The 57,671-nt window shown below is 42.0% G+C and carries 27 protein-coding genes (1 of these 27 running past the window's edge); 8 read left to right on the top strand and 19 right to left on the bottom strand.

Features of this window, described 5'->3' with window-relative positions:
- The 3 genes from mrdA to LBQ60_05805 all read left to right on the top strand — a co-directional run.
- A protein-coding gene (gene mrdA / locus LBQ60_05815) for a penicillin-binding protein 2 (GenBank protein MDR2037422.1) crosses the window boundary here: on the top strand, positions 1-955 show its 3' portion. It extends 893 nt beyond the left edge of the window; only the last 955 of its 1,848 coding nucleotides appear in the window; its start codon lies off the left edge, out of view; its stop codon occupies positions 953-955.
- Positions 939-2,369 carry a rod shape-determining protein RodA gene (gene rodA / locus LBQ60_05810; protein MDR2037421.1) on the top strand — a complete coding sequence of 477 codons (1,431 nt, stop codon included), beginning with the start codon at positions 939-941 and terminating at the stop codon, positions 2,367-2,369. The genes mrdA and rodA overlap by 17 nt, the downstream gene beginning before the upstream one ends.
- 293 nt (positions 2,370-2,662) lie before the next feature.
- Entirely contained in the window at positions 2,663-4,372 is a 1,710-nt protein-coding gene (locus LBQ60_05805) for a hypothetical protein (GenBank protein ID MDR2037420.1), read from the top strand.
- Between the two features lie 450 nt (positions 4,373-4,822).
- Here LBQ60_05805 and ilvC read toward each other — a convergent pair whose 3' ends face one another.
- From ilvC to LBQ60_05760, 9 genes are all read right to left on the bottom strand, one after another.
- Positions 4,823-5,869 (bottom strand): ketol-acid reductoisomerase, encoded by a 1,047-nt coding sequence (gene ilvC / locus LBQ60_05800; GenBank protein MDR2037419.1) that lies wholly within the window; start codon positions 5,867-5,869, stop codon positions 4,823-4,825.
- Positions 5,870-5,991: 122 nt separating this feature from the next.
- Positions 5,992-6,729, bottom strand: a complete 738-nt coding sequence (locus LBQ60_05795; GenBank protein ID MDR2037418.1) for an acyl-[acyl-carrier-protein] thioesterase — start codon at positions 6,727-6,729, stop codon at positions 5,992-5,994.
- A 13-nt stretch (positions 6,730-6,742) separates the two neighbouring features.
- Positions 6,743-7,306 (bottom strand): acetolactate synthase small subunit, encoded by a 564-nt coding sequence (ilvN, locus tag LBQ60_05790; protein ID MDR2037417.1) that lies wholly within the window; start codon positions 7,304-7,306, stop codon positions 6,743-6,745.
- A 275-nt stretch (positions 7,307-7,581) separates the two neighbouring features.
- The gene (locus LBQ60_05785; GenBank protein ID MDR2037416.1) at positions 7,582-9,468 is read right to left on the bottom strand and encodes a DUF2207 domain-containing protein; all 1,887 of its coding nucleotides are present in this window, start codon (positions 9,466-9,468) and stop codon (positions 7,582-7,584) included.
- The gene (locus tag LBQ60_05780; protein ID MDR2037415.1) at positions 9,465-10,025 is read right to left on the bottom strand and encodes a LemA family protein; all 561 of its coding nucleotides are present in this window, start codon (positions 10,023-10,025) and stop codon (positions 9,465-9,467) included. Before LBQ60_05780 ends, LBQ60_05785 begins: the two co-directional genes overlap by 4 nt.
- Positions 10,026-10,184: 159 nt before the next feature.
- Positions 10,185-20,333, bottom strand: coding sequence for a hypothetical protein (locus tag LBQ60_05775; GenBank protein MDR2037414.1), 10,149 nt, complete (start codon positions 20,331-20,333; stop codon positions 10,185-10,187).
- A 247-nt stretch (positions 20,334-20,580) separates the two neighbouring features.
- Positions 20,581-21,969 (bottom strand): hypothetical protein, encoded by a 1,389-nt coding sequence (locus tag LBQ60_05770; GenBank protein MDR2037413.1) that lies wholly within the window; start codon positions 21,967-21,969, stop codon positions 20,581-20,583.
- A gap of 67 nt (positions 21,970-22,036) precedes the next feature.
- Positions 22,037-23,164 (bottom strand): hypothetical protein, encoded by a 1,128-nt coding sequence (locus LBQ60_05765; protein MDR2037412.1) that lies wholly within the window; start codon positions 23,162-23,164, stop codon positions 22,037-22,039.
- 63 nt (positions 23,165-23,227) lie between these two features.
- Positions 23,228-24,331 carry a hypothetical protein gene (locus tag LBQ60_05760; GenBank protein MDR2037411.1) on the bottom strand — a complete coding sequence of 368 codons (1,104 nt, stop codon included), beginning with the start codon at positions 24,329-24,331 and terminating at the stop codon, positions 23,228-23,230.
- Between the two features lie 405 nt (positions 24,332-24,736).
- On the opposite strand from LBQ60_05760, the gene LBQ60_05755 reads away from it, so the two are divergent.
- Complete coding sequence (locus LBQ60_05755) at positions 24,737-26,449, top strand: formylglycine-generating enzyme family protein (GenBank protein ID MDR2037410.1); 1,713 nt, start codon at positions 24,737-24,739, stop codon at positions 26,447-26,449.
- 403 nt (positions 26,450-26,852) lie between these two features.
- Complete coding sequence (locus tag LBQ60_05750) at positions 26,853-39,605, top strand: tandem-95 repeat protein (protein ID MDR2037409.1); 12,753 nt, start codon at positions 26,853-26,855, stop codon at positions 39,603-39,605.
- A 143-nt stretch (positions 39,606-39,748) separates the two neighbouring features.
- On the opposite strand, the gene LBQ60_05745 is transcribed toward LBQ60_05750, so the two are convergent.
- From LBQ60_05745 to LBQ60_05730, 4 genes are all read right to left on the bottom strand, one after another.
- A complete protein-coding gene (locus tag LBQ60_05745) occupies positions 39,749-40,834 on the bottom strand; it encodes a bifunctional 3-deoxy-7-phosphoheptulonate synthase/chorismate mutase type II (GenBank protein ID MDR2037408.1) in 1,086 nt (361 codons plus the stop codon).
- A gap of 37 nt (positions 40,835-40,871) precedes the next feature.
- Entirely contained in the window at positions 40,872-41,726 is an 855-nt protein-coding gene (locus LBQ60_05740) for a prephenate dehydratase (GenBank protein ID MDR2037407.1), read from the bottom strand.
- A 456-nt stretch (positions 41,727-42,182) separates the two neighbouring features.
- On the bottom strand, positions 42,183-43,364 hold the full coding sequence (locus LBQ60_05735; GenBank protein MDR2037406.1) for a HAMP domain-containing histidine kinase: 1,182 nt from the start codon (positions 43,362-43,364) through the stop codon (positions 42,183-42,185).
- A 77-nt stretch (positions 43,365-43,441) separates the two neighbouring features.
- Positions 43,442-44,125 (bottom strand): response regulator transcription factor, encoded by a 684-nt coding sequence (locus LBQ60_05730; GenBank protein ID MDR2037405.1) that lies wholly within the window; start codon positions 44,123-44,125, stop codon positions 43,442-43,444.
- A 994-nt stretch (positions 44,126-45,119) separates the two neighbouring features.
- On the opposite strand from LBQ60_05730, the gene LBQ60_05725 reads away from it, so the two are divergent.
- Both LBQ60_05725 and LBQ60_05720 read left to right on the top strand, forming a co-directional pair.
- A complete protein-coding gene (locus tag LBQ60_05725) occupies positions 45,120-45,851 on the top strand; it encodes a glycosyltransferase (GenBank protein ID MDR2037404.1) in 732 nt (243 codons plus the stop codon).
- Positions 45,848-46,480 (top strand): lipid-A-disaccharide synthase N-terminal domain-containing protein, encoded by a 633-nt coding sequence (locus tag LBQ60_05720; GenBank protein ID MDR2037403.1) that lies wholly within the window; start codon positions 45,848-45,850, stop codon positions 46,478-46,480. The genes LBQ60_05725 and LBQ60_05720 overlap by 4 nt, the downstream gene beginning before the upstream one ends.
- Here LBQ60_05720 and LBQ60_05715 read toward each other — a convergent pair.
- From LBQ60_05715 to LBQ60_05690, 6 genes are all read right to left on the bottom strand, one after another.
- Positions 46,474-48,135, bottom strand: a complete 1,662-nt coding sequence (locus LBQ60_05715) for a glycosyltransferase family 39 protein (GenBank protein ID MDR2037402.1) — start codon at positions 48,133-48,135, stop codon at positions 46,474-46,476. The genes LBQ60_05720 and LBQ60_05715 overlap by 7 nt on opposite strands.
- Before the next feature lie 562 nt (positions 48,136-48,697).
- Positions 48,698-49,732 (bottom strand): NAD-dependent epimerase/dehydratase family protein, encoded by a 1,035-nt coding sequence (locus tag LBQ60_05710; GenBank protein ID MDR2037401.1) that lies wholly within the window; start codon positions 49,730-49,732, stop codon positions 48,698-48,700.
- 562 nt (positions 49,733-50,294) lie between these two features.
- Entirely contained in the window at positions 50,295-51,689 is a 1,395-nt protein-coding gene (locus tag LBQ60_05705) for a TolC family protein (protein MDR2037400.1), read from the bottom strand.
- A gap of 2 nt (positions 51,690-51,691) precedes the next feature.
- Positions 51,692-54,859 (bottom strand): efflux RND transporter permease subunit, encoded by a 3,168-nt coding sequence (locus LBQ60_05700; protein MDR2037399.1) that lies wholly within the window; start codon positions 54,857-54,859, stop codon positions 51,692-51,694.
- 86 nt (positions 54,860-54,945) lie between these two features.
- The gene (locus LBQ60_05695) at positions 54,946-56,088 is read right to left on the bottom strand and encodes an efflux RND transporter periplasmic adaptor subunit (protein MDR2037398.1); all 1,143 of its coding nucleotides are present in this window, start codon (positions 56,086-56,088) and stop codon (positions 54,946-54,948) included.
- Between the two features lie 7 nt (positions 56,089-56,095).
- Positions 56,096-56,548 (bottom strand): MarR family transcriptional regulator, encoded by a 453-nt coding sequence (locus LBQ60_05690; GenBank protein ID MDR2037397.1) that lies wholly within the window; start codon positions 56,546-56,548, stop codon positions 56,096-56,098.
- Positions 56,549-56,992: 444 nt separating this feature from the next.
- Here LBQ60_05690 and LBQ60_05685 point away from each other — a divergent pair.
- Positions 56,993-57,671 (top strand): histidine kinase (locus LBQ60_05685; protein ID MDR2037396.1); only part of this gene is annotated, 679 nt, incomplete at its 3' end.

Genomic DNA, 57,671 nt, shown 5'->3' with positions numbered 1-57,671 from the left:
TAAGCCTCTTTTTGACCGTTCTGTAATGGCCTTTTATCCTCCGGGATCGACATTTAAAGTCGCTCAGGGTCTGGTCGGTTTACAACAGGGATCACTCACCCCCTCAACATTATTCGGTTGCCATGGTGGATATTATGTGGGACGATTCTCACAGAGATGCCATTATCATGGATCGCCTTTGAATTTACCTCAAGCCATCGGCAATTCATGCAATACCTATTTTGCTCTTGTATTCAGAAATTTTCTGGATAACCAATCCGCCGGAACTACCCGTGAAAATTATATGGAATGGCGTAAAGATATTCTGTCCTTTGGCTTTGGACAGAAACTAGGCATAGATTTGCCTCAGGAGTTAGCCGGAAACGTGCCCCCGGTAGAATACTACGACAAAAAGTATTTTCCGACAGCAACATCCTGGAGGTCTCTTACCATTGTTTCTTTATCCATCGGACAGGCTGAAATGGGAAATACCGTGGTTCAGATGGCTAATTTTGCCGCATTGATTGCCAATGGTGGCTATTATCATGTTCCCCATCTGATAAAAAAAATAAATGGCCGTGATACTATTCCTCAAAAATATGCCGAGAAGCGCTATACGGTAGTAGATACATCTCATTTCAGACCTATACGGGAAGGAATGTTTTTAGCAGTAACAGGTCCGGGTGGAACAGCAAGATCCGTTGCCATTCCGGGAATCGATATGTGTGGAAAAACCGGCACGGCAGAAAATCCGCATGGGGATACCCATGCTACCTTTATGGCTTTTGCCCCCATGGACAAACCCAAAATAGCGATAGCCGTATATGTTGAAAATGTAGGATACGGAGGAACATGGGCGGCTCCGGTAGCTTCGCTGATGATAGAAAAATACCTGACTGGTTCTACAACCCGCCCATGGCTGGAAGACCGGATGTTGAACTTTAATAAATACGATAACCGTGAGGCGGCAAACTAATCTTATTACCAGCCTTGACTGGATCACCATCGGTCTTTATCTCATCCTGGTATTGATGGGATGGTTCAATATATATGCTGCCGTGTATGACGAACAACATACCAGTATCTTTGCTTTTTCCCAACGTTACGGAAAACAACTGGTCTGGATCATTGCTGCGATACTGTTGGCCGTTATTGTCTGTTTATTGGATATCCGTTTTTATACTTCGTTTGCTTACCCGATATTTATATTCTGCATATTGACATTGATTGCGGTGTTGGTCATTGGCCGTGAAGTCAACGGAGCTAAATCATGGTTTGTGATCGGCAACCTACAAATACAACCTTCCGAATTTGCCAAAATTGCAACGAGTCTTGCATTAGCAAAATACCTGGGAAACTACAACGGCAGAATGATGGAGTTGAAAAATATTTTTTTCATTGGCTTGATTATTTTTCTTTCACCGGCTTTTATACTTCTGCAGCCGGATGTTGGTTCCTGCCTTGTATACCTGGCATTTTTGATTGTCCTGTACCGGGAGGGGTTGCCTCAAAGCATCCTGTTATTCGGCATTCTGGCTGTATTCTTATTTATTCTTTCCCTGCTGATGCAGGGTGCCCAGGCTTACCTGGTTGGCGGACTGATCCTATTAGGCTTTACAGTTTACCTGATCATGAGTAAACAGGTCAAGCACGTTTTCAAAGGTAGCGGTTTATTCTTACTTATATTTAGTGTCTTCTTAGGAATCAATCTGTTGCTCAAGAAACGTTTTGAGGTTCATGAGATACTTTTGGCCGCGGCAATAACTATATCTGTTGTCTTCATTATTATATCAGCCATTCGCCGGATTCCCCATGTACGTACTGTTGTCTTCTTTATATTAAGTGCTTTATTATTTACATTTTCGGTTGACTTTGTATTTGACGATGTCCTTAGTCCACATCAGCAGAAACGTATACTTGTGATGCTCGGAATGGAATCGGACCCACTGGGGATTGAGTACAATGTTAACCAATCAAAAATAGCTATCGGTTCCGGAGGACTGACCGGTAAAGGTTTTTTACAGGGAACACAGACCAAATACAATTTCGTTCCTGAACAAAGCACTGATTTTATCTTTTGTACTGTTGGTGAAGAATGGGGATTTGTAGGGACATCGGTAGTAGTAATACTGTTTACGGCACTTTTGCTCCGGCTGTTATTTATTGCCGAACGACAGCGATCTGTCTTTAGTCGTGTTTATTCTTATTGTGTGATCAGTATTTTATTTTTACATTGTACCATTAACATAGGAATGACCATTGGCCTGGTTCCGGTTATAGGTATTCCTTTACCTTTTTTTAGTTATGGAGGATCTTCATTATGGGCATTCACAATTTTGTTATTTATTATGTTGCGACTGGATGCATCCAGAGCGGAATATATTCATTAAACAAGTGAACACTTTCATGAAAATCTTGTTAATAAAAGTTAAAAGAGTAACTCTCCCAAAAGTTGGGGATACAGTTTCCAATAAAGAAAAAATAATCATATTTAACTGTTAAACAAAACGTTACATTTTTTTGACATATCGTCTGGATTTTATCAAAGAAAAAAGTCATTATTTTTCTTATATTTAAATAACCTTAGGCTTTTATTTTGAAAAAATAATCTTTAAATTTGCGTAATTATTTTATATTTATACTCGAAAATTTAATCTTAAAAACAAATAATAATCAAGTGACTATGAAAAGGAATAATTTGATTTTGGTGTCTGCGTTGGTCGTAGGCATTACATTCAGTGGTTGCGGTTCTTTAAAAAAAATGAAGAAGAATGCAGACCAGGTGAAATACACAGTAAATCCTCCTGTATTAGAATTAGTAGGTGACGAAGTTGCAGTTACTGTTAACGGAACTTATCCTGCAAAATATTTCAACAAATCTGTGATCATGGAGTTAACTCCTGTCCTGGTAAGTGGAAATAACGAACTGGCTTATACTACATATAAGGTACAAGGCGAGTCAGTGAAAGAAAACAATAAGGTAATTAAATATGATGGCGGAACTTTCAGCTATTCATCTAAAGTTACCTACAAACCAGAGTTTCAGGTTTCTCAGTTAATGTTGAGGGCATCTGCATCCAAAGGTTCTAAATCTTTGGCATTTGATGACTATAAATTAGCTGATGGTATCATCACTACCAGTAAGCTGGTTGAAAAAGACGGCAAAGCTACTTATGCTCCTGATAAATACGTACGTATTACTCCGGATGCTTATGAAGCCGACATTAAATATGCATTGCAACAATCAAATGTTCGCACATCTGAAACAAAGAAACCGGAAATTAAAGAATTTACTGATGCTGTAAAGGCGGCTAAAGACAATGAAAGAGTCAATATTACCGGCGCCCAGTTATCAGCTTATGCTTCACCGGAAGGTCCTTATGATTTGAACGACAAGTTATCTCATGCTCGTGAAAAAACAGGACAAGCTTTCTTTGCTAAGAATTTCAAAGCAGCTAAAGTAGAAGAAATAGTAAAATCTGATTTCCTGAAAGTAGTAGTTACTCCTGAAGATTGGGATGGTTTCAAAAAATTAATGGAAGAATCAAACTTAGCTGACAAGCAATTAATTCTTCGTGTTTTGTCTATGTATTCCGATCCTATTGTTCGTGAACGTGAGATCAAGAATATTGCATCAGCATATGAAGAAATCAAAGAAAGCATCCTTCCTCAACTGCGTCGTTCAAAAATGACTGTTAATATTGAAGTAGTTGGTTTATCCGATCAGGAAATTACCGCTCAATTCAATCAGGATCCCAGCAAATTGAAATTGGAAGAAATTCTTTATGCCGGAACATTGACTGATGATAACAACAGGAAGTTATCTGTTTACCAAGCCGCAGCACGCTATTATCCGAATGACTACCGTACCAAAAACAACTTAGGTGTTGCTTATTTGAACCTTGGACGTACCAGCGATGCAAAGACAGCTTTGAATGAAGCAAAATCCTTAGAAAATAACGATATCGTTAAAAATAACCTGGCTGTTGTTGCATTACGTGACGGGAACATTGCTGAAGCAGAAGAATTATTGACTTCAGCATCCAGCGAAGATGCCAAGTATAATTTAGGTACCATCAAAGTTATCCAAGGAAAATATAGCGAAGCTATCAGTTATTTTGGAAATCAGGTTGAAGTAAATGCTGCTTTAGCTAAGTTATTGGCAAAACAAAACCAGGAAGCATTGAATACTTTGAATTCTATCAAAAGTGAAGATGCTTTGGTTTATTACCTGAAAGCAATCGTTGGTGCAAGAGAAGGAAACAACAATTTGGTCATGAATAACTTACGTACAGCTTGTACTAAGAGCGCTGAATTGAAAGCCAACGCAAAGAAAGATCTTGAATTTGCTAAATATTTTGAAGACAGCACTTTCAAATCTATCGTACAATAAGATTAAATTAACCTTAATAAAAAAGAAAGCATCCTCTAGGGTGCTTTCTTTTTTATTATATACCGGGGTGTTTTTCAGCAATTGATAAATATTATATTCAAAGCAGAAGATATTCTTTGTAATCATGGAAAAGTTAATCTTTAGGATTACCTGCTGTTTTTTCATGTTAGAAAAAACAGAATAGATGTTCCATTCGAACACTTCTTTCCCACGATAAATCCGCTCCACTACTATCCTCCTATCCTTTTCACAGCGTTTCATTCCTGAATAATACGCTAACTATACTGTTCTATAAGAAACAAAAATATCGATTCAGATTATAAGTACAGCAACTTAAAGAATAATCAGGATTATTTACGGGTATCTATAAAAAACAAAAAGTTGCAAGTAAAACCTGCAACTTTTCAAGATATTTCTATTCTGTTATGCTATTACCGCTAACAATAAGAGTTATTTACCAGGACGAAGTTTGCGTACCTGTTCACCGGCCTGCCACAATTCAGATTCGCGTAATTCTTTCAATTCTTTTTCCAGTTCCGCCTTATAATTAGGGCCACCAGTTGAATCAAGTACTCTCTGACATTCACGTCCGTCTCTTACACGGGCATATAAATCTTCAAATACAGGCATCACAGCTTCAGCAAAACGAGGCCTCCAGTCTAATGCGCCACGTTGAGCCGTTGCGGAACAATTGGCGTACATCCAATCCATACCGTTTTCATCAACCAAACGGATCAAGCTTTGGGTAAGTTCCTCAACAGTTTCGTTGAACGCTTCACTGGGAGTATGGCCATTATCACGCAAAACTTTATATTGCGCATCCATAATGCCGGCTAAAGCCCCCATCAGTACACCACGTTCCCCGGTAAGGTCACTGTAAACTTCCTGCTCGAAAGTAGTAGGGAATAAATAACCTGAACCAATGGCAATACCAATAGCTAATGTACGTTCCAAGGCCCTTCCTGTTGCATCCTGAAAGATGGCATAACTGGAATTGATACCTGTTCCGGCCAGAAAATTACGACGTACACTGGTTCCTGAACCTTTGGGCGCAACCAGGATCACATCAACATCATCAGGAGGAATGACTCCTGTTTGTTCTTTATATGTAACAGAAAAACCATGGGAAAAATACAAAGCATCACCTGCTTTCAGACAGGGTTTCAATACCGGCCACAAAGCACGTTGTGCTGCATCGGAAACCAGGTATTGTATAATGGTTGCTTTTTTCGCAGCTTCTTCAATAGGAAAGAGTGTTTCTCCCGGAACCCATCCGTCAGCCACTGCCCTATCCCAGTCAGCTTTAAACTCAGGAGCTTGTCCGATAATTACTTTGAATCCGTTATCACGCATATTCAATGACTGTGCTGGACCCTGCACACCATAGCCAATGACCGCAATTATTTCATTTTTTAAAGTTTCACGGGCTTTACTTACCGGAAATTCTTCGCGTGTTACCACGTCTTCTACTACTCCTCCAAAATTTATTTTCGCCATTTTTATTGATATATATGATACAAAAAAATTACTATTCCATGTCCGCATTGCGGTAAAAAACGGCTGCAAAGTTAATGCATATCAGTGAAAGTACAAATATCTTTCAGCAAAAATCAATAGCTTTACAAGCTATCCCAGGCTATTCTTGCCGAACAAATCGCTCTTTCCGGATTCCTCATTTCAAGAACAAAAGTATCATTCTCTTCTGCTTTCCTGAAAATATCTAACTTAGTCCCATATTGCCCCTCAGCCATGAAACAGATCTCAAACCGCCGGATATCTTTTTGCTGGTACATCTCCAACGAAAAAGTATCGGCAAAATGTTCGACGTATTTCATACTATTAAGATGTTTATTGACATCAAGGTCGCTGTATTTTACCATGAATGATTCAACAAGACACTGCTCTTTTATAGGAGGGATCTTATGAACGTTCTCTATCGGGCAGGGTGCTCCATGTATGAATCCTTTGAATCCTTGCAGGTCCAGAATATTAGTAGGCCGCCGGGTTTCCAGGTCTATGGCTGCCCATAATGACCTGGCGTATCCGATATTCTTCCCTGTACTATCAGATAAGGAGAAACAACGTTCGGTAAATAATTTATTAACTTCCGGAACCCAGGTACTTACAAGCATACGGGTATCGTTCACCGGATAATCCGACATTTCAATGACCAGACGGGATAAAACCCAGGTCCTGTTATTCTGCAACATAAAGGAATACCCGAACCCTCTTTCTTCTGCATGACGTGTTGCTGCCTGCATCAAAAAACCACCCACAGCCTGAAGGGTAGACTTCCCTCGGAAATCATTTGAATATGCTTCGACCGGAAATGTATAATCGCCTATAACTGGTAACATCTGTATTACTTTATCAGGATAACTTTTTCTCTTTCTTTTTCCTCCTTTGTTCAATATCAGAAAGCATATCACTCAATCGCTCTATTTTTGATTTGGTAATAGCAATCCGCCCTGAACGGATAAATTGCAGTACCCGTACCTTTTCGTTCAATTCATTGAATAGTGCTTTTGTATCGGCATAATGCCCTGTCTTCTCAATAACTACAATATCTTTATTGATATCCAGTATGATGGCATTATGTTTCCTGATCAGTTCTTCCACTGAGATCTGTTCCAAAAATTCAGGAGTAGAAAGTTTATACAGGGCAATTTCCTGATGGATCAATTCTTCATCGGTACTGTAATATGATTTGAGGACATCTACACGCTTGTCAATGCTCAACACAACTTTTTCGATGGTCTCACGATCGGAAAAAGCAGTGATGGTGAATTTGTGGATACCCACTATTGCTGAAGGAGAAACAGATAATGTTTCAATATTCAACTGCCTGCGGGTAAAAACAGTTGTCACCTGATTGAGCAGACCGACTGTATTCTCAGAAAAAATAGTTACAGTATATAATATCTTGTTTTCCATATGATTATTTTTCAATAATATGCTTTTTACTACAAAAATTATTCATTTATCCGGTCAAATATAACGAATTATCCTGTTCGTTGTTTGATTTTACATCCGGAAGCACATGAAGAAGTATTAAAATTACCGCAAGCCTGGTTTCGATATACTGGTAAATGAACCAAATATGATTTAGGTTGATTGAATGTATAATATTGATTTTTCTAAAATCGCTTTTCTACAATTAAAAACCATTGGCAATTATTCGTATAAGTCGAATAAAAATTCCAAAAGATCTACCAGCCTCTTCCGCCACCGCCACCGCCACCGCCGCCGGAGAATCCGCCACCACTGCTTCCGGAACTCCAACTTCCCGACCCAGAACTGCTTCCGGAACCGGAAGATACCGTAGGATCGATACGGGCAGACGAAACAGATGAATTGAACGAACGGGAAAAGGCGCCTGCAAAAATACCATACCTGAATGCTTTGTCGCTGATGTACCATTCGGGTTGATAATTGGCTTGCTGCAATATATTATCAAATTTTTTACTCCATTCGTTTTCCACGTCCAATGCTATGGCATAAGGTAATAGCCTTTCGAATAGTTCAGGAGTCATATCCGGAGGAGTAAGCAGGTTAAGCCGGTTTTCTTCCGCTGTTTCCAGATACATTTTGAATCCTTCCAGCTCTGCAGTTGTTTTTGCACCTAGCTCTGTCGGTGCTTTTATAAGATATATATAAAAGGCAAAAGGTACGATCATTAGCAAAACGAATACAGGTACCACCCAATCTTCCTGAAAAAGGACAAAAGCCTGGATAAGCAGTATCGGTATTACGAATATGGCGCCAAAAATGATGAGAAAATACTTAATACATCCTGTTTCCAACTTCATCCCCACAACCATTACTACCAATCCCAGAAGAACGAACGGCATGGTGGCTATCAAACCGAATAAATCCATATTGGTGCCTGAAAAGAACGTATTCAGTGTAAACAACACGAGTATCAACAAAACAGCTTTCCAGACATAGCCAGCATTGTGACGGAAATAATCCTTGATGTTCCATTGGTAACTCAATGAGTTGCTCAAACGATTATTGGCTTTTGAAAACCTTTTGTGGTTTTTATCCGAAACTTCCAGCTGTTTTCTATCTGAGAAAAAAATGTGGTATATCTCTTTTTCTTCATCGGATAAGTTGACAACATCATTACTTATTTTTTCCAGCATATATTTTTTTGCTTCGTATTTTATCCGGATAACTTTTTTAACAGCCAGTTCAATGATAGATGAGGTAAATGTTTTATTATCGTATCTCCTTTTGTATAAATACCTTATTGTGGCAGGCGACCAGCCGTGTGGTGGCTTAAAGGTCGGTATCACTACCGGTTTTTCGGGATCCTTACCCACTTTCCGCCAGGTAAAGATGTAAAAGCAGGCCATGATCAATACACAGAGCAAAGGGCTGATGAACCTCCTGAATTTATTCCATAACAATTCGGCCATGGTAGGCGGTGGCGGACGTTTGATGATATCCCGCTGGAAAGAGACAGCAATAGTAAACCCTTCATTTGGAAGCAGAATCTGTTTGGCCTGAAATGCCGGCTTTCCGTTTTCTCCAGTTATAGAGCAATCTTTCCGGGTAGAACCGTATGAACCCGTATAGCAGGCTGCTTCGATATACGGAGTGTTATTAGGAAGAGTTACGGAAGCGGAAGCCTGTTCAATATTGAATACCCAGTCGTTTCCTGTCACATTCCAGTATAATTCATCGTAGGTATCGAAAAAACCGACATGCCCGTAACTCTCATAAGTAATGGTATATTCATAAATCCCCGGTTTTAGGTAGGTATCGCCACTGCCAATGTATATTTCCCTGTTATTGCCGGCTGTTTCGGTTTTAAAATCTTCATCTTTTCCATCACGTTGAACGGAAAGGATTTTAAAATCCATTTTCTGTTTTTTACCGGAATGGTCTTCCCTGTATAGGGGAATACTTCTGACAATACCCCTCCGGATATCAATACCTGCAGCATATACCCTGATCTGTTCGATTACCTGCACTCTTCCGGTGGTATCAATCAGGATATCCGAATGGAAGCGGATGATCCTTTCAGACTGTTTGCTACCGGAAACCGAAAATGAAAGCAGCAATAAAACAGCACAAAGAATATTTTTCATGACTCAAGATGAATATTGGGTACTGACCTTTCGTGTAATTCCGATGTAAAGAATATTCCGTTACGGAAGTGAAAAATTTTTGCAATAATATTGGACGGAAAACTTTCCTGATAGATGTTGTTTTCCCTGACAGTACCGTTATAATAACGGCGCGCCATTTCCAGATCGCTTTCCATGTCGCTCAATTGTTGTTGTAATTTCAGAAAATGTTGGTCCGCTTTCAGGTCGGGGTATTTTTCCATGACCACCAACAAACGATGTAATGATTTTTCAAGCTTCATTTCCTGAGGAATCTGTGTTTCCGTACTTTTAGCCTGCATCGCCTCGGAGCGGTAACGGGTAACTTCTTCCAGTACTTTTTTTTCATGGGCGCTATACCCTTTGACTATTTCTACCAGATTGGGTACCAGATCATAACGTTTTTTCAAAAAAACATCGATCATGCTCCATGCCTCATGCATCCGGTTTTTATTAATTATTAATCTATTATAAACAACAATGATCCAGATAATCAGCAATACGACAACGATTCCTAAAATGAGAAACACAATATTCATGATTATATTTACTTATAAAAAATATCCTTATCAAAAACATCATGTTAAAGATAAGGATATTATTCAGATTATTATTCTATACATTTTATTTATATCATCACACCTGTGAGCTCACCGTAGTTAATTTTTCATTTTCAATTATCAATTTTCAATTATCAATCAAAAGTTTGGCAAGCGATAAATCGGACCTGTTGGTGTTCCCTGCGAAACAGTGATATCCAATGTACCTTCATCGCTGACACATCCGTTAGGAGCGGTTACAGTTACACTGATGGTACCGCCGATACCTGACGGGATGACTGTGATCGTATTGCTGGTCGATGTTCCGGTCCATCCTACAGGTAACGACCAGGTGTATACGGCGCCCGGTATTGCCGGAACTTCGTATTCTGCAGGTTGACCTACGCATACGGATGCAGGACCGGTTATTACTGGTGTTGCCGGTTTTTGGTTTACCTGAACGAAGAGTTCGCTCGGCGCACCGACACCGCAAGTGGTACTCTTTCCTTTCACCGTTACAAGACCTGATTGAGCGCTTTGTGGGAAATGAACCTGTATTTCGTTGGTATTACTCATTCCGTCAATAATCGCTCCTGCCGGAACAGTCCATTCGTATTCTTCGGCTCCTGCTATCGAGGCCACCCTGTATTTAACACTGACAGACGTCGGGGCGCAGACTACATCCGATCCGGTTATTTCCCCGGCATCTTCAATCTTATCTACCGGTGTAATTACGGCAGGTTCGGAATATGTTTCATCACAATTACCTGCTTTTACAACAGCACGGAACCATGTTTCATTTTTATCATACAAGGTGGTAATGAAATTTTCTTCCGTAAAGATAATATTGGACCATGTGCTTCCTTCATCAACAGAACTTTGCCACCTGATGATCTTTCCGAGATAGTTCCGGGCATTTAACTCAATGGTTTTTCCGATACAGGGACTGATAGAATCAGGAAGTATTTCGCCGCCTGTTGTTGCATCGACCACATTAACTTTCAATGATTTGGAAAATTCATCATTACATGTGCCTGCAGCAACCAATGCACGGTATTCCCAAACGCCACCTGCATCCGGAGTAACTTCAATCGTATCGTTGTTCAACGGAATGTCTGTCCAGTCCTGAGTGACAGTAGTATTCCTACCCTGCCATTTAACTACATCTCCCTTGTATTCTTCCAGAATGAGTTTAATGGGTTTGCTGGAACACAGGTATTCGGGCATGGCTTCAGCGGTAACAAAACCTCCTTTTGCAGAAGCAATTACTTTTATTTCAGCATAATCGGAATATACCGGTTCACGGTCTCCATTGGTGATTACGGCACGGTATTTCCATATACCGGGAACCTTGGGCGACACGGTTATAGAAGGAATGCTTCCTGCAATATTTGTCCAGTCAAGGGATGTCGGCAGACCATTTTCGTCATAATGACGTTGTTGCCAATTCAATATCCTTGATTTATAATCGACGACAGTTAACCGGATATAAGCGTCTTCATTTTCACATATTTCACTGCTTGAAGGAGTGATAGAGCCTCCTACCGGCCTGCCTGTCTGCTCTTCTTCAGGGATCTTCTTGGGCGTAAATTCAAAACTATGGGTAATAGACCACTTTCCGGCCGTACTGATAGCACGGATATAAAGTGTATGGATCACATCTAACTCCAACCCGGAAGGGTCAATATCGAAGAACATATCTACATTACGGTCAGGCGAGGTACTGATGGGGTTTCCCAGTCCGACACCGGGATCGGTATCAAAGAAATATTCTATCCTGGTAATATCCGGAAGACCCATGGCATTTTCAGCTTTTACTTTTAAGAAAATACTGTAATGTGTGATACTCCATTTTTCCTCTTCATTCATGGCACGGACATAAAGGGTATGGATACCGTCGGCAATATCTGCAACCTGAATGGTTACTTTCCTGCTTACATCGAGAGATGTCGGACTGATGTTGATTTTCTTACCATTACCAAATCCCGGGTCATTATCAATGAAATATTCCAGCGCCATCACTTTAGAAGGTTCTATGGATTCCATATTGAATACCAGCAATTTGATGCTTTGAGTAATACTCCATTCTTTCTTATTGTTGAGCGTCCGGACATATAATGTATGAGCACCTTCGGTAATCATATCCGTAGTGAACATGATGCTGACCGGGGTATTTGCATTAGTGACGGGCAGTTGAGTCCCCTGTCCGAATCCGGGATCTGTATCCAGGAAGTATTCAACAGCGACAACTTCAGGTAATAATCTGACAGATGATTTGATAAATGTCGAATACTGTGTAATGCTCCAGTTTTCAAGACTATCCTTGGCACGTACATAGAATGTGTGTATTCCGTCATTTAATCCATTGAGAGATACCGCAAATGTATGGGTTACATTTTGCGATGCAGTAAATACCGGAGTAACATCATTTGCTTCCCCGAATCCCGGATCCTCGTCAATGAACCATTCTATAGCAGTGACTTTAGGAACTTTTCTAATCTCCATTTTCATGAAGTCAATACTGTGCGTAATACTCCAAAGACTGTCAGCGTCGATAGTCCGGACATAAAGAGTATGGATACCTGCCGAAACTGTATCAATGGATATATTGACCGTGTTGTCGGTTAAGCTGATATTTTTCCGTACGGCTTTTCCGAATCCCGGATCTTTATCGATAAAATATTCCAGGGCTACGGCATTGGGTATCTCCCTTCCGGCTCCTTCCACTTTGACAAACTGGCTGTATTGGGTATGACTCCAACGATTTTGTGCATTTTTTGCCCTGACATAGAATGTATGTAATCCGGAAGATGTATTATCCGGCAACTGAACAGTGAATGTTTTCCTGACATTCTGACCTATCTCGTTGGTCAACAATAAAACTTTATTAGCACTTTCGAATCCAGGATCATCATCGATAAACCATTCTGCGGCAGTAATATCGGGAATAACCGGTATTTCAGATACCAATATCTGTATAGATTGAGTGATACTCCAATGTTTCTCGGTATTCTGTGACCGGACATATAAGGTATGATGCCCCGGTGAAACATTATCTAAAGAAACCGTAAATGATTTATCGGCTGTTTTTTGCGATGAAAGGGCAACTTTTTCAGCCTTACCGATTCCAGGATCAGTATCGATAAAGTATTCCAGCTGCAAAAGGTCTGTTTCCTGGGTCGGCGATACTTTAATAAATGTCCTGTATTGGGTAATACTCCAGATACCGGTCTGAGTACGGGCACGTACATACAAAGTATGGAGTCCGTCGTCAACAGTACTTAATGGAATATTGAATGTCCGGATTACATGGGTTCCAGGTTCCGGAATAGCCACCGGGATGCCCTGTCCGAATCCGGGTTCTTCATCGATAAACCATTCCAACGCTGTAACATCGGGCACTATTTCAGCTGCTATCGTAAGGAAAGGAATACTTTGGGTGATACTCCATTCTCCCTTTGTATTGCGTGAACGGACATAGAAAATATGTGCCCCTTCAGTGTATTCGTTATCAGCAACTGGTATAAATACAGGGCCATTATCTAATGGTGTTACATTTATACGGTTGGCTTCACCAAATCCCGGATCAGTATCGATAAAGTATTCCACAAGATTAACATCGGCAGCATTCAGGGCAGGTGTTACCTTAATGAAGGCCTGGTATTGAGTGATCCCCCAATAACCCTTTTCATTTAATCCCCGGACATATAAAGTATGGATACCGTCACCCAGATCCTGGGTCGGGACATTGAATGTTGCGGAAACATTTGCCCCGGGAGTAGCAATTGGAATGATGGTATTTTTACCAAATCCTTTATCCGTATCGATAAAATATTCCAATGCTTCTACACTCTGGGATTTTACCTTCATGAAAGAGTGGTGCTGTGTGATACTCCATGCATCCCTTTCATTTTTGGCACGGACATATAGATGATGTAATCCGAGTGACAGATTTTCCGTATTGACAGGGAATGTCCGGACAATAGTATGTTGGGGAGTTGAATATTCGAATCTTTGTTCTGAAGGAACATTACCGAATCCGGGATCAGTATCGACAAACCATTCGACTTCCACAATATCGGATATTTCATTTACATTGAACAGAAGGAACGTAATATCCTGTGTAATACTCCATTTTTTATCGCTGTTTTGTCCACGGATGTATAGTGTATGTAAGCCTTCATTAAGAGTACTTACATCGACCGAGAACGAGTTGGTAGCATTCGTGCCCCATAAGGCCACAGGTATTCCTGCTCCGAAACCGGGATCAGTATCAAAGAAATATTCCAGCGAAATCAGATCAAGGTCTTTAGGCCGGGTTGTCTTTATGAAAGTCTGGGATTGGGTGATACTCCATTCTTTACCTTCATTGAGGGCACGGATGTATAGCGTATGTAGTCCGTCATCCAGACCGGAGGTATTGACGGTGAAAGTCCTGGTTACTTTCTGGGCAGGAGTTACCGAAGTATATCCTGAAGCTTTGCCGAATCCCGGATCTTTATCGATAAAATATTCATAAGCAATCACATTATCCGGAGTTCTTTCATCCAAAGATATAAATGTAATATCCTGCGTAATACTCCATTTTCCATCAACATCCCGGGCACGGACATATAAGGTATGCATTCCGTTAGTCAAAGACGTGAGGTCTATGATAAATAATTTTTCCGTCTGACCGGATTGTATTTCCACGGGAGTAGCGTTACCCATTCCCGGGTCGGTATCGATGAACCATTCCAGCCCGGTGATCTTTCCAGGTTCAATGCCTTTTACTTTCATGAATGACTGGCTTTGCGTAATACTCCACGTATTATTGTCGTCGAGTACACGTACAAACATGGTATGGATACCTTCCGCAAGAGAAGAAATATCCACCGTAACGGTGCGGGATATCCTTTGTGCAGGGGTTATTTCAGTATAACTTGTTGCCTGTCCGAATCCCGGATCATCATTAATGAACCATTCATAGGCGATAATATTGGCAAATATATCTTCATCGAGTTTGATAAAGGTAATATCATGCGTAATACTCCAATCTTCCTGACTATTTTTAGCGCGGATATAGAGTGTGTGTAATCCCGGAGAGAAAGCAGCAAGATTGACAGGGAAGTTCATAGTCCCTGAGGTAACAGGAACAGGTTCTCCCCGACCGAATCCCGGATCATTATCGATGAACCATTCCAAGGCTGTTGTGGCTGATGGAACATGTTTCGACTGTTTGACAAATTGCTGGTATTGAGTGATACTCCAGATACCCTGATCATCCTTGACTCTTACAAAAACAGTGTGTATGCCGTCGAGAAGAGTGGATGTATTCACTGATACGACTTCCTGGATATATTTTCCTTCCGTTACCGGAATATCGGTACCTGCTCCGAATTCTTTCAGATCATCGATATAATATTCAGCTTTGACGATTTTCGCATCTTTGATCTCTTCCAGTTTAATAAAAGTGATATCCTGGGTGATACTCCACTTATTATTCTCATCACGTGCCCGTATGTACAGGTTATGTAAGCCGGGATCTTCCGCATCGATGTCAACCGGGAAGGTTTTATCGATGGTAGTGGAGGGAGAGATGGATATGGAAGTCGCTTCTCCGAATCCGGGATCTGAATCGATAAAATATTCCAGAGCGGTGATTTTTACATCACGAACAATCTTTACGACAGTAAACGGCATATATTGTGTAATACTCCATGCTTCTTCTTCATTTTTAGCACGTACATATAAGATATGTAATCCTTCATTAACACCAGCCAATGGTATGGTCGCTGTTTTAATCTCATCCATACTACCCTGAGTGATAGGTATTGAAATTGCTTCACCGAATCCAGGATCCTCATCAATGAAGTATTCCAATTCGGTCAATCCCGGAATTTTCCGGATTTGAATAATTGCGAAGTTGATAGAGTGGGTTACACTCCATAATTTATCTTCATTAAGCGAACGCACATACAGGCTGTGAAAACCCGGCTTAATGGTATCAGGAATGGAGACATTAAAATTCCTCGTAACGGATGTTCCAGAAGTGATATTTATCTTCGAGGCTTTGCCGAATCCCGGATCTTTATCGATAAACCACTCCAATGCTGTAACAGGAGATAGCGGCTTAACCTGTATCCGTACAAAACTGTAATGCTGGGTATGACTCCATACTCCGGTTTCATCCACTGCCCTCACATATACCGTGTGAATTCCTTCCGAAAGTGTATTGACATCGACAGTAACACTCTGTTGTATGCTTTGATCCGGTATCAGGGCGGCTATAAAATTAGCTTCACCAAATCCGGGATCCGTATCGATAAAATATTCGAACCCTACAATGCTTTTGATACCCTCAAATTGCGGTACTTCCATTCTGTATATACTGATATCCTGTGTCTGACTCCATTGTCCCTGGCTGTTTTTTCCCCGGATATATAATATGTGCATACCTTCGGGAATAGCATCTACATCCACAAAGAAACGATGGCTGACATTGATGCCTTTATTGGGAATATCAACTCCTGTAGCCTGTCCGAAACCGGGGTCGTCATCAAAGAAATATTCAAGGGCGACGATATCAGGGTAACCGCCAATTCTTGGATTATCCACCACAAAAAATTCAGACATCTGCATGATCGACCAGAATCCCCGTTCGTCTCTTGCCCGGATATATAATTGATGCAATCCGAACCATATGTCTTCCAGTGATATAAAAAAGTTATTGACTATGATATTTTGGCCGGGGGTGATCGGGATCGATTTCGCCTTACCTAAACCCGGATCATTATCAATGAAATATTCCAGATAAACGACATTATTGTTAACTCCTACAGGAATATCCACACGAACAAATGAGAAGCTTTGCGTATGTCCCCACTTGCCGTTCTTATCCAATGCCCGGATATAAAGCGTATGGGTCCCGTTGGCCAACTCATCCAGATTAACATCAAAGGCGGTACCGGTATTGGGGGATTCAGGTAATGAAACCGGTATTCCTTCGCCAAATCCGGGGTCTATATTAATGAAATATTCCAACCGGACAACATCGGCTAATTCATGGCCGCTTGTAGGACTGTCTGATTTAATAAATGTTTGCCGGTGGGTAATGCTCCATCTGTTTTTACTGTTTACTGCACGGACATAAAATGTATGTAAGCCCGGTCCTATAGATGAGATATCGACGGCAAAAGTTTTACTGGTATTCTGTCCTATCTCGTTACCTGCCAGCAAAACTTTATTGGCTGAACCAATTCCCGGATCACTATCAATGAACCATTCCAATGCTATTACATCAGAAATCTGGTAATCATCAGGTATTTCCGAGATCAAAATTTGTTTGGATTGTGTGATACTCCACTTGCCTGAGGTATTTTGTGAACGGATATACAAAGTATGGAATCCGGTACTGAGATTATCCAGTGATACCGTGAACGATTTTTCCGTATTTTTTTGTTGTGAAAGGGCGATTTTTTCTGCCTTTCCAACTCCCGGATCATTATCTATAAAATATTCCAGTTGTTGCAGGTTTGCATTTTCCGGAACAGTTACTTTATAGAATGTTTTATATCCGGTGATACTCCATATACCGGTTTGTGTACGTGCCCGTATATACAGGGTATGTACTCCTTCCTTGATTGAGGATGTCAACGGAATATTAAATGTATGTGTTACATGTGTACCTGAATTCGGGAAGGGAACAGGAGTTGCTTCCCCGAATCCCGGATCCTTATCAATGAACCATTCTGCTGCAACGACATTGGGTATCGTTTCAAGGGTAATACTCAGGAACTGTATGCTATGTGTGATACTCCACGTTTTATCTGTATTTTGTGTACGTATGTACAGGGTATGGGTACCGTCGCCGTATTCGTTACCATTGATAGGGATCAGGGCCTGTCCGTTGGCTGTGTTAGAGATATTGACCGGAGTTCCTTTTCCGAAACCGGGATCAGTATCCACGAAATATTCCACCAGGTTTATATCCGGAATATTACGTGTAGGGGTTATTTTAATAAATGACTGCAATTGTGTAATTCCCCAGTCGCCGGCTTTGTTCAAGCCGCGTACATAAAGGGTATGTATACCGTCTTCCAGCGTGGAGGTCGGTATTTTCAGTGTTGTAGTTATTTCTGTACCGGGGGTAATCGGAATATTGTTGTTATTGCCGAATCCTTTATCATGATCGATAAAATATTCCAATGTTTCTATATCACGTGATTTGATCTTCAAGAACGACTGGGTCTGGGTGATACTCCAGTTACCTTTTTCATTCTTTGCCCGGACATATAAAGTATGCCATCCTAACGGAAGGGTTTCTATATCTACTGCGAATGGCTGGATCACTGTCCGTTGTGGCGTTGAATAGGTGAAACGCTGGGAAGAAGGGGCATTGCCAAATCCCGGATCGGTATCCAGGAACCATTCTACTTCAACGATATCATCGATCTCCCTTTCATCTTTAAATATATTAAAGGTTACATCCTGCGTAATACTCCATTGTTTTTTATCATCCAGAGCACGGACATACAAGGTGTGTAGACCTTCACTTAATGAAGCCACATCCAGTATAAAGGCATGAGTCGCACTTGTTCCTGAAATTCCGACAGGAATACCGGAACCAAATCCCGGATCCGAATCAATAAAATACTCCATGGCTACCAGATCAGAACGGGTAGGCCTGGTTGTTTTCAGGAATATTTGATATTGGGTGACGCTCCATACACCCTGATCGTCAAGGACCCGTACATATAAAGTATGCAGTCCGTTTTCCAGGGAAGATATGTTTACCGTGAACGTCTCTTTGATATTATGCCCGGGAGTAATGGTGATATAGGTATCTGACATGCCAAATCCGGGATCTTTGTCGATGAAATATTCGTAGGCAATAATGTTGGCGGATATTTCCTGTTCCATTTTAATGAAAGGAATATCCTGTGTAATACTCCATTGCCCATCTTCATCCCTTGTACGGATGTATAACGTATGTAACCCGTTATTCAGGACATCTATATTAACATTAAATAACTTTTCTGTATCACCGTCCTGTATATTTTCACTTTCAGCATTATCGAATCCCGGGTCGGTATCGATAAACCATTCCAACCCTGTAATTTTTCCGGACTGGAATGCTCTCGTTTTTATAAATGCCTGGCTTTGGGTAATACTCCATTTTTCGGATGTATTCCTGGCACGTACGTACAACCGGTGGAATCCGTCAGCCAAATCCGGTAGGACTATGGTGAACGGCTTAATAACATTCCCGCCGGGTGTGATCGGGATATTTGTTGCTTCACCAAATCCAGGATCCTTATCGATGAAGTATTCCAGATAGTCGACGTCAGCAACTGCCTGTTGGTCAAACTTCATAAAATTAAGGCTTTGGACAAGGCTCCATCTGCCATTACTGTTTTTAGCCCTCACGTAGAGTGTGTGGATACCCGCTTTTAATGTATCCGGATTAACAGGAAAATATGCCGTTACATTTTTACCGGCAGTGATATTCACCTTTTTCCCTTCGCCAAATCCCGGGTCCTTGTCCACAAAATATTCTACATCGGCAACATCAGTCCCGGTTTCGATCTCTGTTTTGATAAACGTACTGATCTGGGTGATGCTCCAATGCCTGGAAACATTCCTGCTCCGGACATAAAGTTTGTGAAATCCCGGTTTTACATCAGAAATATCAACGGCCACCTGTTCGATTCCGGTTTGTCCGGAAAGAGGCCTGAAAGAACCTTTGCCGAATCCGGGATCAACATCGATGAAATATTCCAGTCCGGTGAGGTCCGGTGAGACTTCCTGATAAAACAACTGGAATGTCCGTTGCTGGGTAATGCTCCACCGGCCAGTCTTGTCTTTAGCACGGATATAAAGGGTATGGATACCGCTGTTTATACCGTCTACCAGGATATTGACCAGTTCGGAGATATCGGGAACCTGTCCTTCCTGAGCGATATTGACTTTGGTTGCGTTTCCGAATCCGGGATCATCATCGATAAAATATTCCAATAGTACAATATCCGGCCTGACACGCATTTTAACGCGAAGAAACGTATATGTCTGGGTGATGCTCCATACGCCTTCATTATCCAGGGTTCGTACGGATATACGATGTATGCCCTCAGGCAGATGTGATACATTGATATTGTCTATACGCCTGGTTATTTCCGTGTTTAATGCAACGGGAACCTGAATCGCTTTTCCGACTCCTGGATCCGTATTGATAAAATATTCGATTCGTTTTATTTCTACCGGATCCTCTTCCTGCTGTCCCTGTGAGAAAGCGTGGAAAGAAAAAATGAAAAGGAATAAAATCATCATCCGTACCCTGTTGTGCAAGGACCGGAAGATATATATGGAAATTTGGCGTATGTGATTCATTTACGTGTTTTATCTCGTAATTCTTTTAGAATTAGCGATAAATCAAAAGTATTTTCGGGTACAGATCCCGGAAAGGAATAAATATCCTGAGCCGGGCGCCCATATAATGAAATATTTATCTGCAGTACCCCTGTTCCCTGATTAAACAAGAACAGGAAAATACCACAGATAAATACGTTCAGGTAAATTAATGGGATTTTACCTTTACCCGTACCTCAAAACCGGTAGACGGCACTTCTCCCGTAGGATAAGTAGGGATAGATATATCCCATACCGCCGGAATTGTATATAAACCAGAAAGAACATAAGGAGCAAGACCTCCGAACATACCACGTTGCTTCGTAACATCCTTGTTGTCATCGAGTGCAGGAGAACTTGAACCTAATTCATAACTTTTGTCATATACCTGGTTAGCCCTGTTGGTGGTAGCCGCAAACCAGTTTGATTCGGCAAGGCTACTGTATTTATTTCCGTCTATACCCGGCATCATTCCACCATAATTGTTGGTATTATTGTTGTCTGCACCGGCAGGAGTTGCCGAAGGAGATCCCCACACTACAGCGTTATAAACAATATTGTTCCTTGTAACGTGTGGTCGGCTTATGCTCTGGAATAACCCGAACATATTGTAGTTAACCAGACTACCACCATAATATGCGTTTGTCGGGAAAAACAGGTTGTTATATACCTGGCACCCCTTGGCAAGGATACTGAAGGAGCTATAAAAGGTATTGTTTTGTATGACCGGATTAATGACAGGAAAAAGCCATATATCACTGGACCACATGGTAAAATTATTGGTATTTTGTCCGTAAGCCGTAGCACCCCTGAAATCGATCACCAGATTCGAATACCAGATCGTATTCCAATAGGAGTTACCAATATTCCACTCGTTTCTGAAATAATTATTGGAAATAATGACATTGGTCACCTGTTTATCTCCGGCAGCGGCAGCGATCAACCCTGGATTGAAGAAACATTTGGTGATGGTAATGTTTTTAAGTTCACGGTTAACATTATAAAGGTCCACGTAAAACAACTTACTATGGGAAACCGTTACGCTGTCTGCCTCAATCCTCAATTTGTAAAATAAGGCATTGTCACCCCAGCCGACAGTTGAAGCATAATAACTGGTACTAACCACCCTATAGGCTCCCACAAGGCCTGTTCCCGAATAATAACTGGCGGATACATTAGGCGCCACCTGTTCGATACCGGCAATGATGGTTCCTGCTGCTGTAGAAGCGACATGCAGTGTTTTTACTTTTGCAGATTCCTTAAAATGCTGCGTCTCGGCATTACTGCTCAACTGATATCCGGGACCGATAATAACCAGTTTTTGTCTTATGGTATCGCAATTGGTCGCAGTTTGGGTATCCTTACCATAAGGCGTTACGGATCCTTCGATATGGATCGTATCTTTTTCCGATACATTTTTGGAGCGTAAAGCATCGGTAAGATTGGTGAAATCACAACTTTTACCGGGATTATTATTGACACGCCATATTTTTGCATGTAGATTTTGCGATGCAAAAAAACCGGCCAATACGAATATATATATACAAATCTTTTTCATGTTCTTATTTCTATTGTTGTTCTTTATGGTTGCTTTCATGAATGATAACAGCTAATAATATTTTGTATCAGTGTGCCCTGACTTTGATGGTTACATCAAATCCGTCAGCCGACACCTCGTTAGGCATTACTATTTCGTAAACTGCCGGAATGGAAGTAAGACCGGATAAGTTGTATGGAGACAAACCGCCGTACATTCCCAGTTGATTGATTGCTACACCACCTGCATCGATAATAGGTGAAGGAGAACCGCTTTTTGCAGAGAAATACGCATCGACTAATTCGTTCCCTCCGGAGCCGGAAAACCAGTTCAATGGAACGGTCTCCAGGTTTTGTACATTGTTGTTTTGCGCATTGATCATTCCGCCCAGACTTGCAACATTGAATATGTTGTAGTTATAAGAATTGGTCGGATCATTGGTCAGTGCAGTCGCCACTTTATTGGAGATATTAAAAAATACATTATTGTTGATTGTGCTGCTATTGGTCACTGTAACGACAAATCCCCCGTAAAAGGTATTACTGATAATATTAGCCGTGGTGTTGCTGTCCAGAATGATAGTAGAATACGCAGATGTGGCATGTTGATTCCTGAAAAAATTATTCCCGATATTCAGGCCTAAGATATTGGCTCCGTTCGCAGTTGTTGTCCTGACCAGTCCCGGACTGAACCAACATTTTTTAATGTCGATGTCCTTCAGTTCTCCTGTTCCGCTGTTGTCGATATCGATCCAGTACAAACGGCAATTAATGATTTTTATATTGCTCGCAGCTACTGTAATGCGCGGCCCGGTCCAGGTAGTCCCGGTAATAGCCACAGTAATACCTGTAGTAGTAGCCTGGGCATGAGCCATATGCTCCACTCCTGCCAAAACTGATTTTTCACTACCGGACGAAAATTTAATGCTATTTATTTTTGCCGATTGTTTATAATGCTGGGTTTCGGTATTGGCTGTAAGGTCATAACCCGGACCCAGGATATACAACTCTTTGTCCACTTGGACTGTCGCATTATATGGGGTCACGGATCCTTCAATATGAATCGTATCACCTGCGGAAGCATTATCTATTACTTCCTGTGTGAAATTAGTATAGTCACATGCTACCCCCGGATTGTTGTTCACTCTCCATATGGCAGCGGTAACACTATATCCACCGGTAATCAGACAAATTAGGATGATTAAAGACTTCTTCATTTTGAAAATTTATTGATTTTATATTATATTTATTCGATAACTCTCGGGTAAAGTAAATAATGATCAGTGTACCCTTGCCCTTATGGTCATGTCAAACTGATCGCCCACTTCGTTGTCCATCTGTATATCATATACGGACGGAGCCCTGAACATCCCCGCTTTAACATACGGGGTCCCACCTCCGTACATTCCTTTTTGTTTCCTGTCATTAGCAGGTTCTGCCGAGTCACGTAACGGACAATCCGTCCCGTTGGTGGCTGAAGTATAATAAGTATCTAAAAGCTCGCTATTCCCGGATCTGGAAAACCAATATTCCACACCAAGATTAGTGACAATATTCCCATTGAGATTGTTCTGCATTCCGCCAATCACATAATTCATTACATTATTGGTGTATGTATTGGTTTCGTCTGCATTTAACACATTGGTACTGTTGGTGGTAAAAAAAGCATTGTCGGATATCTGGGAACGATATACGGTTAACCGGTATGCCCAGTAAAAGGTATTGTTACTGATCCTCCAGCCAGAAGAAGTATTGGCGTCAGCTCCGTGAATGACCGACCAATTACCGTTATCGTTACGGAAAAAACAATTACTGATACTCAATCCGGAAACTAATGCCGTTCCTCCGTTAACATATACTACACCGGGGTTAAAAAAACATTTCTGCAATGAAACATTACTAATAGCCACATCATTTTTCAACTGTAAAAAATACAACTTGCAATTGATTACTTTTATATTGCCGGTATTAATGATCACTTTATTCCCGGTATGCCCTGTCGGATTTATCTGAAAACCAGTAGTAGCACCCATATTATAATGTTCAATTCCTGCAAGTACCGATCCTTCGCTACCGGAGGCAAACGTAATATCAAAATTAATCTTGGCTGATTGTTTGTTAAATTGTGTTTCAGGGGAATAGGATAACAAATAACCCGGGCCGATAATCACCAAAGGCTTGCTGATGGTTACATTTCCTGTATACGGAGTTACAGATCCTTCAATATGTATGGTATCATTATTAACTGCTGCACCTACTGCAGCAGAAAAAGAGGCATATACACCCTGAATGCTGCCATCGTTATTTACCCTGAGTATTTTAGCATGTACTACGATGCATGGTAAAAACAACAACACTATTATATATTGTAAAATACGATTCATTCTAAGCTGAATTTTAATTAATTATTTCATTATACGATCAAATCCGGGATAAGTTTCAATTTATAGCAACTGATCCTTTTATACATGGAAGGTTATATTTTTTGTTGACACCAAACATCCGATTACTATTATAATATATAAACAATTATTTTTACAAATAGGTTTTAGTATATATCAATTTCTTTGCCTAAGACAAGCTATTGTTCAATAAGAGCAATGTCGAAAAGAACGTCTTAAGATACCTATTCAGGACTTAAAGATTTTTATATGTTTTAATGTAAATTTTAAATTCCTTTAGGATTTTGGTAACTTTTATTGTTTATATTCGTATGCTTAATATTGGTTAAAATATGTTAAAGGAATTATTGAGTCAAAATAATAATGCAATACTTAAAGTTTAGAGTTATGGTTAAGAAATATTTATTCTTTTTTTTACTTTTCCTGGTTGGGGGATTCCCTTTATTTGGCAGTGGGATCCAGGTATTGAATACGGAAGTAACCACCAATGCTGATAAAAAAAGTGCTCAGGTAAAATTTTCACTCACCTGGGATCATTCCTGGCGGTTGGAAGTCGCAGCAAACTCTCCGTCTAATTACGACGCCGCATGGGTATTTATCAAATACCGTACCCTGCCGGGTGATAACTGGAACCACGCTTATATCTCCACAACGGCGGGTAACCATAAAGTACCCGACAATGCTTTGCTTAGTTTAGGCAATTCTGTTGCTGTAGTGAGTGGCACGAATACCACCGTTGGCGTGGGCGCTTTTATATACCGCAAGGAGCCCGGTAATGGTACCATTGCCTTTACGGATGTTGAACTGAACTGGGATTTTGGAAAGAACGGATTGACCGGCGGAGAACAGGTGGAAGTGTGCGTATTGGCTACCGAAATGGTATATATACCCCAAGGAGCCTTTTTACTGGGTGATTATACTTCCGACGGACATTTTACAATAAACCGTTCAAATCTTACCACCAATTCCGCACGGGCTGATGCTCCATTTACAGTATCTGCAGAAACAGTGCCGGGAAACTTCTCAAACGCATGGATTTACTATAATTCTACGTCAAATCAAACTTACAGGCAAAGCTTACAGGCCATGTTATCCAGTCATAATACAGTAAAACCGGTTACTCCCGATAATGCCGGAACTACTTCCCTGACTAACCACGTTATAGCAAGCAGCAATGCCAATTATTTTACAACAGCATATTATACAGCCATACCGGGCGCCTATCCCAAAGGTTTCCGCGCTTTTTATTGCATGAAATATGAAATCACCCAGGGCGAGTATGTGCAATTCCTGAACAAGAATCTCGTATCGGTAAAAAATGCAGGCACTTACCATTATTCCGGCACAGCAGCAGGGCGGTATGCCATTACTAAAAAAACCGGTACCGGTACGGCTGACAATCCTGCCGAATATGAATTATCTTCCGCCACGGCAGCCTATTTGCCCTGCAATTACCTGAACACAAACGATATTTACGCATGGCTGATATGGGCGGGACTTCGGCCGATGACCGAACTTGAGTTCGAAAAAGTATGCCGCGGCACGGAAGCCGTTCCCGGAACAGCTTCACTCAGGCCGCAATATGCCTGGGGTTCGACAACCATCAATAATACATCCAATTTTTCGAACAAGGGTATGTCCAACGAAGCGCCTTCGAATGCCACCGGCAATTGTGCCGTAGCTACCGCGGCGGGAACCACTACCACTGTCGGCGGCGGAACCAATGCCAATATTGACGGCCCATTGCGGGCAGGCGCTTTTGCCACCCCGGTGAGCAGCCGCGAAAAATCGGGCGGAAGCTATTACGGAGTCATGGAAATGTCGGGTAACCTCTGGGAACGTTGTATTTCAATAGGCATACAGCTCGGACGTACATTTGCCGGCGGACATGGCAACGGTGAAATTGGCATCGGCACGACGCCCGACCTGCCGATTAGCGGCGGCTGGCCTGGTGTTACCGGCGCCGGATTGGGTTTCAGGGGAGGTAGTTACCTCGACCAGGCTGCCCGTGCAAGGATATCCGACAGGTATTTTATCAATAATGTCGGTACGGCACGTAGTCCTGCTGTTGGCGGCCGTGGTGTAAGAACGGCGCTTTAAAAACCTCCGGGGCCTAATTATGCCATAAATTATGGTGGAACTTTTCGAAAATATTTCACCTTACCATTGAAATGGGATGTGGTTATTAATCATTTTAATCATGTAGAAAATATGGTTACATGGCACGATTTTAAAAAAAATACAATACGGGAAAATAAAAGAATTGATGGAGTATGAGTTTTAATCGGAAAATTAAATCGACAGATACTTTAGTATCATATCAGCAAAGTATCCCGGAGGCGTAAAACTCAGATTACAGCATTAAATTTATTAAGAAGCCGGAATATCAAAAGCCTTGTACGATCATCTGCACATATTATCCAAAGTAATACGACCTCGGGGGGATCAAAATCCTCCGGGATCCGGCAACGCAATAAGGTTAATCGGAATCATCTTCTTTGCCTTGTTTTTCACCAATAAAGCATCTGCACAAATAGCCGCTGAAAACAACATTTACCTGGGCGGCATTTCACGATACATGAACATGGCTTGTTATCAATTTCCTGATGGAACTGTTATCGGCGAAGAATCTTCCATTTTCAAGGGCGGTGATTCCAACGATGCGTTGATGGGATGCGAACCCGATGTAATACTCAGTGTGGATGGCAAAACAGTAGACGGATTGTACAAGGGTGGCAGCGCCACTATTGTGATTTTGGATTGTATTGAACCCATGCGCTTATCCGATGGTGAAACCACACCGTATACAGGAGGTGGAAATTATGGCGATGCCGTGTATTGCGGTATGCCGGTTCAACTAACTCCGGACGGTGAAACAGTCGGCATATATAAAGGCGGTGCAAGCAACGATTATTATGTGAACTGCCTTGAGAAACCTGCGATCATCGACGTAGACCTGCCCATGTATCAGGGCGGACGCAGCTATATGGAAATACTTTCATGCAGCAATATGTTGCTTGGCGAAGGCACCTTGTTTGTAGGCGGCGCTTCGCGTGTGATGGCCATTTCCTGTTTCGAGCTCGAATCGGCCGGTGGCAGCATGTTCAACGGCGATTCGTCACGCATCATGCTTACCGAAACGGCCTGTCACACACTTGAGGAATCGCTCACGGGCGAAAACTTTTATGGCGGTGGAGAAAGCGTGGGTATAGCTGAGGATTGTATCGACGATGTATCGCTTGGCGAACCCACGGGCGGTTACTATCGCGGCGGAGAAAGCACGGATGCAGCTGTATTCTGTTACGTGCCTCCTTGTCTTGATCTGGAACCTTCGGTCATTTCGACCACAAGCGTCATGCCTATATGTGTGGGTAAAGAACTCGTGCTGACCGCTTCGCCTGCCAATAGCCGGCAATGGCAACGTTATGACGGAGCAGACTGGAGAGACCATTCTACGGATGAATACATACAGGTTTCCACATCAGGCGAATTTCGCCTGGTCAGTTTCGGTTCCGCCGAAGGTTGCGTGGATACCTCAGCCGTATTCTATGCCGAATTTATCACAAACATACCGCAACCGGTCATTACCATCGAAGGTTCCAACGTGATTTGCGTTGGCGGTTCGGTTGCCCTTCGTTCGAGCGAGTCGCACGAATACCTGTGGAGTAACGGTGCTACAACCCGAACCGTCTGGTTAACCCAGGGCGGCAATTACACAGTAACCATCACTGACATTAACGGCTGTCAGGCTACTTCCGATCCGGTTACACTGATCGACGGAACAGCCGTCGCTCCTGTAGCAACGATCACACCGGCCGGAACAACGGAAATATGTTTCGGAATCAGTCAGACTTTAACAGCCAACGATGGAGCAACAGCATATCAATGGAGTAACGGTGCAACATCACAATCCATCTCCGTATCGGAAGCCGGGAAATATACCGTGCGCATCACCGATACCAACGGTTGCCAGGCTACGGCCGATTCAGCGGAAATCATCGTACACGACGTTCGCCCCGAAATTTCATATCCCGATGGTCTGACCATATGTTACGACACGCCTGTTACCCTTTCACTGGCGCCGCACACAGGCAACATACAGTGGTATAAGGACGGCGCTATCCTTACGGGAGAAACAGGCACAACAGTACAGGCCGGCGAAACAGGTGTATATCATGCCGTACTTGACACATTGGGCTGTCAGTTTGCTGCACCTGCAATAACCGTTAATTCGAACAACTCCACAATCCCCTTGGCAGCCATCACCGCATCGCATCCCGTATTATGTGAAGGTGGTTCCGTGACGCTCACCGCTGCCGATGCAACGAAATACACCTGGTCGACCGGTGAGGAGTCGCAAGCCATTACGGTGAACGCTGAGGGAACCTATACCCTTAAGGTGGAGGATGCTTATGGTTGTACATCAACGGCAGATTTTGCACTCACTGAAGTGGCCGTAACCATCCAACCCGAAATACAGGCCGTATCCGGACAATTGGATTTGTGCCCCGGTACAACGGTAACATTAAGCATCAGCGCGGGTGATACATGGTTATGGAGCAACGGCGAAACCACGCAGAGTATTATTGTGGCTTATGCCGATACGGGAAGTTATTCGGCCGTCGCTTATGACGCCAACGGCTGTGCCGTACAGGCCGATGCGATTGAAGTAACCGGCGTGGAAGAAATCACTCCTATAGTGGATGCCGGCAATGCCGTGATCTGCGGCAGCGAACCGCTTACTTTGATGGTAACGCCTGTGGATGAATCATACACTCACAGATGGTCGACCGGAGAAACAGCCCCGGATATCAATGTTACAACAGCCGGAAGCTATTCCGTCATCATTACCACTGCCGAAGGATGCCAGTTCGTATCGGCGCCGGTAACGGTAACTGAGGCAGCAGCCCCGGAAAAACCGATTATTTCATCCAACTTTACGATTACCAACGACACCATCAGGATATGCCCCAACCAGATAACACTGGTAACACTGGAATCAACCGCAGCGATGGCATATTATTGGAATACCGGCGAGGAAACCCGTAGCATTACACTTGCCGATACCGGAAAATATGTAGTTGCTGTTGAATATGCCACTACTTGCAGTGCAGTATCGGATACCATGGTAGTGATGCTGGCGGACAATTTTGTATTTGCCAGGTCGGAAGACGACAGAACCCAGTTGTGCCCCGGCGGAAGCATTGCCCTTTTTATAGATGGCGCCGAAGCAGGCAGCACATTTGTATGGAACAACAATCCTGCATGGACCAACGATACGTTCATCGCCACAACGGCAGGCGCATATTATGCCGAAGTAACGGGCACGAGTGGTTGTGTTGAAACCACCAATACGATATACATCACGGATTTTGCGACCACCAAGCCGGTAATTTCTGCCAATGGCGACCTGAATATCTGTGCATACGATTCGGTAAGGCTTACCGTAACAGCCGGCGAAGCATATCTGTGGAATACAGGAGCTGTTACCCGGTCGATCTATGCGAATGTCGAAGACCGGTATATTGTTGCCGTAACCGATGCGAACGGTTGCGTCCAGAAAGACAGTATCGACGTTACGGTTAAACCCGTTTATTCGCCGGTGATCGTTTCCGCAAAGGATACCATCTGCCAGGGCGATAAGCTGACACTTTCAGTTGATGCACCTGCCGGTTCTTCTTATTTATGGAACACGACCGAAACCACATCTTCCATTGTTTATGATGCACCGGCACGTTTCGGTACGCAAACCTACTGGGTAGAGATCACCTATCCCGAGGGTTGTGTCTTCCGTTCGCCCAACAAGAATATTTACGTGAACATGGCTCCACGCCAACCCGACATTACCGTGGTCGGTTCCAACAATATTTGTCCCGACCTCACGGTAGCGCTTATTTCCACCAAATCCGACCTGTATAAGTATAACTGGACATGGGAGACTTCGCCAGGCGTATGGGAGAATTACCCTGACGGAAACACCTTCGGTATCGTAATAGACGAAAATGGTAATTATGCAGTGACAATTACCGATACGATTACAGGCTGTAGCAACAGATCGGAAACACTCGAACTGAGCAGCCTGTCATCCGCCTCTGTGGAAGTATATCCTGCCGGCCCCGTCAGTATTTGCAAAGCAGGCGGCTGGGTGAAACTCGAAGCATTCGATTCGCAGGGACGCGACGTTACCTATAAATGGAACACCGGCGAAACCACCAAGAGCATTATCGTAACCCAGGCCGGCTATTACCGCGTAACGGTTTCCGCGCTTGTGGAAGGCGAACTGTGCGAAATTACTTCGCAGCGCGTTGAAGTTCGCGACGGCTCTACATTGCTTGCCCCGTCCATTACTACCAGCGGTACCACTACCTTCTGCGAAGGTGGTAGTGTAACACTCACCAGTAGCCGCTCAACCACCGGATTTTACGAATGGGTGCGCTGGACTGAAACCGACACCACTTCGGTTGGAACATGGCAACAACTTACTGTAACCGAATCCGGCGAATACATGATGGTATTTACCGACAATAAAGGTTGCAAGGTATATTCACCAAGCGTTAAGGTAACGGTGAATCTTACTCCCGAAGCTATTATTTCACCTGCCGGAACATTCACCGTATGTCCTGGTGAGCAGATAACCCTTAGTGCCAACGAAGCCCCGAATGGCCAGACGTACCGCTACATATGGTCAAACGGCGCCACCACCCGTGTGCAGGATGCAGCGCCGGGTACACATACCGTAACGGTAACCACCCAGGCAGGTTGCACAAAAACATCCGATCCGGTGGTAATCAGGCTTGCGACAGATAAAGCTCCTGCGCCGACAGCAGAAGATGTCGGTATATGCGAAGGAGAAACGGCAATACTCACCGTAGCCTCAGCAGCCGTTGCCAACCCCGAATTCAAATGGTGGGATGCTGCTACGGACGGCAACCTGCTCGGCAGGGGCGATACATTTGAAACGCCGGCACTGACAGCCGATTACGAAGTCTGGGTCAACGTTAGTTCCGAAGACCTTTGCGAAAGCGACCGGGTGAAAGTCACGGTAAGCGTAGGGCAGAAAGTAGCAGTAGATATTACCACAACGGACAACATGGCTATATGCCAGTTCGATGCTTCGATAACCCTGACGGCAATTCCGGCAGGTGGCACATTCAGTGGTAACGGCGTAACCGGTTCAACATTCGATCCTGTTCTTTCCGGAAGCGGCCAGCACCGGATATACTATACGGTGACCAATAAGGGTTGCCCAAATGCGGACAGCATTGAAATAAATGTATTGCCCGCTCCGGATATTTCATTCAGCAATGTTCCGGCAACCATTTGTTCCAACGAAGCGCCCATCATCATTGATGTATATCCTGCCGGTGGTACTTTAACCGGTAACGGAATGAACGGAAACATGTTCGATCCTGTTGAAGCCGGAACCGGCGAACACTGGATTGTATATTCTATAGCAGATGTTAATTGCGCCGGCAAGGATTCGGTAATGGTTATCGTATTACAGGCTCCCGAACCGGAAATCACCAACACACAAACGGTAGTAGGTATCGCTTCAGGAACATTCATCCTTACCGGAACTCCTGTTTTTGGTGGTGATGTCATTCATACTGATTTTTCAGGCTTAGGCGTGGTAACCAGTGCAGGAAAAGCATTCTTCGATCCTGCCATAGCCGGCGAAGGTGATCATGAAATCACCTATACTGTCACCAATAGCAATGGCTGTTCGGCAAGTACAAGTATTATCATCAGCGTTATAGGTAAGCCTACAGTGGACAAGCCCGTTGTGCCCGCTCCTGTATGTGAAGGCGATTTGCTCATAGTAACCGAACCGGATTACGATCTCCACGGAGCGACATTGGTCAGTAAAGGCTGGCTACTCGGCGGAGTGGTATTCGATCCGGCTATGACAACAATGACCTATACCGATAACAATAAAATACTGCAATATAAAGTAATAAGCGGATCAGGCGAAACCATCAGCGAAGGCGTCCGGATTACCGTTCATGCTAAACCGTTGCTAGGTAGCATCACCGCACTCGCTGCTGTTTGCGAAGGCAGTAAGATAAGCCCGCAGGTTCCGTCCGTTACTGAACGCGGAACACCCGTCACCACACAGGGCTGGCTACTCGGCGGAGTGGCATTCGATCCGGCCACTGCGGTTACTTATGATGACCACGGCAAGATGCTGCAATATTACGCAGCTTCGGCTTGCGGCAACGATACCACGCTGGCAGTCGCCATCACGGTGAATGCCGTCCGCATCACGGATATTGCCGACCCGCAAACCGTTTGTTTAGATACGCGGTTGACCATCACCACGCCTGTTGTAACCGGCGGCGCTACGGTGAGCGATGCTTACTGGATGTTCGACGGCGTTCGGGTAGACCTCGCTACTAAAGTATTCGGATCATCCGACGAAGGCAAAAAACTGAAATATGTGGTGGAATCGGATTGCGGAACTTTCGAAAGTAACGAAGCAACGCTGCAATTCGAAGCCAAATCGACAGCTCCCGACATCGTGATGAGTCCGCTCAACGGAATTATCTGCAGTACGGGAAGCGTAACCCTTTCTACAGCCAACTATGCCACTTACCAGTGGTACAAGGATGGCGTAGCATTCTCCACCAACGCAACCATCACCGTTGACGAAACCCAAACGGGAAGTTATACCGTGGAGGGAACCAGCGCCGACGGTTGCCAGAGCGAATTGAGCGCACCTTCAACAGTTAGCGTACAGGCTGCACTTGTGCCTGTTATCTTAGGTTCAATCTCCGTATGCGACGATGTGATTGAAAATTACACCATTGGCGGCCTCACCGGAAACCCGGCAGACTACATTTACGAATGGACTGCCAGCGGCGGTACCATACAAGGCAGCAACATTAATGCTTCCGTAAATGTAAGATGGGAACAGGGCGGCGCTCCGACGCTTGAACTGAAAGTGGTACATACGGCATCGAAATGCGAAACTACGGTAAGCATCAATATTACAGTAACCGACAAACCCACAATAGGCATAGTTACAGTTCCTGCCGCCATCTGCGAAGGCAATAAAATAACCCCGCAAATACCTGTGGTTACCGAATATGGTACGCCTGTTATTAGCCAGGGTTGGTTGCTGGACAATCTTCCGTTTGATCCGGCAACGACCGACCTCACATATGCCGACAACAGCAGTTTATTGAGCTATTTCATTACTTCTGCCTGCGGCAATGATACCACAATCGGCGTAGCCGTTACGGTAAATGCTCCACCGGTTATCCTCGGCATTGCCGATGATTTCACGGTATGCACGGGCGGTTTGTTGACTCCTGGAACAGTGATTGTTAATGACCGGGGCGCAACACGAGGCGATGTATACTGGCTATTCGACGGCGTGCGCGTTGACCTGACAACCAAGAGATTTACGGACGCCGATCATGGTAAGAAATTGAAATATGTGGTGGAATCAAGTTGCGGCAATTCTGAAAGCAATGAGGCCGAAATACTGATTGGCCCGAAACCGGCGGCTCCGTCCGTTGCCATGACACCCGACAACGGCCATATTTGCAGCACCGGCAGCGTAACGCTGGAAGCGTCGGATTACAACACCTACCAGTGGTACAGGGATGGTGTAGCATTTGCCGTCACAGCTACCATTACCATAGATGAAACACAGGCAGGTAGCTTTACCGTACAGGGATTCACTGCCGAAGGTTGCGAAAGCGAATTGAGTGAGGCTTCCGTTGTGACAGTACAAATCCCGCCCACACCGGGCATCACAGGTGCAACCGTTGTATGCGAAGGAGTAGAGACAACCTATAAGGCAACCGGTTTACCGGGTGATGCTACCGGCTATACTTATACATGGTCGATCACAGGCGGTAGTATCGTTGAGTTTGACCTTGACTCTGTGGTAGTTCACTGGGATTATAATGTAACGCATCAGTTAGACCTTGAAGTTGTCGATAATTCGACCACTTGTGTGGGGACAGCAAGTTTCACCGGCCTTACCGTGAACGAAACTCCCGACTTTACTGTAACCGATCCGGATGCTGTTTGCCCGGGCGAAACAGTGGATCTGCGGACAACCGTACCTGTAAATCCTTCGTTGACCTATATTTTCTACGAAAATGACCAGGAAACGCCCGTAGCTACACCCGAAGCCGTGAGGGTTCCGGTTGCAGGATCCATTTATTTCGTGCAGGCTACCGATAATTCGACGGGTTGCAAGAGCGAGATGAAAATGAAGATGATCACCGTTACCGGGAAACCGATACCGGTTGTAACCTTCGATGTTCCCGAACAGGGAGTATGCCACGGGAACGAATCATTGCCGGTAACTTTCTACAGCACGATGGCAGGAACCACATACGTGTGGACAAACAACAAAACAGGTATCGGGTTGGCGGCAAGCGGAACATCGTCCTCTATACCGGCATTTACGGTAACCAATACCAGTGCATTGCCCGATACGGCTACCATCACGGTATTAGCGAAGGCAGGAGGTTGCAACGGCGAAACTTATACGTTCACTATCATTGCGAACCCTAACCCGGTAATTTCGGTGAGAGATACCGCCGTCTGTGCCGAACACACTTTCAATCTGGCAGAATTAGTTGCGTCCAATATATCCGCAGCATATAATTTCTATCAGAACGATGGGGTAACTCCCGTTGATGATCCCGATGCTGTGATGATTGCCGCCGGCGACACCACTTTCTATGTGCAGGCAGTTACCCAACCGAATGGTTGCCTGAGCACGACCAAAATGATTAAAATCACGGGATTTGCATTACCGGTGTTTAATGTGACCAATCCGGAAATGTTATGCGAAGGCACTGTCGTGGATCTGACGGATGCGATCCCTGATGACAATATGGTAGATTATACTTTCCTCGATATCGATGGAACGACAGAAATAGCCGATCCGACTGCCGTAACGCCTCCGGCAGGAACGAATACTTACTTCGTGCAGGCTAAGAGCAAAGTTAACGGTTGTACGAGTATGCAGGAATACATCACAGTAGAAGTATTAGCGAAACCAACCCTGCATATCGAAGCGCCGGACGGAACGAGTGTCTGTGACAACAGCACCGTCAGGTTAAATGCCGTTTCGAGTTATACCGGCGAAATGTGGTATGGTTGGTATGACAAAAACGGAGTATTGAACGAAACCGTAACAACACAGTTTTCGCCAAGCGCCCTTGTAGCGGATGTAACTTATACTCCCGGCCCGACGGAAGCAGGAACCACTGTCAAATTGTTTGTAAGAGCAAGGGATATGGCTAATAATGGCTCGCCCGTATGTGGTTATATTGCCGATACCATATTCCTGCAAATACATCCGGTGCTTACCGATGTATCGCTTGAAGTGATAGATCAACCGTCAGGTTATCAGGGAATCTGCGTTGACACCATGTATGTGGTGAAAATTAAGGCGACCGAAGAGGGCGACCTGAGCAATCTCCAACTCAGGTTGCACGATACCTACGCCTCAGGATTGACCATAAAGGGCGCATCTGTAATGCAACCCTACAATTCGGGTGTATGGACGGAATTGACGGATTCTGTGGTCGATATTACCGGAACAACATGGAATTTACCGGATATACTGCAACATGGCGATTCGTTGCAGGTACAGATAACCGTAGCTGCCGAATGTGATTTCTACAGCGGTTCGCCCATGGACTTCTATCTCTATGCCACGGACGGATGCGATAATAAACTACCGGTAATTACCGCTCCCACGGCAATATTCTATACCGAGCAGGATGCTGCGAACCTGAACACATACGAATTGTTCAGTACGTTCAGCCACAACATGGTAACCAACAATACCAATGACACGGTAACATGGCAGCTGCGGGCGGTAGTACATGGCGACCAGCTTACCGGCGAGAAAGAGTCTATGGTGGCGCTGATACCGCAAGGAATGACAGTAGTACCGGAAAGTTATAAGCCGGTACAAAACGCACCCGACAGAAGCCATATAACAACCATTATCGATCAGTTCGGAGTTGAGTTCGGCCTGCCGGTATTATCCGGCCTCAAGGAAGGTGATGAAATCATTGTTGAACTTAAATTCCATGCAATTGGCGCGCTTTGCGGCACATACGATTTCTATAGCGAGATTATCTACACCGACTCTGCTGAGTGTCGTGGCATAAAATGCGCTTTCAACTCCACGCGCGGAGGCGTTTATCCGACAATGGATGTGGAACGTTACAGGTTCAGTGTTACCGATGCCAGTTTTGGAAGGACAATTGACGACCTGTGGTACGGGGATATTTTCCTGAAAGCGGAAACACAATTCTATGCCGGCGATTCACTCTTCTTCGATTTCTATGTGGACAGGGACAACAGCAGCACACTCACTCCGGACGACACATTAGTACGTTCGTTCGTGCACCTTTCGACACTCGTAGCTCCTTCGGATACGATGGACTTCCTGTTCGACAGCGTTTATATTGAACTGGAAAAACAACTGGTAGTCGTGGTAAGGGGGAATGCGTTCTGCGAAACAGGAATCTTCCCGCTGGCTACCATCATGGGTACTGACACCATCTGCCAGGCCGACACCTCGTATTATCACACCGTTCCGGGTATGCAGACTTACAAATGGAATGTGATCAAGCCCGACGGCGTATCGGGAGCCACGCCGGTACGTATCCCTCTCGAAGGTTCTTCCGAAGTGAACTATGTCAACGAAAATGTAGCCAGGGTCGTGTGGCCGAAAGAAGGCGACTATACCGTATGGGCGCAATACAGCCTACCAACCAGTCCGCCAAGGGAACTGAGCCGGACATATTTCCCGGTACGTGTCAACCAGATACCTGTGCTGGAACTTACCGGCAACAGTGACACTACTGTTTGCGAAGGCACACGGGTTGAGCTGAGTCATTTCTTCAGGGAAACAACCGGTAGCGGTACAATGTCCTTCTACAGGGAAGAATCCGACGGCAGCCTGACCTTCCTTTCCAGCCAAACACCATTCTATGTGACGCTACAGGAAGGAACGTTATACTGGGCTATTGCGAGCAGCGGATCAGGCTGTGACTCCGAAGGAGTGTACTTTGGTGTTAATGTGAACAAAATGCCGCAAATAGGTTCGATCAGCGTTACTTCATTACCCGAATGCGGGACAGACTACGGAAGTATCATGCTTACCGTAACAGGCGGTAGTGGCGACTACCAGTACAGTATCGACGGTGGTGCAACATATACTGACCTTCCGGCGAATGGCCTGATTGAAAATCTTACTGCAGGCAGTTATCGTGTATATGTTAAAGATAAACTTTATGCGGGTTGTGCCCCATCTGTCAGTAATCCTGTTAATCTGAATCCGGCCAACAGTAATCTCCGTGCAACCGTTCAGACTGGTAACGCAGGAAACTGTACAAGTAGCGATGGCTCTATTAAACTTCGGGTGAATGGAGGTGTCTCGCCCTATCGTTACCAGATAAATAACGGTAGTTATGCTGTTCTTCCGGCTGACGGAGTGCTCGGCACCAGTTTCCCGGCCGGAAGGTATGTGATCAATGTGATGGATGCTGACAACTGTATCGCTACAGCCGGTGAAGTAGAAATAACAGCGACTTCCGGGCTGAAAATGATGCTCAGCCAGGTTACGCCATCGGCCTGTAATACAAACGGCACGGCAAGTATTACGCTTACCGGGGGAACCCCTGAATATAGTTACCGTTTAAATGGAAAAGGCTGGGTAGCAATGGCCAACTCACCTGAAATGGTTAACCTTAGTGCCGGATTACATAAAATATTTGCTAAAGACGCAGACGGATGCGAAACTTCTGACACAGTCCGCATTATCAATACGACAGGAGTATCAGTTAGTTTGACCGGTATTGATCATGCAACATGTAACGGCATGGACGGCGGAAATATCTACCTGTCGATCAAAGGTGATGCATCACCCTTAACATTAAGCATGGACGGCGGGATGACCACTATACCCGTAACTGCCGGTGCTGATACTATCCGGGGACTTTCCACAGGTACATACAATGTATTGCTTACAGATGCAAACGGTTGTACTTCGGTACTGGAAGGAATAGAAATCAGTGAAAAGTTCAATTTCGCGCAGGCTGTGGATAACCGCATATACACTTATGTCAACCAAAGTGTTACCGGTAATTTTGTCTGGGACGATTTCGAAAGTGACCGATCAGTACAAACAGTATCAAGTCATACTGCTCCGAAAAACGGAAATATTACAGTAACAAAAGATGGCAACTATACATATACGCCAGACATAGACTTCACAGGAAAAGACAGTATTCAATACTCCGTGGTCAATTATTGCGGATTTACAGTTTCAGCATGGTTACGTATCACTATATTGGATGCAAGGACTTCTACTAATCGTGCGCCTGTTGCACAGGATGATGATTATCTTATCAAAATGGGACAATCATTGACGGATTCCGATGTACGGAAGAACGATATAGATCCTGATGGTGACGCATTATCTACACCTGTACTTGTTTCGGGAGTATCCGGAGGTACATTGACACAAAACGGCAATACATTCAGTTATACGCCCAATGCAGGATTTACTGGTGTTGATACATTTACTTACCGGATATGTGATCCGGACGGTGCCTGTACTAAAGCACAAGTTCATATTACGGTATTATCCGATGAGATTTCTGCCGGTCATCATGTGGCACTTCCTGATATATATGTTGTGGTTGAAAACGATGTGTTGACTGTATCCAATACTGCTGAGGGTGTCCTGAAAAACGATATATACCCACAGGGTGCTGTTCCGACGGCCACTGTTATCAGGCAACCGGACCACGGTCAGCTGACCTTCAATGCAGCTAATGGTACGTTTACATATACTCCCGATCAGAACTATATCGGCACCGATGGCTTTACTTACACATTATGTTCCAATATGCCTGCAACCTGCGACACTGCAAGAGTAAATATTTTCGTATCCGAAGCCTGTCCTGATATTACTCCGGCCATCAACAGTGTTGACGAGGCCTGTATCGGTGACCGCGTAATATTCGATACCGATGCCGGTTATGATATTTATCAGTGGACAATCGCTTCCGGTACGGGTGGTACCATGGAAGGTGCCGGAACTACCGGTCAGGAACACTTTACATGGAGCGATACCGGAACGAAAACCGTATCTGTAACTGTAACCGATGACAACGGTTGCCAGGGTAGTGCAACAAAATCCATTTTAATAAAACCACGTACGGATACTGGTCCGGTATACCGTGTTCCGAACAAACCTAATTAGGTCATCCCAGGCATAGTTATCAAGAAGTAGTAATGGATATCTGTTCTACTTAAAAAATCAAAATTATTGGGCATAATAAAAAAACAATAGTTTTCCAAGTCCAGGAAAACTATTGTTTTTTTCAGGTATTGACTGATATAATATCATTTTTTATTCATGATCGCTTTTTGATGTTGAATAGATTCTTCATGGATAGCTGTATAAATCTTTTGAACAAAGTCAGTACTTAATCCCTTCGACAAACCGATATTGATCCGTTGTTTCAATAATTCCTGCCATCGGTTAGACTGGAAAATAGTAACATTGTTTTCCTTTTTGAAAAAACCTATCTTTTCAGCAATGGCCATTCTTTGTTCCATCAGATGTAACACTTCATCATCCAGTTTATCAATCTGCATTCGTAATTCTTCCAATGTTACTGCCTTTTTGTTATCAACGTCCTGAGACCGAAGCACCAGATTTTTAATAATATAATCTAAGTGTTCGGGAGTAACCTGTTGTGCAGCATCACTCCATGCATTATCCGGATCGCAATGTGATTCAATGATCAATCCATCAAAATTGAGATCCAGTGCAGATTGACATAAATCCATTATTAAATCACGCTTTCCGGCAATATGGCTCGGATCCACAATGATCGGAAGATTCGGAACACGACGACGCAATTCTATCGGGATCTGCCAGTGTGGTTCGTTCCGGTATTCGCTTTTTCCGTAGCTGGAAAAACCACGGTGTATAGCGCCAAGGTGGGTTACCCCGGCTGCATTTATTCTTTCCAGTGCCCCAATCCATAGTTCGACATCAGGATTTACAGGATTTTTGACAAGGACAGTAACATTTACCCCTTTCAGGCTATCAGCTATTTCCTGTACGGCAAACGGATTAGCTGAAGTTCTTGCACCGATCCAAAGTACATCCACTCCGTTTTTCAAAGCATCATATACATGCTTTACATTAGCCACTTCAGTAGCAATCCTCATTCCGGTTTCTTCTTTTACCCGTTTCAACCAGGACAATCCGATCGAACCAACTCCTTCAAAAGCATTCGGACGGGTACGGGGTTTCCAGATTCCCGCACGGAATACCTCGATCCCATTTTCAGACAGTTGTCGTGCCGTAGCCATTACCTGCTCTTCTGTTTCGGCACTACATGAACCGGCCAGTATTATCGGCTTAGTGCAATCAATACCAGGAATTAAAGGTTCGGATATATTTAAATTGATTTCCATTATATAATTATTTACTATTTTAGTTAATGTTTATTTACTATTCAGAGATTACTTTTCCTTTACAATATTCTCCCATAATATTCAGGTTACTGATAAAAGGTGCTACTGAAACCAGCGATTGCCGGTATATCTCTTCATTAGAGAATTCAAGATCAACATAAAAAAGATATTCCCATTCTTTCCCGATAATGGGTAAAGACTGAATTTTACTAAGGTTGATATTGAAATACGAAAAAATAGATAATACTTTCGACAAACTTCCTATTTCATCTGCCAAAGCAAACGAAATGGAAGACTTATTATATGATTTGTTACTGGGAAGATATTCTTTATCGGTTAAAATCAGGAAACGGGTATAATTTTTCTTATTGGTTTCGATACTTGCTGACAATATCTCCAGATCGAATTTCTCTGCTGCGTAACGACTGCCGATAGCACCTACTCCTTTCAATCCGTTGACACTGATGTCACGCATACAAGATGCCGTGTCGCGTCCGTCAATAAGTTTAATATGTGGATATTTATCAAAAAAAGGCTTGGATTGCAGGATAGCCATCGGGTGTGAATAAACTTCATGCAGATCGTCAATGGTCTGTCCGGAAAGGGCTACTAAATTCTGGCATACCCTCAGATAAATCTCCCCTGTTATCTGGAGATCAGAATTATTGATCAGATTATAATTAGGTAAGATACTTCCTGCCACTGAATTTTCTATCGCTGATATTGCATGTTGTGCAGCTCCTTGCTTCATCAGACGAAAAAGATCATCAAATGATTCACTTGGGATGATTTCTACTTCTACATCTTTGAAGTAATGAAGCGCTGCTATCTCATGGAAGGTTCCATATCCGCCCATTATGGCTGCTTTGATCTCTTTTTGTTCCTTACACATCCGTTTTTAAATAAAAAATCCCGAAAACATCTGCTTTCGGGATTCACTGATTTATTTTTATACACACATATCAATTCCGTTCCCGAACCATTATCCGGCTAAAATAAAAGTAAAAGAAATAACCTCCCCAAAAGGAAGAGAACAGAGACTGAATCATATGGTGCTTTTGAATCATTTATCAATTATTTGTCCTGCAAAAATATGTTTTTTTTTAATACATGTGATATATTTTTTTTTAAAGAACTCAAAAAAAAATGCAAGTAATTGATAATTAAATAAATTTCATTGCAAATGATAGGCTTATTTCAGTAGTCCGTAACGATTTGGGAGCGCGGATAATAACACAAATAATTGCACCTTACAGCACTTCAAAAAGCCTCTCCAAAGAGGCTGAAAATATTTGAATTGCTGTATTTTCATTCTTTTTAACTACTATCAAGTAGCTTCCCATGTATTTTATTTAATAAACCGAATAACAAAACTATGTAGGCAATCTTTGTAATCGTATAGAGTCTTCCAACCATGCATTTTGCATATTTCATGAACGATAGATAAACCTAGTCCATTACCTTTCTTTTCCTCCGATGTGCGATTAAAACGCCTGAATATTTTATCCTTTTCAAGTGTTTGAGCCGCACCTGTATTTGATATTTCAAACCCACAATCAAATACCCGGATATTAATTATTCCATCTTCAGTATTGTGCCGTATGGCATTTACGATTAGATTCGTTAACAAACTTTCCACCAATATCCTGTTTGCATGAATGTTCAAAGGTTTTTCAATGCTAACATTGACCTTGATTCCATTACTTTCGGCACGTTCACGTAAATATAGAAGTTGAGTATATAACGTCTGAACAAAATCTATATCTTCCATATTACCATATTGGTCATTGTTTATACGAGCTAAAAGTAAAAGGTTTTTATTCAGGCGTGTCATCCTGGAGGATACTGAGTATAAAGATTGTATAATGTCGATCTGTTCCTTTGATAAATCAGGTTGCTGGAGCAGCATATCTAATTGTGATTTGAATACTGCTAATGGGGTTTGGAGTTCGTGTGATGCATTTTCTATAAATTCCTTCTGCTTTTTATATATGCTTAGGTTATTGGAAATATGGTCGTTTAATATACTGTTCAACTGAACAAACTCTGTCGTATTGGTGTTGCTGAATTTAGGCAGTTCGTCTTTTTCGAGGCTGAAATTCTGTATTTTGGAAAGTGTCGAATGGAACGGACGCCAAAGTTTCTTGGACATATAATAGTAAACAGTTGACAACGAAATCAATATAACAAAAAATAAAAGTCCATATTGTGATGATAAAGTCCTCATTAAATCATGTTTTTCAATCATTGGTATCCGAGACATCAACATGTAAGGGTTGAAGTCGATTAATATTGTATCATAGACAATACGAAAATCAATATTATGCCCTTCTGCTTTATCGAAAAACTTTTTTTGGTTGACTACCTGCACTGGATATTTTTTATCGAAAGGTAAAATGAGTATATCTTCATTGAAACGGTTCCATACTTCGATATCTTCTGTGTTGAACGAAGGCAGTCGATTATTTTTAAATTCCTGAAGACGAAATATTATCAACTGATCCAGATCTTTTGTATAGAATTTTTCCATGACCTTAAATAGCAATGGGGCACAAAATAAAAGGATCAACAGCGTGTAGAGAAAAAACCCAAAAATGCTTTTAATAGCTAACGTTCTTGTTCTACCCATTGATATCCGGTTCCATAAATGGTTTTAATAATATTTGTACTACCTGCCTCTGCAAATTTTGCTTTCAGGTTTTTGATATGGGCATATACAAAGTTATGATTATCTAACATATCGGCCATATCTCCTGAAAGATGTTCTGCGATAGCATCTTTGGAAACAACTCTGGACTTGTTGTTTATAAGGAATAATAAAAGATCATATTCAGACTTCGTGAGATTGACAATTTCCTCTTTTACTTTCACACTCTTTGAAAGTAGGTCAATCTCTATACCACCGGAATTTAAAATATTGTTATGCGAGAATTGCTGACGTCGGATAAGGACATAAATGCGGATACTTAATTCTGATAATGAAAATGGCTTAGAAAGGTAATCGTCCGCACCTATTTTCAATCCTTCAATTTTATCATTGAGCGAACCTCTTGCGGATATGATAATAATACCACTGTTTATTTTACGGGCTTTAATTTCTTCCAAAATCTGAATACCATCACCGCCGGGGAGGTTTAAATCAAGAAGAATGCAATCGTAATTGTACAATGTTATTTTTTCCATTGCTGTACCAAAATTATAGGCTTGCTCGCAAAGGTAGCTGTCATTTGATAAAAACTTAACGATATTTTTAGATAGTTCTTTTTCGTCCTCAATTACCAATATTTTCATATTATTTTCATTTATCCATTAATATAATCAAAGAGTTGCCAGCAATCATACGGCTATCTAAAACCACTATCCAATTAATTAGTTTTCCCAAGAATGAGAAATGAGAACAGAATTGTAAAAACAATGCTTTAATTTATCAATTGAACAATATTAGATGCGTCACCGAGTTGCGACACTTAAAAAAGCAAGAACAAGCCGGTTCCCATACCTGACAATATAAAATAAGTCCGATTTGTTTTCGTAAGATACTTAATCCCGGTAGAGTTATTCCCGGTCAGAACAACCTGCCATGTTAAGAACAATATTACACAAATACGGAAGCAGTAGCTAAATCGGAATCAACGTTCTTAATTCCAATCTTGCTTGGCAAATATTGTCGTTAATGCAGCGAATATTGCAGATAGTATCATATAATACTTCCATATATTTTAGACTTAAATAAAATACGACCAAAAGTACCAAATCAAATTCATAGAAAAGTAGAATTTTAATTTTTTTTTAGACACTGAAAGTTCAAAATTCTAAATTTCTGCTAAATCAACGGATATTTTTGTTTTACATTTTATTTGAAAAGTATATGTTTGAAGAAACCAGTTCAATTGATGGGGAGTTATTTTTTGCCATGACATGGTGTTCACTCTTATTTTACCGTTTGCGTTATGTGGCGTTATTTTGGTAGAATGATATGGATTCCTACTACGTTTTTTATGATAGGGTTTATTATCTATGAAAAGAACCGGAGAGAGTGGATAGCATTATTAGCTGCTCTTGTTATATTGTTTTTTCAGTGTGAAAGGATAACCGCTAATATTATAAAACCTTATTTTAGTCGGTTATTACGACCAATTTATAATCCTGACACTATGGGTGCACACACTATATCATTATACAGGGAGAAAGTATGGCTTTGTATCCTGTCATTCTGTTAATGCTTTTGGAATGGCTGTTTTCAGTTCATTACTATTCAAAAACCAATTTCTAAAATAAGCTGTTTATGAATAATACCGCTAAATTCGAATTTACAATTATTGTTCCTGTATATAATGAGCAGGATAACATTTTAAGACTTGAATCCGAATTGTCTTCATTTTTAAAAAATGCAGTCATGAGAAGCTGTGTCATGTTTATAGATGACGGTTCAAAAGATGATAGCGGGGATATGCTTAAAGAGGTTTGTGAAAGGCACGACAATATGTTCTACCTGTCATTTTCTCAAAATGCAGGCTTGAGTGCTGCAATAAAAGCAGGAATAGATTATACGTGTTCGGAGTATGTGGGATATATAGACGCAGATTTACAAACAGCTCCTGAAGATTTTAACCTGCTTCTGACTGATGCACCGGATTATGCAATGGTTATAGGTGTTCGTATAGGACGTAAGGATGGTTTTGTGAAACGGGCATCATCGAAATTTGCAAATGGATTCAGGCGAATGATGACACATGATGATGCTATTGACACGGGATGTCCGTTGAAAGTAATAAAGACTGAAAATGCAAAAAAAATTCCATTATTCACCGGGATGCATCGGTTTCTTCCAGCTTTAGTAATGCTTCAGAATGGAGGAACATACAAGCAAATACCTGTCCGTCATTTCCCACGTATAGCCGGACAATCGAAATTTCATCTCTGGAACAGACTTATCGGGCCGCTGAAAGATTGCTTTGCCTATCGCTGGATGAAAAAACGATATATAAATTATTCCATCGAGAGCAGCAAGATATGAATCAGTATCTCATATTCGCTATCGGACTATTGGCACAACTACTTTTTTCCGCCCGTCTGCTAGTACAATGGATAGCCTCAGAAAGAGCACGTAAAGTGCTTTCGCCGACACTTTTTTGGCAGTTAAGTATGGCAGCTTCGCTGTTGTTGTGCCTATATGGATGGTTACGTAACGATTTTGCTATCATCCTGGGGCAATTTATCTCCTATTATATTTATATCTGGAACCTTGATTCAAAAGGATCATGGAAAAAACTACCAAAAGCTTTCCGGATTATTTTCTTCTCTATACCGATCGCAGCCGTTAGTTACTTCCTCTTGAATTGGAACGATACAGTCACACAACTTTTCATGCAAGAGAACATTCCTGTTTGGCTAATTGTATTCGGAGTTATAGGACAGTTTACATTTACACTGCGATTTATTTACCAATGGTGCTATTCACGCAAGGCAGGAGAATCCGTATTGCCGATTATGTTCTGGATCATCAGCCTGACCGGATCAGCAATGATTATATCCTATGCTATTATTCGCCATGATCCGGTACTGATTCTCGGACAAGCAACTGGATTTATTGTATATGCCCGTAATATAATGATTGGCTATAAATCAGGCAGAAAGGATCAATAATCATTTTTGCCTCTAATAATAGAAACCTCTTTAACCATATTTTTATTGTAATATTTGTTATCGGGTTTGCGCCAGTTGTTGTCGAATGTATCAATGTATTCGATGGTTACCTGTTTCCCTTGCAATATATCTTTGGCAGCTTCCGTACTAACCAATACAAATGGCAGGCTGGCGTAAAAAAGACTGTCATTTTCTATGTCAAGCGGTGTAATATTGCGGTTCGCTTCATAAACTAATTCCATGCGGATGCCTTCCTTTGTACTATGGTAAAATGGCAGCCCTTCGATAGCCGGATTATCCCGCACTGCATGGATGCTATACCTTTGTTGGTTGATGAATAATTGTCCAGCATATTGGAAACAGAAAGTCAGGAACGTTATCATTACCAATGCCGTTCCTACGAAAATCCGTCTCGGGAATATGCTCTTTTTTCCGTAAAGTCCGGCGAGCATCCATAGGGCTAATCCGATAAAAATTAACGATGTGAGTATAAAAACAAGCCAGGACAACGCCTCTTTACGTACAAACAGCAGGTATAGCAGGATTGGCATACAGAGAGCGATAGCGCTCACGACCGATCCATTGACCCTGAAAAGAATTTTCTTTCCTTTTGTGGATAGGTCCCGTATGCTGTACCAGATATAAAAAGCAATATTTATGGAACCCGGGATTAGCAAAGGAAGTAAATAACGTGTTTTCTTTTCCGGTATCAATGACAGGAGTATGAGGGCGACGAATGTCCAAATTATCGAGAAACGAAAAGTCTTTATTTGTTCTGTATTTTTCTGCCAAAAGAAATAAAAGAGTGAGGTTACCCAGAATAACGCCCATATACCCGCTTCTGCAGCGAATCCCCAGTAATACCACAGGGGTCTGACGTTGTGGTTCAACCAGTTGGCAGATTCTTTGCCCGCGACAGCCATCCCGGTCTCGGGATGAAAAACGGCAATGTAGCATGGCCACCAGAATGATACCGAGAGACACAGGACAATCATTACACAAACGGATGGAATTTTACCTTTTATTTCAGGTCGCATCACAAAACCATATCCAAGCAAAAAGGGCAATAACAGTGCATAAAATGCAACAGGCCCCTTACTTAAAAAGGATAATCCCATAAAGATACCGGCCAATATAAAACGTCCCCATTGTGCCCCTTTCGATTCAAAGGCGCAAACGATTAAATAAATGGCAATAAGCATGAAGCTATGGCAATAAATATCCCATGTAGCGGTTCGCCCCATCATAATAACATTATACGAGGTAACTAAAACGATGGCTGAAATAAGAGCCAACAGGCGTTCTTTTGTCATTTTCCGTACTAGCAGGTAAAGAAACAGTGCCATTATGGTCGCAATGATTCCCGTCATACAGCGTTGTGCAGAAAGGTTATCTGGCAGAATATGTTCCACTCCTGCTGCAATCCATGTCGGAAGCGGTGGTTTTTCAAGCCTGAGTTCCCCGTTCATTGTCGGAATAAGGTAGTTTCCTGTTCTGAGCATTTCCTGAGCGGTTGCCAGATTGCGGGACTCCATCAGATCTGCGGGAATAATATTATTATTTATGAAAAATGCAAAGAAACAAACAGTAACGATCAATAAACAAGATTTTATATCCATCAATTTATCCGATATGGGGGAGAGCATATTTTCCATGAAACTATTATATATTGAAATTATTATTAATTATCCTATCTCTATTATTTTCACCCGATAAATACCAACTATATTCTCCATAAGAGCATTCTGGATTATACATGGTAATCATACCGGCAAATTTATCATAATATCGTATTTCCCTGTTTCCTGCAAATAATATTGTTTGTTGTTCACTTTGTACTATCGAATACAATTCCATAACAGAATTCATTAGTTGGAGGATACCGTTGGGATAAACACCTATATTGGATACCGTTTTAAACTTATAGTACGCGTACCGGATAATTTTGTTTTCTTTAATAGTTGTTATTGTCGACTTTGTCATCTCTTCATTTTCCAACCATCTGTTTATCAATATTATTACACCAAAAGAAGGTAATAAACCAGAACTACATCGGAGGTTTACCAGCGTAAATTTCACCATGAATATAGAATGTAAACCATGTGACGTTTTGAATAGCTTCCTCAACAACACTGATATACTTTAGCTCATTCGCCAGAGTATAATCCCGGAATATAAAAGCAGTAATAAATAATAATAAATATCTATACCGCATATTTATCCATTTTTATTGTCATACAATCCTCTTAAATAATAATCTTCATACCACTGAATAAAAGCAGCAAGTCCGGTATTGATGGATGTTGTTGGTGCATAGCCATAATCACGCCTTAAAAGAGAAGTATCAGCCCATGTATCTTTTACATCGCCTGGCTGCATCGTTTCATATACTTTCTGTGCTTTTTTTTTCGTAATCTGTTCGATTGTTGAAATGAAATCTTCGAGTTGCACAGGCGTTGAATTTCCAATATTATAAATCCTAAACAAAGGGCCCGAAGTGCTGTCAGGGTTATTTAATAGAACTTTATATATCCCTTCTGTAATATCATCTATAAAGGTAAAATCACGCGACATATTTCCATTATTGAATAGTTTCAGCTTACGATCATTCAGAATAGCCTCTGTGAAAAGAAACGGAGCCATATCAGGTCGTCCCCATGGGCCATAGGCTGTAAAGAACCGTAACCCAATGATATTAATACCATATAATGCTGAATAGCTGTGTGCAATAAGTTCATTCGCTTTCTTTGTCGCGGCATACAGGCTAACTGGCGTATCGGTTATATCCGTTTCCTTGTAAGGAACAGAAGTATTATTACCGTATACGCTTGAACTACTGGCAAAGACTAATTTAGTTTCAGGATTGGCCCTGCAATATTCAATGATATTGAAAAATCCATTTATGTTAGATGAAATATATTGCTGTGGATTTTCAATGCTATACCGTACTCCCGCTTGGGCTGCTAAATGGCAAATAACCTCTATTTTTTCATTTTTCAAAATCGTGGGATATAATGAAGTATCATTTATATCAGCCTGAATAAAACACAAATTATTTTTCCCATAAACAGGAATATTTTGTTTTATGTCAAAAATATTAATTCCAAGCTGTGTAAGCCTTGAAGTTTTAAGTGCAGGAGAATAGTAATCATTAAGGTTGTCTATACCAATGACCGAATGTCCGCATGATAAAAGTTTTTGAGTTATGTGATATCCGATAAATCCTGCACACCCAGTAACAAGAATCTTCATTATTATTTATTTAGATGAACAATAATTATGTGATAATATTTCCAGAACCTATAACCCACACTATAAGTTGCAGGTAGGTAAAGTTTTATTTCCGTTTAAAATTCAAATATAAGATGCTGATTTTGTAGAAAAATAGAATATTATCCTATAACGAATATTTATCCTTAAAATCTAATTTGAAAATCAATAGTTAAAAACCGGACTTTTGCGCCGGTTTCGATCATATCATTATAGTATACCCGATATCAATTCCTCTGCAAACAAAATGTTATTCTTGTGGTATGTTGACAAATACAGAGTATACACCCGTTAAATGAATCTGTCAGTTATTGCCTATTTTGATTTGATTTTTTAGTTTTACGAACCATCTTTAGGTATACTAAACGGGTATTCGTAGATACCAGATAAGGATACAAAAAAGAAGAAAGTGTCAAATATGTTGGACACTTTCTTCTTTTTCATTTTATTCAAGCTGTCTATTAGGTATTTATTCTTGTATTTATTTCAATCCAGTCATCTTACCGGAAGTTTTAGTGATGGATTTATTACGATGGGAAACGAACTATTCGATACCACCTCCCAAAATCCTGTATAATTCTACGGTACAATTCAATTGCTCTAACCGGTCATTTACCTGATTGAGTAATGCCGATAAAAGGTTCTGCTCGGCAGTAAGTACCTCCGTATAATTGGCATCACCGGCTATCAGTAATTCCTGTGTAAAATAAACGGAGTTCTTGCATGCTTCTATTTGTTTTTCCCTCGTATAATTCTTTTTCAGGGATGATTCAAATGAAAATAAAACATTCGTTACTTCCTGCCCGGCAGATAAAACCGTTTTTTCAAATGTCAAAAGGGCTTCCTCTTGTTGGGCATTGGCTATTTTGAGGTTTCCGGTTAATTGTTTTTTGGCAAAAATGGGTTGGGTCAATCCCCCGATTACGTTGGCAAAGATATTTTCCGGCTTAAAGAAGTCCGACAATGTATTATTTGTTCCATATCCTATGGTACCGGAAGTGATCCTGATTGCCGGATAAAAACCGGCTCGGGCTGCTTTTGTCAACTCAAATGCCGAACGGAAAGATAACTCCGCCTGTCGTACATCCGGACGCTTCGCCAGCATCTGTGCAGGTATGCCGTATTCGAGATGGTCGGGATATTGCTGCTCAAATATGGAAGACCGGGTTATTTGCCCGGGCGAACGGCCAAGCATCAGGCATATTGAATTTTCCAATTGCCAGATCTGGCTTTCCAGGTCGGGAATACTTGTTTGCGTATTGTAAAATAAAGATTTACTTTGCTCCACCGCTGCGCCGTTCAGTACTCCGGATTCTTTCAGGTCCTCCATCGTTTCAACGCTTTTTTCAAGTAAAACGATGGTTTCCCTTGTAATGGCTAACTTTTCATCTAAAGCCAGCAATGAATAATAGGATGTGGCAATATTCGCCACCAAAGATGTCTGAATGAGATCTTTGTATGCCTGACTACTCAGAAACTGAGCATATTTGGCTTTGGATTGACTGCTGAGTTTTCCCCAGATATCCAGTTCCCATCCGGCAGATATGCCAAGCGTATAATTTGTGGAATTATAACCCAACACATCTTTTCCTCTGCTTCCAAAACTGTTTCCCGAATAATTTACCTGGCCTACCAATGAAATATCGGGAAAGCAAGCCGCTTTTGCCATACTCAGGTTTGCTTCGGCTTGTTGAATACGAGTATATGCTATCCGCAAATCGTGATTTTTTTCGATTCCTTCCTCAATTAAAGTAATCAGGTTCTGATCCGAAAAATATTCCCTCCACGGAATATCCGCTATGGTGACCGTATCGGTCGATGTCATTTCCCCATACAGTTTACCGGTTTCGGTAACCGGCGTTTGATACGGCTTCATTGTCCCGCAGGAGGTGAGTCCTACCAGGACAACAAACCCTAATATAAATTTATACTTGTTCATGATTATCCGTTATTTTGTTGTGTTGTTAATTCATCGGTTGAAATTACCGTATCCGACTTACCGAATTTATCCTGTAATTTCTGGAATATGATATAAAGCGTAGGGATCACAATTACTCCGATAAGCGTGCCGATAAGCATGCCTCCGATGGCACTGATACCGATTGAACGGTTACCGATTGCACCTGCACCCGTAGCGATTGCCAGAGGCAATAATCCGAAAATGAAAGCAAAAGATGTCATCAGGATCGGCCGGAAACGGGCCACAGCTCCATTTATTGCCGCATCAACGATACTCATTCCCTGTTGACGCCGTTGTATGGCATATTCTACAATCAAAATGGCGTTTTTGGCAAGTAATCCGATGAGCATAATCATGGCTATCTGGACATAAATATTATTGGTAATCCCCTGGCTTAAACCAAATGCGGCAAGGAAGATCATTACTCCTGCTAACCCTACCGGTAAAGAGAAAATAACGGCCAAGGGCAGGATGTAACTTTCATATAAAGCGGCTAACAGCAGATAAACGAATATCAGACAAAGCCCGAATATCAATACGGTCTGGCTGCTGCTTTTTTGTTCTTCACGTGTCATTCCCGAAAATTCGTATGAATAACCTGACGGAAGCGTCTGTTCTTTCACCTCTTCAACCGCTTTAATAACATCACCGGTACTGTAACCATCCCGATAATTAGGAATGATTGTCAAATCCATGGAAGAGTATAAATTAAAGCGTGTACGTGTTTCGGGACCCGTAATATCGGTTATTGTTAAAAATTCCGTTACCGGAGCCATTTCTCCACTGATCGTTTTCACGAACAAACCATCCAGATCATCCAGTTTTGTACGATATTCAGGAGCAGCCTGTACCATTACCCTGAATTGTTTTCCATATAAATTGAAATTCGAGATATACTGGCTGCCGATATAAGCCTGTAATGTCCCCATTATCTCGCTTAAAGTAAGTCCGGCATCCTTAATCTTAGCCATATTGGCTTCAATTTGTTTTTGAGGGAAATTAGGATTAAATGTAGTCATGGCTACCATCACCTCATCCCGTTGATTCATTTTTGCAATGAAATCGTTGGTGATGTCGTAGAAGTCATAAATACTACCACCGGTACGATCCTGCATACTCATGGCTACACCGGTGCTTAAACCGAAACCCGAAATTGTGGGTGTACCGAAAAACATGAATGTGGCATTGTTTATTGACTTGGTTTTTTCCGTCATGATTGCAGCAACTTCGTTTGCAGTGATCTCCCGGTTATCCCAATGATCCATTTTTATGATAGCTGAACCATAAGAACTTCCCATTCCACTCATGAAGCTCAAACCGTTAAGGCTCCCTATATGCTTCACTTCCGGTATTTCTTCCGCCATCTTAATCACCGCCTGTACTACAGAATCCGTTCTTTCCATTGATGATCCGGGAGGCAGAGTAATGGTAGCCATCACACCGCCACTATCTTCCTGCGGTACAAATCCGGTAGGTATCATCCTCATTAAACCGAATAAGACGGCAGTAGCAACTATGATAATTGCCGCGGTGATCCACCGGTTCCCTTTCTTTCCCAAAAAGACAAGAGATTGTTTATATTTTGAAGTAGCGGCATTAAATCCGATATTGAAATAATAATAGAAACGTTTCAGAAAATTCTTCTTACCATGTTCTTCTTCATGTGGTTTAAGTAAAAGAGCACAGAGTGCAGGACTTAAAGTCAATGCGTTCACCGCCGAAATAGCAATGGCAAAAGCTAATGTCAGGCCGAACTGTTGATAGAAAACACCACTGGTTCCCCCGATAAAACTTACCGGAATAAATACCGATGCCATGACCAGTGTAATAGATATGATGGCAGGGGCTATTTCTTTCATGGCTTTAATTGCCGCCTCTTTCGGATCTTTTGTACCGCGTTCGAGTTCGGCATGTACAGCCTCAACAACCACAATCGCATCATCAACTACGATACCGATCGCCAGTACAAGAGCGAATAAAGTAAGAAGGTTAATGGAAAAGCCCATGATCCATAAAAAGAAGAATGTACCGATAATGGCCACAGGTACGGCAATAGCCGGTATCAGCGTAGATCTGAAGTTTTGCAGGAATATAAATACAACGAGGAAAACCAGAAGGAATGCTTCAAGTAAAGTGGTGATAACCTTGCTGATGGAAGCATTTAAAAAATCACTGACATCCTGAAGGTAAGTGAACTTCACTCCGGGAGGAAAATCTTTTTCGGCATTTTCCAATTCTGCTTTTACTTTTGTGATCACTTCCGTGGCATTCGACCCGGCTGTCTGGTTAATGGCGATCATAATTGCAGGATTACCGTCGGTAGTTGTAGACACGCTATATTGTAAAGTTCCCAGTTCAACTGTGGCAACATCGTTCAGGCGAACTATTTTCCCGTCGTTGGAACGAATGATGATGTCTTCGAATTCCTCTACGGAGGATAAACGTCCTGTATATTTTAATGTATATTGAAATGCCTGGTTGCCGCTTTCTCCCAACTGACCCGGTGCTGCTTCAATATTCTGGTCCCTCAGCGCGTTAATGACTTCACTGGTAGAAATTTTGTAGGAAGCCATTACATCGGGCTTAAACCATATCCGCATCGAATAATCCTTCGCCCCATATGCTTCCGCGTTACCGACTCCCTGAACCCTTTTTATTTGGGGTAAAATATTGATATTCGCATAATTTTGGAGAAATCCGTCATCATATTCGGGATTTTCGGAAGAAAGCGAGAGCATCAGGATATTACTGGTTTGCTGTTTCCTTACGGTTACTCCTGCCTGTGTTACTTCGGCCGGAAGCAATGCCGAGGCCTGATTTACCAGGTTCTGAACATTCACTGCTGCCATATCCGGGTTTGTACCCTGTTCGAAATAGACCGTAATACTGGCAGAACCTATCGAAGCAGACGATGTCATATATGTCATCCCTTCTACACCATTTATCGCTTCTTCCAATGGTATAACCACACTATTCATGATCACATCGGCATTTGCACCGCTGTATGATGCCGATACGCGTACTGTCGGAGGTGCGATATCGGGATATTGCTCAATCGGCAACATATTTATTCCGATGATCCCCAATACCACGATAACAATGGATATTACGGTGGATAATACCGGACGTTCTATAAATGTCTTTAACATGTTTTCTTCTTTTTATTAGAGTGTACGATTCCCTGTCCTCCTGCTTCTGGCAGGAGGATAAATGAGATATATTTTTGTAAATCAGCTTATTGGTTCAAAGCAGTCTGGTTATTCCCTTTGGTAGATATGGCCATTCCGTTGCGGAGAGTTGCAACACCGTCTGAAACAATGACATCCCCATGTGACAAGCCGGTCGTTACGGCATATTCCTGTCCGTTCGGCATAGAAAGGACGGATATGATCTGTTGTTGTACGACATCGCCATCCAATTTATAAACCAATACTTTGTCCTGTTGTGTAAATGTTGCTCTCTGAGGTATCACGAACACATCATTCAGCGTTCTGGGTACGATTATTTTAGCGCTCGTTCCGCTTCTTAATTTACCTGATTGATTGGGAAATTCCGCACGAAAATTTGCAGAGCCTGTCGTTACATCCACGATCCCCGTTATGGTCTCGATCCGTCCCTTTTGTTCATATTCAGAACCATCTGCGAGGATCAGCGAAACAGGAGGCATATTTTTAATCTTTTCGGATTGGGTGTTACCTTCCACATTTTCCAGAAAATCCATTAATCTCCGTTCATTTAAAGAAAAATAAGCATACACACTTTTCGTATTGGCTATGGTTGTCAGCGCATTACTATAATTAACCAGACTTCCTTTGCGGTAAGGTATTGAACCGACAACACCGTCGACAGGGCTGGTTACCTTTGTCCAGCTCATGGTGGCTTCTGCATTTTTTAATGTGGCTTCTGCCTGCTCTAATGTAGCCATTGCCGATTCATAGGAATTTTCGTACGTTTTTAACTGTACTTTGCTCACAATTCCCTTTTCCGCCAGAGGCCTGTAACGTTCCACATTCACTTCTGCCGTATTTACCTGTGCTTTGGCGCTGTTAACAGAAGCTTTGGCCGAAGTTAAAGCCTGTTCGGATGATGGAGAATTGATTTTAAATAACATTTGTCCTGCTTTGACGACAGAACCCTCGTCTACATATATTTCTTCAATATAGCCGTCAACACGAGGCCTGATCTCAATATCCTCCTGTCCCTTAATTGTTGCAGGATATACGGACTGCATGTCAGCGTTCCTCGCTGTCACAACCGTTACGGGATATTCCTGACCCAGTGTTTCCTTGTTTGTTGTCTGAGTTTGCTTATTGCTCCCGCATGAAGCAAAACTTAAAAGAGCCATCGCTCCACCTATTAAAATCATCGTTGTTTTCATTGTTGTTTTATTTTAGTTTATTTAATTCATTGGATAATACGAGTAATTGGCCCGTAAAACTTTTCCCGTCGATATGGCGGTAGAAATTATCGTAACATGACGACATTTTCGAAAATGCCTGATCATAGAAAGATTTCCCCTTCTTGGTTAATTTTATATATATCACCCTGGTATTCACTGTTCCACGAATGCGGGTAATCATATCATTCTTTTCCAGATTGCGTAAAATGGTGGAAATCGTCATCGGATCTATTCCTGTTACTTCCGATAAATCCATCTGTATGATTTCCGTTTTCATGTCGCTTAGATGATAGATGGCCGATAAAACATCGTATTGAGGCCCTGTAATTTTGAATTCATCCAGCATTTGCTTCCTGTTTCTTATCCACAATTTGAAAACATGGCCGATCAATAAATCGACATTGAGATTTTCCAAACTGTTTTCTTTAACCTGTTCCATTTTTATTTTATTAATTGAAATGATAAGTGTTCTTACGTTCGGGAACAAAAATCAGGCACAATTCCGGCTTCAAAAAAAATATTCAACAAAACAGGAAATTATCCGTACGTAACAGTTCTAATCCTCCAAAAACAGGCTTTTGTCGACAAAAACCAACCTAAAAACATATTTGTTGATGAAATCAATAGTTTGGTAGATACAATTGGTAAATTGATTGAATATATTGTTTTTATATCCCGGTAATTATTATTTTTGAATAGTTTTACTTTAATAGCCTTCATGAATAAATTATTAAACTATATACGCTCTTCAATCGGTTTCCAGACAGTAATTATCTGGCTGGTTATCTTTATTATCATGTTTATCCAGTTGTTATGGATAAATGTTGAATTGTCATTGATAATGGCCCTGATTACGATTATAAGTATAATGATCATATATTATATGACACAGATAGTACTGATTCCTAAACTGTTGATGAAGGAAAAAAAAGTCATATACATTATTCTCTCGATCATGATGATTATACCGTTGGCTTATGTTTGCAGCAGGTTGGAGATGTATACATTCAAACATTTCAATATTACACCCAAACATGAATATAAATTTGTTTTTTCCGGAGCGAGGTTTTTTACACTCTTCACACTGACCTATGCTATCTCGAATATTATCTTCTTTTCCAAAAAAACGACGGAAGACGCCAGGCAAAAAGAAGAATTATTATCCGAAAAGAAGATACTGGAAGTGCGGGTGCTAAAATCCCAGATCAATTCCCATTTCATATTCAATGCGCTGAATAATATTTATTCAATGACGTATTTTAAAGATGAATATACATCGGGCTATGTTCTAAAACTGGCCCAGATGATGCGTTATGTAATGGAAGATTGCGAAACGGAATTGACACCGCTATATAAGGATATTGAATACATCGAAAATTTTATTGACTTTCAGAAACTTCGCTTCGAGAGTGCGAAGGATATCACCTTTTCTTATGATATAGGAGATAATAAGGATATCTCTATTCCCCCTATGATTTTCCAGCCCTTAGTTGAAAATTGTTTCAAATACACTCCTCTAGAAGTGAATAAGAACAGCCTTATTCATATATCATTAGAAGTAA

Source organism: Bacteroidales bacterium (assembly GCA_031275285.1).
Taxonomy (GTDB): Bacteria; Bacteroidota; Bacteroidia; order Bacteroidales; family UBA4181; genus JAIRLS01.
The sequence above is the reverse complement of the archived record's forward strand: the minus strand, read 5'-3'. Positions and strand labels throughout refer to the sequence as shown.

Excerpts from the sequence above, each read along its gene's own strand:
- LBQ60_05745 (MDR2037408.1), bottom strand. The coding sequence starts at position 40,834 with ATGGAAATCAATTTAAATATATCCGAACCTTTAATTCCTGGTATTGAT.
- LBQ60_05690 (MDR2037397.1), bottom strand. The coding sequence starts at position 56,548 with ATGGAACAGGTTAAAGAAAACAGTTTGGAAAATCTCAATGTCGATTTA.
- LBQ60_05695 (MDR2037398.1), bottom strand. The coding sequence starts at position 56,088 with ATGAAAACAACGATGATTTTAATAGGTGGAGCGATGGCTCTTTTAAGT.
- ilvC (MDR2037419.1), bottom strand. The coding sequence starts at position 5,869 with ATGGCGAAAATAAATTTTGGAGGAGTAGTAGAAGACGTGGTAACACGC.
- LBQ60_05720 (MDR2037403.1), top strand. The coding sequence starts at position 45,848 with ATGAATCAGTATCTCATATTCGCTATCGGACTATTGGCACAACTACTT.
- LBQ60_05700 (MDR2037399.1), bottom strand. The coding sequence starts at position 54,859 with ATGTTAAAGACATTTATAGAACGTCCGGTATTATCCACCGTAATATCC.
- LBQ60_05755 (MDR2037410.1), top strand. The coding sequence starts at position 24,737 with ATGGTTAAGAAATATTTATTCTTTTTTTTACTTTTCCTGGTTGGGGGA.
- LBQ60_05795 (MDR2037418.1), bottom strand. The coding sequence starts at position 6,729 with ATGTTACCAGTTATAGGCGATTATACATTTCCGGTCGAAGCATATTCA.
- LBQ60_05760 (MDR2037411.1), bottom strand. The coding sequence starts at position 24,331 with ATGAATCGTATTTTACAATATATAATAGTGTTGTTGTTTTTACCATGC.
- LBQ60_05780 (MDR2037415.1), bottom strand. The coding sequence starts at position 10,025 with ATGAATATTGTGTTTCTCATTTTAGGAATCGTTGTCGTATTGCTGATT.
- LBQ60_05775 (MDR2037414.1), bottom strand. The coding sequence starts at position 20,333 with ATGATGATTTTATTCCTTTTCATTTTTTCTTTCCACGCTTTCTCACAG.
- LBQ60_05730 (MDR2037405.1), bottom strand. The coding sequence starts at position 44,125 with ATGAAAATATTGGTAATTGAGGACGAAAAAGAACTATCTAAAAATATC.
- LBQ60_05705 (MDR2037400.1), bottom strand. The coding sequence starts at position 51,689 with ATGAACAAGTATAAATTTATATTAGGGTTTGTTGTCCTGGTAGGACTC.
- LBQ60_05740 (MDR2037407.1), bottom strand. The coding sequence starts at position 41,726 with ATGTGTAAGGAACAAAAAGAGATCAAAGCAGCCATAATGGGCGGATAT.
- ilvN (MDR2037417.1), bottom strand. The coding sequence starts at position 7,306 with ATGGAAAACAAGATATTATATACTGTAACTATTTTTTCTGAGAATACA.
- LBQ60_05710 (MDR2037401.1), bottom strand. The coding sequence starts at position 49,732 with ATGAAGATTCTTGTTACTGGGTGTGCAGGATTTATCGGATATCACATA.
- LBQ60_05785 (MDR2037416.1), bottom strand. The coding sequence starts at position 9,468 with ATGAAAAATATTCTTTGTGCTGTTTTATTGCTGCTTTCATTTTCGGTT.
- LBQ60_05770 (MDR2037413.1), bottom strand. The coding sequence starts at position 21,969 with ATGAAAAAGATTTGTATATATATATTCGTATTGGCCGGTTTTTTTGCA.
- LBQ60_05725 (MDR2037404.1), top strand. The coding sequence starts at position 45,120 with ATGAATAATACCGCTAAATTCGAATTTACAATTATTGTTCCTGTATAT.
- LBQ60_05735 (MDR2037406.1), bottom strand. The coding sequence starts at position 43,364 with ATGGAAAAATTCTATACAAAAGATCTGGATCAGTTGATAATATTTCGT.
- LBQ60_05805 (MDR2037420.1), top strand. The coding sequence starts at position 2,663 with ATGAAAAGGAATAATTTGATTTTGGTGTCTGCGTTGGTCGTAGGCATT.
- LBQ60_05765 (MDR2037412.1), bottom strand. The coding sequence starts at position 23,164 with ATGAAGAAGTCTTTAATCATCCTAATTTGTCTGATTACCGGTGGATAT.
- LBQ60_05715 (MDR2037402.1), bottom strand. The coding sequence starts at position 48,135 with ATGGAAAATATGCTCTCCCCCATATCGGATAAATTGATGGATATAAAA.